This is a genomic window from Paenibacillus sp. 7523-1 (genome assembly GCF_002276415.1).
Lineage (GTDB): Bacteria > Bacillota > Bacilli > Paenibacillales > Paenibacillaceae > Paenibacillus > Paenibacillus illinoisensis_A.
Window position 1 is genome coordinate 173,015 of the sequence record NZ_NPBR01000008.1, and the last position, 57,671, is coordinate 230,685.

Sequence of the window (57,671 nt, forward strand, 5' to 3'; positions counted from 1 at the left end):
CGTTAATTGCACTGCGCAGGAAGTCGGAGTTCGTTACGCCTGCGATTTCACTCGGATATTGCATAGCCAGGAATAGACCTGCACGCGCACGCTCATCTACTGCCATGTCCAGTACATCTTCACCATCAAGGGTTACTGTACCGTCAGTTACTTCATATTTAGGGTGACCCATCAGAGCCGATGCCAATGTGGATTTACCTGTTCCGTTCGGACCCATGATTGCGTGGATTTCTCCACCTTTCATTTCCAGGTTAATGCCTTTCAGGATTTCTTTACCTTCGATCGTCGCTTTCAGACCTTCAATGACGAAATTCGTAGCCATGTGTATTGTTTCCCTCCATTGATTAAATTGATGTTTGCTGTCGAAAACGAAAAAGCGCCTATTAAATATCTGAACAGGGCTTCCCCTGAATTTCTACAAGTACCGCAATTTCCAAAGCAATAATCACTTTAGAATAATTCTAAACTGATTCTCATTGATTATCAAGTCATTTCCGAGAACACTTGTCATCTCAGGAAACATGATTCTACCTGATTCTATAATAAAAGCGGGTTTGAATCAAATGAGAAACCGTTATTTCTTCCAACTCACAGTGAGAAAAATCACTGTAATTCATTATTTCATTCCGTGTTAGTCAGCCAAAAAGGGCTTATCCATAATCTGGACAAGCCCTTCCTTATTTCATTTTATATTTTGAGCATATCGTTAATCTTCTGTACCTGTTCGGCAAAATCCGCAACATCCACTACCGGCGTCATTTCGCGCGGCACCGGACCATTCGGAATGGAAATCCAGGAACGGCACCCATTATATTCGGGCAGCACCGGTATTTCCATCGGTTCATTCAAACGGTACACACGGAGTATCAATACATGTAACGGATCTTTCCGTTTCCACTTCAAGCGGTCTTCGGCAAAATCCGATGTCCATATATGAAAGTCATGAAGTCGATCCAGCATCTCCTGATCTCTGATCTCCAAATCCTGTATCACTTCGGCATATGCAGTGATGCGGATTGTCGAAGCTTCGGGCACCCATTCGGCCAATGATTCTTCAACATACGAATGATCTGAGGACTTAATCAGTTCTTTACGCTGATGTTCATAAGTCGGATACAGATAAAATGCTGGACTTTTCAGCTCAAAATGTCTGGTTTCCTCCACAATACCGCCTTTGCGCATCACCAGAATCTGGTGACCGTTTTCCAGCGCTTTAATTGCGGAAGCCCACTCTTTTAATGCCGGTATCGTTGTGCCTAACATGCGGATCTCCTCCCGAAATCTGTCTTGTCAGCAGTATAGACGCTTTGTCTGTTCCTGACAACAGCTTAAGATCAAGGGTTTGGGAAGTGCTCCTTTATAGAAGACATTAACTTTATTACACGGCTCTATGTTGTGGCTTAACCCAAGAAGGAACGCAGCATCCACATGTGTTTCTCCAGATCGGCTTTGAAACCGGTCAGCATGTCGGATGTCGGTTGGTCTTCTGCAGCTTCTGCTACTTCGATACCTTCCTGGTACTCATTGGACAGCGTAGCAAAGTCCTCGATCAGGTTTTGCACCATTGTTTTTGCATCTTCGCCACCTGCAGCTTCCTGGATGGAAGAGAGCTCCAGGTACTCTTTCATGGTAGCTGCAGGGCTGCCTTTAAGGGTAAGAATACGCTCAGCGATTTCATCCATTTGTACAGTAACTTCATTATAGAACTCTTCAAATTTCACATGCAGCGTGAAAAAGTTTGGTCCTTTTACATACCAGTGATAGTTATGAATTTTGACATACAGGACGTTCAGGTTAGCAACCTGACGATTAAGTACTTGTTCAACTGATTTTGCTTGATCTGTTTTGTTTTTTGTAGCCATGTGAATCCCATCCTTTATTATAAAATTAGTCTATTATGTAGAGTTGACAGATGAATCTGCCTTACATAACAGAGAGTTAAACAATTCGTCACCGCTGCATAGCGGCTGGCCTTGTAGGCGGTAATTTGTGAACCGTCCGGCCTATTTGTTTTTACCCTGGCACACTGGCTTCGAAACAAGTCCAATAGGGCTGGCCTTAAAAAAAGGGTACAAAAAACGGGTTAATTCCGATATACTGACTTATACCAAGCAAAGAAGTGGGTTTTCCTGTTTCTTCATATATATGGAGGTGGCATCCTTGTCTCAATATCACCCGTTAACCCCCCAAGAAGCAATCGAACTGGCCAAAACCTTACCGGGTCCATTTACGGCAGATGCAAATCTGGAATGCCGTGAGATCGGAGACGGTAATCTGAATTTGGTTTTCCATATCACGGATCAGAACTCCGATAAAAGTATCATTATCAAACAGGCCCTTCCTTATGCGAAAGTCGTTGGCGAATCTTGGCCTCTGTCCCTGGTTCGTGCCCGGATTGAACGCGAAATTCTCCAGGAAGAGTATCGTCTCTGCCCGGGGATGGTACCAGAAGTGTACCACTATGATGATGATCTCGCGTTGACGGTTATGGAAGATCTCAGTGATCATGTAATTATGCGCAAAGGCCTCATTGAAGGTGTCACATACCCTCTCTTCGCACAGCATATTGGAGAATTCATGGCAAGAACGCTTTTCTTCACATCCGATCTCGGTATGAATCAACAGTTGAAGAAGGAAAAGCAGGGTCGATTCGTGAATCCCGATCAGTGTAAAATCACGGAAGATCTGATCTTTGACGAACCATACCGGATCGCTGAGAAAAACAATTATGAACCTTCCATCGAGGACGAGGCTGAAGCCCTTCGCACAGACGGAGCATTGCATCTGGAAGTGGCCTTGCTTCGGGAAAAATTCCTCACACATGGACAAGCTCTGCTTCATGGTGACCTTCATACGGGAAGTATTTTTGTCACACCAGAATCGACCAAAGTTATTGATCCCGAGTTTGCCTACTATGGTCCGATGGGATTCGACGTGGGTGCTGTACTCGCCAACCTGCTTTTGAACTATGCTTCTCTGCCAGGCTGGATTCAGGATGAAAATGCACTGCGTGACCGCGAAACGCTGTTGCTTGATATGGTTCGTGATGTATGGAATGAATTTGAGACCCGCTTCCGTGCATTATGGGAATCTGATCTCGTTGATCCAATGGCGAAAGCCCCGGGATATCGAGACCTTTATGTACAACAATTGTTCAGAGATTCCATTGGCTTCGCGGGTGCGAAAATGGTACGCCGCATTGTCGGCCTTGCCCACGTGGCAGATATTGATACAATTCAGGATGCTACAGAACGTGAACATGCTCAGCGCAAAGCACTTGCTATTGGTAAAACGTTAATCAAGAACAATCGCCGACTGAATACCATTGGTGAAGTGCTGGACCTTGTGTCCACAGCCATCTCCTCAATTAAAGTTTAAACTTAGGAACGGAGGAACATCCATGACAACCCCTGAACATCAGCCTCTGTCCTCCCTCAATTGGAAACAGGACAAGCTTGAAATGCTTGATCAACGCCTTCTGCCCGAAACCATTCTGATGCTTAAGCTGTACACGCCTGAAGAAGTGTGGGAAGCCATTCACTCCATGAAAGTCCGCGGTGCTCCAGCTATTGGAATCGCTGCTGCATTCGGTGTCGTATTGGGGGCTAAAGCTTACGATGGACTTTTCATTCAAGGCTGGCTTGATCATGTAAAGTCCACTTGTGCCCATCTGGCCACTTCACGCCCAACAGCGGTGAATCTGTTCTGGGCACTCGATCGAATGATGCAAAAGGCAAGTGATCTGGCTGAAGCTGGAACAAGCATTGAAGATAGCAATGCTGCACTCGAAGCAGAAGCTCTCCTGATTCAAAAAGAGGATGAAGAGGTTTGCCGGATGATCGGAGAACATGCCCTTCCACTCTTCGAAGATGGTATGGGTGTGCTTACGCACTGCAACGCTGGTGGACTTGCCACAGCCAAATACGGCACGGCAACCGCGCCAATGTATCTCGCTCAGGAACGTGGCATTCAACTTAAAGTATTTGCAGACGAAACTCGTCCTGTTCTTCAAGGCGCGCGGCTTACCGCATTTGAACTGCAGCAGGCGGGGATCGATGTTACCCTTCTGTGTGACAATATGGCAGGTATGGTGATGTCCAAAGGATGGATACAAGCCGTTATCGTTGGTACAGACCGCGTCGCGGCAAATGGTGATGTGGCGAACAAAATCGGGACATACAGCGTAGCGGTGCTTGCCAAAGCGCATAATATTCCGTTTTATGTAGCCAGCCCGCTGTCCACCATTGACTTGTCCACACCTTCCGGAGATCTCATCCCGATCGAGGAGCGTTCTGCCGAGGAAGTAACCGAAGGCTTTGGCAAACGTACAGCACCGCAAGGGGTGAAAGTATTTAACCCTGCATTTGATGTAACGCCTAATGAGTATGTAACTGCAATCATTACGGAAAAAGGTGTCGTTCGTGCTCCGTTCAAAGAAAACCTAGCAGCCTTGTTTGCCAAAGAAGAAGTATAAAATAGCATCTGACTTAGATGCTGCACATAAAAAAGGGCCCGTAAGGGGGCCCTTTTACTTTTTCTTATAAAACCATTGCAGAACTCAGTCCAGTCGCATCAGCACTGTTCCGAAGCTACCTCAGCTGCTCTCTTCATTTCATCGTACGTTGTCCCGAATCAGATCATCTTCAGCAATGCCTCTACACCTGTCATACCAACCGTTATGCCCATCGCTTCCGCTTCGGTTGTGACGGACTCCATCGGCGCGTGCAGCAGCTGATCCAGTGTTCTCACCCCAACCGCTCGAGCTGCAATAATCTTGCGATCCCCAAGCTTTTCGTTAAGTAATCCGACATCAAGTGCTCCACACATGATATATCCTTTGGATGTGTTGATTGTCAGTAACGTCGTTTTGGGTAACTTCACTTCCACCCCAACCAGCACATGCTCTCCAACTACAATCGGCTCCATGCTCACCATAATCTCACGATCCACCTCCTATTCCCGCAGGTCAGGATAATTGTATGCCCCATTCCGAGTCTCGGTGTGGACACCTGCGGAAAACAAACTAAAAGGCTTAAAAAGGTCACTTTAAATTAAAATTGGATCCTTTGTGATTCATACTAAATTTCTCTCCACATCCCATAAAATTAAAGAGATGCAGGATATGTATCTAGCCCAATAAAAACTGTATCAGCACCGTAGTGCTGCTTGTTATTTTCTGCGTCTCTAGTACTATGATTATTGCCACATTAATGATATAGTGAATTGAAGCGTATTTATCGACTGACATATCTACAAACGGGGCTGGGATGAATGAAGGAAACCTTATCCAACGGAGAAGAAGTTGGCTTTTTATTTAATGTCGACATTCTTATCAAAAGCCGCTCGAATGCCTTGGCGCTACAGTCCCTGTTGGAGCTCATGAACAAAGAGGAACAAATTGCGGACTTTCGCATTCAATCTGGCTTAGAGCTTGGCAAGATTATTGAAGCAACGATCCAGTCCAGGAAAGATTCGATCACCTCCCTTCACCACGAACGGAAAAAATCTCAATTGAGCGGACTGAAAACAGCTCCATCGAATCAATCAACAAATTCATCAAACTCGGCAAAACCACAAGACCAAAAGGAAACGGTTTCTTCTCAGAATGCAGCTGCACCAGAGTCGGCCAATTCTTCTCTGGGAAATTCCTTTGATGAATGGATTGATACCCTCATTAAGGAAAACCGGCTTACACGAATTGTGGTCAACAACAAGAACGGCAAACATCAGAGTATTCCATGCCGCATTTTGAATTTTGATCGGGATAACAGCATTGTAAGTGTCTACCATGTGGATGAAAAACAGGTCTACACCTTCCGTACGAATGAAATTGATGAGTTTTTGTAGATCCATTACGAACGCAAACCAAAAAAGCAGCTTACGTGGAAATTTCACATTATTCCCGTAAGTTGCTTTTTCCATTCTCATGTAAGCTGATTCCTGACTTCTCACGGACAATTGACCAGTTGGGTAGTCACACCCTAGTTAGGAGCGCTCTTTCCCTCGTTGCCACACATCTAAGGCAAATAACAGCCATCCAGCAATAAAAGCAACTCCACCAATAGGTGTAATGGCACCTAAAACTTTGATGCCCGTAATACTAAGTACATACAAGCTGCCGGAGAACACAATAATACCGATAAACAACAGACGCGCTGCCCATTTTAGCTTGGAGGACATCCCAAGTTGACCAGCTGTTAACCCAACAATCAACAGGGCCAGGGCATGAATCATGTGATACTGCACTCCGGTTTCATATACGGCAATCGCATCTGCGCCGATTTTTTCCTTAAGCATATGGGCACCGAACGCACCAATCGCTACAGACAGCATTGTCATCACGGCTCCAACTGTCATCCATACTCGTTGCATTTCACTTCTCTCCCCTTATGTCATGTCACACTAATGTTTATTTTAGCGAATCTCTGAGCTGTTTACCAGTTCAGTGGGATGTTATGAGCTTCCATACATATGGCGTTGAGATGTGGATCGAAAGGTTGGTCTGATGGGCATAAAGTAAAGAGAAACCTTGATTTTTATCGGTAGTTGTGGAAAAGTAAAAGGGTCTGTACTCCTGTAACCATCAGGAGAATCACCATGCTTAAATGAGGTTAATAACAATCAATAACGAGTAGGGAGGGAAATGATATTAATGGAACATCAAAATACGTATGAACAAGCCGGCAGTAATGATCCTTTTACGACCAATCCGGCAGATCCAACAGATCCCGTACTGAACAAAACGAAACATTCAGGTCCGGGTATCGCAAGTTTTGTCATTGGACTGGTAGCCCTCTTGGGTTTTATTTTGACCTTCTTCCTCGCTACCATAGCACTTAGCAGTGCCCTTGGGACGATAACACAGCCTGTGCAGGTTGAGGAAATTGCTTTGCATCCAGCTGTATTGATGGCATCCTTGTTTATCCTGGTTTGCCTTGTTCTAAATCTGGCCGGTCTTATTCTCGGAGTCATCGGTCTTGTGCTTAAAAATCGTAAAAAGGTATTTCCCATTATCGGTACAATCCTTAACGGTATCATGATCCTTACATTTGCAGGACTCATTCTGGCAGGCATTTATATGACGTAAAACAACCAGACCACACCATTTAGCCAAATTCTCGTATCCAAAGGAGATTGACATGTCAAGAATCAAGATTTTTGCAGATAGCACGAGTGATCTGAATCCAAACTGGATTAAGACTCACGATATCGGGATTATTCCGTTGTACGTTGTGTTCGGTGATGAATCGCTGAAGGATGGTGTTGAAATCACACCTGAACAGCTGTATGAGCGCGTAAGTAAAGACGGACGACTGCCCAAAACGGCTGCTCCATCCCCCGCTGATTTCATAAAGGCTTTTCAACCATACATAGAACAAGGGGACGACATCCTGTATATTAGTTTGTCTTCTGAGCTATCATCCACTTATCAAAATGCACTGCTGGCAAGTTCAGAGTTTCCCGAAGGCCGCATCTCTGTTGTGGACTCACTCAATCTTTCCTCCGGAATTGGACTGCTTGTCATGAAGGCAGTGCATGCTGCGCAGAAAGGTCAGAGCCTGAAAGAAATCACTCATTTGGTTGAAGCAGTGAAGCCCAATGTACGGACTGAATTTGTGATTGATACTTTGGAATATCTGCACAAGGGTGGACGCTGTTCAGGCATGCAAAACCTGATCGGAAGCCTTCTCAAGATTCGCCCGGTCATTCGGGTAACAGATGGCAAGATGTCACCAGCCTACAAAGTCCGTGGAAAAAGGGAAAAGGCGCTGGACCAAATGCTGCAAAATACACTCAGCGAAAAGCAGCGGATCGACACAGACCTCATCATTGTTGTACATACCATGGCTGAAGAGGATGCACTTGAGCTGCAGAAATCCCTGCAGGATCAAACTGGTGGACGAGTTGAATTAACTACAGCAGGATGTGTAATCTGCAGCCATTGCGGACCCAAAACAATAGGTATCATCTATAACACGGTTCTGTAAAAAAAGCAATAAACGTTGACGTTGGTTAAACGACGATAACCAGCGCATAAAGGGCATCCTGGCTGTACTCAGCCAAGGATGCCCTTTACATTACTCCTATATTAATAACTTTTTGTTTTCAAGTCATTCAAGCTCTTGAACGCATATCCTTGTTTCCGTGCTTCATCTATGATCGAACCCAGTGCCTCTGTGTTATCTTTGGAGACTGAATGCAGGAGAATAACAGCGCCAGGATGTAATTGTTTGAGCACCTGTTGTCGTGCATAGTCAGCTCCGCGCTGTACATTGACATCCCAGTCCTTGTAAGCCAGTGACCAGAATACATTGATGTACCCCTGAGCATGGCTCTCCGCAAGCGTACGGTTATTGAAAATACCACGCGGCGGACGCAAAAAAGTGGCTTGCTGGCCGGTTAAACGATTCACTTCCGCCTTGACCTGTTCAAGCTCTGTTTTCAGCTTTTCGTTGGATACCCGGGTCATATCCGGATGGCTCCAGGAATGGTTGCCAACAATATGTCCCTCAGCAGCCATGCGCTTTACCAATTCCGGCTGATCCTTCAGATAATGACCAGTGACGAAAAATGCGGCAGGAACTTTCTTATCACGCAGCACATCCAGAATGGCAGGTGTAAATCCATTCTCATATCCGTTATCAAACGTGAGATACAATTCTTTTTGTTTGGTATCCCCCAAAAAGATCGCTTCATTGTTTTCCAGGATCGACTTAAAACCCTCCTGGTCAATAGAGGGCAGCTGCCCGTTTTGGCTTCTCTTGAAGCCAAAGTGATATGCTCCGGTAACGGGCGATGCTTCGGTGTGCACCGGAAAAATGCTGAACGCCGATAAGGCAGTCAACAGCATATATAAAACCAGTCGCTTCATTTTCAACCGCTCCTGTTCCTGAATAATGGGTTGTCGCTTCCTATCACGAGCCCCTACAGGTAATATGCCACCGGAACAGCGAATGTATGTACCTTTTCCATGACACTTGCCATGACCGCATTAGAATCGTTTGTTGCTTTGTTCGGGTTGATGCAGCAACTCAATTAATGTTTGCGGCTTACCGCTGGAGGACAACCATTCCCTGACCGTTTCGATCGCCTTCGTTTGCCCGTCACCACGATCACGCCAGGTCAGCAGTTCGATCACCTTAATAATAAGTGCCGACATGCTGTCGTAGTCCATCTCTGAACGATCTGCCCGCATCTTATGATATAACGCCTCTTGCTCCCAATCGAGCAATATTTCTTCACCAATCGTGGGTTTCATTAAGGTGTAAGCCCTATTACACCCGGAGCATCGTACGGTACTTACCTGTTGTGCAGCAAAACTCACAAGAATGTCATGCTCACAGTCCGCACATTGAAAGCTAACCTGTATTTTCTGTATTTTTTCGTTCATATTGCTCTTCCTCCTGCTATGGGTGTACTACTTCTATACCCGAAAATGATGAAGTTCACGCTAAACCTCAGATCATTAAAGATCGTGCTATATTCTTGTAAATATGTTAAAATATATTACATATCATGAGTTGGAGAGGCGGATTTCCATGTCGAAGGAAGAGCGCAATATTACTTGGCAGCAATCGAGTTTAAGCAGGCATGCACGGGAATTACATAACGGCCATCGCAGCCGTGCGTTGTGGTTTACCGGATTATCCGGTGCTGGTAAATCCTCACTTGCATTTGCCTTGGAACAACATCTGCATGGCCGAGGCGTTCGCTGTTATGTACTTGATGGAGACAATGTGCGTCATGGGCTCAATCGCGATCTTGGTTTTACATCGGAAGATCGACAAGAGAATTTACGCCGTATTGGTGAAGTGGCCAAATTGATGGTGGACGCCGGATTACTCGTTCTTTCAGCCTTTATTTCTCCTCATGCACAGGATCGGGAAATGGTCAGACAATTATTTGAGCCTGAAGATTTTATTGAAATTTATGTGCAGTGTTCCATCGAAGAATGTGAAAGGCGCGATCCAAAAGGGTTGTACAAAAAAGCTCGCAGCGGGAATATCCCCCATTTTACAGGAATCTCAGCACCTTATGATGTTCCAGAGGATCCTTCACTGATTATTGATACGGAACAACTGTCCTTGGACGAAGCCATTCACAAGATTGTGCAGTACCTGGAATTAACAGGAGCACTTCAGCTTCCTCTCGCTCCTACTACCAGTCAGATTTAATCCGCATACGTATGGATTCAGGTTATGGACCCATTATAGACAAAAGGCACAGTGACGACCCTGTGCCTTTTTGGAGTGTGCGTGAGTATGATTTTATCCATCGATTACTGGCCTACAACACCGGCCTGCATATTCAACAACTTGCTGAAGGTTCCCACAGGGTCAGTGGATAATTGTTGGTACCCTCCCTGCTGAATTACTCGGCCGTCCTCCAGTACAATCACCCGATCCGCTGTGCGAATCGTGGACAAACGATGGGCAATTACGATTATGGTAACATGTCCTTTGAGTCGTTCAAGTGCCCCATGAATGTGCTGCTCGTTCTCACTGTCCAGCGCACTTGTGGCTTCATCCAAAATGAGTACAGACGGATTGCGCAGCATCGCTCTTGCCAGGACAAGACGCTGGCGTTCCCCTCCGGATAACCGAATCCCACGATCTCCAATCATCGTATCCAATCCGTGAGGAAGTTTGCGGACAAATGCTGCTGAGGAGGAAAACTGCAAGGCTTGCCACATCTGTTCCTCACTTGCGTTAGGGTCAACCAGTCGCAGGTTCTCACGAATGCTTGTATGGAACAGAAATGGATCCTGGGACACATATCCAATAGAACTTCTCCACGCCAATAACTGCTCCTCAGACAGTGGAACACCATCGATGAGAATTTGCCCACTTTCTGGACGGACCAGCCCCATAATGAGATCAATCAAGGTACTCTTTCCAGCACCTGATTTACCCACAATGGCTGTCATCCCTTTCGCAGGAATGGATGCACTAACATTTTCGAGCGAATAAGCTGAACTGCCCTCATAACGGTAATTAACATTTATACATTCGATGGATCGCATAAGTTCAAGCGGCTGAATCGGATGAATTTCTTTTTCGATATTCCGGTTTGAAGCTCTTGTATCTGTGGTAGAACTACTAATTTCACGACTTAAATTGGTTTCAGCCTGCAGCTTTCTGACGAGCTGAAAGGCGGGCAGCATGGAGCTAATATACTCCAGATTGGACTGAATGGATGTAAACCTAGGCCATAGCCTGGAGAAAATGAGAATGATCAGCAGTAAACTCGCCGGAGGTACAGCAAGAACACGCAGTGACAGGTAGATGAAGGCAGCAATAATAACAGCAGAGGATACGCGGTGAATGAGCTGTGTTCCACTGTTCAACTGGCTGAATTGAATGACATTTCGCTCGATGCGTTTACATATTTTTTCAAACCATCCGATATGCGACTCCTCAAGCATGTTGCTCTTGATATCCTTGATACCGTTAAAATGCTCTGTAATACCATTATAATAGTGCTGGGATAGCTCGGATGTCTGATCACCGATTTGCTTGGCCCGCTGCACGAACTTCTTGAGCACGAAGAACAACAGAAGTCCAAAGACGAGTACAATCGCAGTTAACTTCGCAGATAGCCAAAAAGCGAGCCCAATCTGAATAGCTGTAAAAATCAAGGACGCAGCCATTTGCAGGATCAGATTCGTGCCTTGACTGACTCGTGCAAGTTCTGTCGTTAATATATGGTTGAAATCGGATTTTCGTTTTTGGAGAAAAAAGGACCATTTGGCCATAATAATGGCCCGGTACGTTTCCTGTCGCAAAGTTCTTATAAATTGCTGTTGAATTCGGGTATTTCGAATCGTCTGCATACGTTGAAGCCAGGCCTGTCCGGAGAGGATAACCACGAAAATGCTCAATATCAACACTAATTGACTGTTCTCGGAAAGACGACCTAACCATTCGGACAGCCAAGATAACTGTAAACCGGTTGTACCCATCTCAAATATACCGATCAAACTTAACATCGGGACTAGCATATAGATGCCAATTCCCTCCATCAAACTAATGCAGATCATGCCTAGTAAGTTCCAATAGAGAATGGGTCCTGTTACATCACGAAGCTTGCGCATATAAAATCGAAGTTCTGAAATCATTCGTTACCCCCTTTCCGTCATCGCGTTCCTTTTCATTCGCCGCCAGAACCAGAGGAAAGGACGTAACGGAAAATACAGAAAGTGCAAAGAGCGCGGAAGCGGCATTTGTTCCACATCCCAGGTACTTGGATATAATCGTTCAATGAAGAAAAACATTTTCTGCCTGGTACTTCTCAGTGCAAACAGATAGGAGCGGTAACTACGTAAATTTGCCGGCGTGTCCAGCATATCATTCATAAATAACACACCATGTTTAGCCAGCCGTTCTCCTGCTCGTTCTTGAGAGGACATTAAGCTGCGATAATCAGCATCCAGTGGTGTGTTCATCAGCACGGATACAAGGCGAAGCGCTTGGGCACCAATAACGAGCCGCCCTTCAGCTTTCAGGCGTCTGGTTAACAGGTTTACATCTACAGGCATGCTGCGAATCATCTGATCGATGTCCATTAGCCAGCGCAGTCTGAACCAGCCATGTCGGGCGCCGTGAGTTACCAGATATGCCCATAAGTCTTCTCTTTCCAGCATGCGGATCGGGGTTTGCGTGTACGTACTGAACCGACTGCGCTGCCACAGCAACTCAAAGTCCGTTTCTTTTCCGGAATCCGGATTAAGCCGCCAGTGAATTTCCACTTGAGTCTTCTTAATAGGATGCTTGTAACAGATATGATGCTCGCGCCATTTCCAGCTCTGCACGGTTGGGCGCCGTTTTCCTTCCTTAGATACATAACCGAGCGTTTCCAAAATCTGTTCCGCAGACTCCACATCATCAAAAGGAATGAGAATGTCCAAATCCTTGGATGTTCTTAAGGATACATCTCCGTACAGATCGTGGGCGAGTGCCGGTCCTTTTAACGTAATACTCCGAATTCCCTGTTCGTTGAAAGCTCCGCAGACCTGTTCCATCGCCGCGGTCAGATGAAGCATGCGAAACGTATTCGCCGTATATTCCTGCCTTAAACTCTCTACAACAGACGCAGGAATGAAGGGAGATTCTAATGTTTTGAGTTTCATATATAGGACCGAGTACAATCTGTGATGATAGACAAGTCGTAAAAAGAGCTTCCAGTCTATTCCTTCGGTTATAGCTTTGACTGCTTCCGGAGCAAGTCCGTCCAGCTCATCTTTCATGATTGTCAAAATGAGCTTGAGCTCCTGTGGAAACCCTTTTGTATAGTCATCAAATTCAGGATTCATAGACAATTTCTCCAGTTCCCTTCTCCGGACAACGCTTGCCAAACACGCCGACAACCGTATATTGGTCCATAGTATCTGCCCCGGTTACGATAATTTTTCCACTTCGCAGCCAGGCATGAGCCATCATTTGTCCTTGCTTACTGCGCGCAGTTCCCATGTACAGCGTACTCTCTATTTTGCGGCGTTCCAGCATCTTCATTGCAGCGATCGCCATGACTAGACAGCGGCTTTCCCATAATGTGTACTTGCTCGCCAGCAAAATGGCTTTGGAAACATGTCTAATCGCTATAATCTGATTTCGATTCAATCCGTTCATCGAGGTTTCATATTGTGCTGTGCCGAGCCCAGGGGCGATTTTGGCAAAAGGTCTGGCTTTGAGGATTCGTGCCCACCCCAAATGAATGTAAGCCTCCCATACCATTAGCCTGACTTCACGGGGCAATGAACGATAAGCTTTGATTTTGCGCAGCATCGTCTTAATCCTCGTGAACAACGTCGATTAGTCCCTCACGGGACATGTGCTCAAGAAACGGAATGACTTGCGCATGACAGGTATCTACATCAATCTCGTATTCGGTAGCAAGAACATCAACCAAGTCGGCGATTGTCCGTTCCTGTGACAGCAGTTCCCAGATGCGCCCGCCAGTACTGCCTAGATTGTAGTATTTTCCACTTTGGATACTCATCATGACCTTTTCTCCGCCCATATCACTGACAAGATTGCCTTCCTTCTGCTTCACACGATCTTTCCAATCGAATTGTTTTGTACTTTTCATTGTTCTGTGTGCACTCCTTTGCGTACATGATCTGTGATCCGTTCAACCATCTCAAATGCAGTAAAATCAGAACCTGACCTCGTCAATCTACAAATTTCTATGCTCGCTGATAATCTGGAAACAGTCTCGAACAGCCACTGTGCAAGGCCTTGTCTTGCGACAAGAGTACTTCGGAAGGTATGTGTACACAGCAGATGAAGTCTTTCCAGTCCGTGAACCTGCGTCAATTGAATGGGCTTCCTTACGTCATCCGGTTTGGGATTCAGCTCGAAAATGCCGGCGAGCGGGACAGCTCTCTCATGAAAATAATGTTTAACCGGTATCGCATACTTCGTTATCTCGGCATGCACGGTGGCATAATTCTCTTCTTTCATGCCAAACCCATCCAGGCTGGGCTGCCACAGCTTCTGCTGCGGATACCCTGGAGATACAATAGCTCTTCCTCCGGCATCCCAGGTTAGTGCAACGACGTCATCGGTCAGAAGCGGATACCCGCGTGAAGCCAGAGCTGCCGATAAAGTGGATTTCCCAGCACCTGAATGACCCACAAATGCATAAGCCCAGCCATCAATAACCACAGCACTTCCGTGTAGTGGCAGAATGCCCCGCTGCATCATGATGACAGCCATGCAAGTACCGAGAATAAACAATCGGACTTTTTTTTCATCAGCGTTCTGCTTAGGGTTAACGATAATTCTGCGTCCTTGCTCAATCAGAAAGATGCCTGTGTCTTCAATTCGAAAAAAAAGGCTGCCGTCACGAGATACGAAATTTTCATTCCCCAGATTCCACGCTTCCCAAAGCGCGGTTAAATCGGCAGACTGGATATGTACGTCAATATCACCAGCATCCTGACTACTGTTCTGCACGATCTGGAGTTCTGGCATTTGAAATTGGCTTAGCCAACGCAATCCATATGCTTCATACTGCACAGGCAACAATGAATGACTCCTCCTTAGCAATGCTGAATGTAAAAAAGCCCTTATATTCATAGGAATCAAATATAAGGGCGGAGGCGAAAAGATGATGTTGTCTTTCCGCCCTTTAAGTATGATAGCTCTTCATAAAACTTAATAACTTAGGAAGTTGGATCGTAGAGGTCAGCATCGTGATCGGAGATCCAGTCGATTTGTCTGAATCCAGTTCCAGCCATAGTTTGGTTTACTTCCAACACTTCCAGTGCAGGTGCTTGCCATTCTTTCTTTTCCATTGTTGTCACCTCCTTTCAAGAGTCTACAATGCTGCCTAGTATGTAAATCTATCGTTCAAAATTTGCGGATGAAGCGATATACGATCAGGCTGTGCATCATCAAACGCATATCAGGGTGAGAAGCAAGTTCAGGCCGCGGCTGCGGAATGTTTTTAAGCGCCAATTGTATCCGGTCGGTGTTTAATATGCCGGCTACACGACTATCAGAACAAAGCGTCTGCACTTCTGAGGTAAAAGCACCCCAATCAGGGATCATCCGGTGCAGCCAATCCGCGGGCTGTATGCCGCGAACACGTTGATTGAGTCTCACCATATCAGGCAATTCAGGTGAAGTTGCACGCCGGATCAGGGAGCGATCTGTTCCCTTGCTGACATACTGTTCGATGGGCACCGACAGGCAAAACTGTATGACACGGGCATCACTGGTGGGGTCACGCTCCCATGCCCGGTAACGCAAGGAACATTTGGTAGCTACTGCTCCATTCTTGTTTGCTATGGCCAGATTGTTGAATTTCTCGGCTCTTACTTTCAGCGCATCTGCTCTAGCGCCTCCCTGAAGCATAACCAGTGATCCGAGTCTCTCCAGCACCCCGGTTCTGCTCGCAAATTCCGGATGTATAAGTTGGCTCGTCGCGACATTGGCTGCCCCCTTCGAGGCAGTATGGAAACGTTCCGGGTAGGCTTTTTGTGCGGTAATACGAGCAATCTTGGAAAATTTCATGCCTGTTCGCTGGGAATATTGCCTCATCTCCTGCAGCAAGCGGATCCATCGGCCGCGTTTCATGAGACTGGCGTAATAGTCCAGTGCAGGTCCCCAGGAAATGGTGAAATTCCCCCTGGCTCCTGTAAGGAGAACACCTGCATCCTGCTGGCTTGCCTTTTCGTAAAACCCTCGGATCCAGAATGAATTTTCGAAATACTTATAAGGCATTTCCATCATGTCCAGCCAGGTATCGATCTCACTAAAAGGACTTCTGCCCTCGAAATCAAGATAGTTCTCCGATATATTCCCGATATGATCCACTGTGGAGCGAATGAAAGGTCGTTCATCAGCGAGCAGCGTTTTGGAAGTATAATCCGTAAAATCAGACACTGGCACGTAACTGTACGCATTCAGCCTCTTCCCCTGACTGCGCAGGGAGCCAGAAGCAAAGCCAACAACAGCACCGGAATCCAGTCCACCGCTTAATGCAGCTGCTACCTGCCGATGGGTTCGTAAGCGGGCACTGACCGCCTGAGTGAACACATCACGAAATGCTTCAACGTATTCCCCATCGGATTTGAGAAGCAGCGGCTCTACTTCGTCCCAGCGATGATACTGCTTCAGTTCCACTTGGAGAGTGGCTGCTCGGAAGACCAGGGTATGAGCAGGGGGTAACTGGTTCACTCCACAATAAGCCGTCATGTGAATATCTGCCGAGCCATGCATTTCCGGGATGGCCAGAAATTCGGATAACCAGGTCTCATTCAAATCCTTGGTTACCCCTTCCAGATCAAGCAAAGGGCCAATCAGTGTGCAAAATGAGAAACGTTTGCCGTCATGCCGATAATACAACGTTCTCATGCCGGTGATATCCCTCGCTGCAAACAATGTCCGCTTGCGGACATCCCAGATTGCAAAAGCAAAGTCCCCAATCAGCTTGCTGGCTGCCTGTTCACCCCATTGCTGATAGGCTCGCAAGATCAGTTCACTGTCCGAGAGGACGGACAACTGGCTTCTGGAGATGAATAACTGATCAGCGAGCTGCTCCCGGTTATCCAAAATAGCATCCGCGGTTATCGTGAGACCACTGACCTCATCAACCAAAGGCAGCTTCTCATGGACTGACTCGGGTGTGATCCACTGAGCATGACAACTCAGGAATGCCTGGTTCCCTTTCCAAACCCCGGTTGTATCCGCCGGAATATGTCCCAGGCTCGCGTACAGGCGCCAGCTATCTTCCCAAAACGCTTCCTGACCATCGGTATGAACAATTCCCGCTATGGCACTCATGACTTTCCTCCCCGAAGTAGCTTGCGCTGGGATGCCCACGCACTGATTTGGTTACCAAATGGAATCCAGGATTTAATTCGCTGAAGCTTGCTATGAGCAGAAGCCAGCTGCTTCTTCAATCGTTCCTGCTCACTGTATCCTCGCTCCAAGCGGTTATCTGCTGCACGAAGTGCTGCTTCCAATTGTCTGATTGTGGCAAGCGCAGCTAAGGTTGGATCTGTATCGGACTCCGTACGGTGGGCTGCTCTGTGTATCTCATCTCTCGTCGTACTTATGGATGGGGATCCCTTTATGCTGTAATGTGGTTGCCATCTGCAACCCGTTGCTTCCGTAAACTGATGGCCAAGTCGTTCAATGACTTCCTGATCCGGGGCTGCTTCATAACGGACTCCTGTCCATTGTTCCGCCTCTTGCAGCTGCTCAGAGTAACCCATACGATGGAACACGTCTGCCCCCAGAACACGGCAATAGGTTTCGACTTCAGAAGTATTCAATATACTTTTCCAGTTGTTAACAGAATTTTTGTGTGCTTCTTGATGCGTGGACAAGAACGGGTCCCCGACCCCCATACTGTAGAACATGCTGGATTTCGAACTGTCTACATGAAGGCCATATTGCTCCATGCCCTCTTCATAACCAACGCCGAGAAACTCACACAACTTTTCGACTTCTTCTTTAGGCTTGGAGACCAGCTGTTCATAACGGAGCTCATATGCATTTGCATGCTTTACTGCGAAATAATCATTTAAGCGAAGCAAGCCGAGTGTAAGATCAACGGCTTTCATATTCAGATGTGGGCTTGTTAAACTGCTGACCAGATCAAACCCTTCTCCTTGGTTACGATTAACTTTCTTGTAGGAAGCAGCGATGGAGAGTGGATTACGCTGAAGGTGGATACGCTTGGACTCTGGAAAAAGTCGATCCAGCCATTCGAGCATATAATAATAACGCGGAGATTTATCGACAACGAAATCTGCTGCATTCCCCTGCAGAAATCCGTTATATATTTCAAGGGCAAAACTCCTGCATGCCTTTTCATATACATCATCTGAGACCATGGAACTATAAAATTGATGAATAATGGGGCTTCCTCCGTAAGGACGAGCATCCGCTTTCGACAGATCCACCAGATTCATCAGAAACCACATTTCCTGTGTTGCAAACATGCGGCTGTGGTTCTGCAGCATGACGGTGGATAGTGAGCTTCCACTACGAGGGACACAGAGTAAAAAGACAAGTCCGTTACCTTGAACATCTACCACCGGCATCCCCTCCTCTGTCCGAATATAATGAGCATGCAGTTGGTCATCGAATTCTCATCCTTTTTTCTGAAGAAACAGAAGATGTACAATTCCAATTCTATGATGTTTCGACATCTTTCAGATACGTTGTGTATTCATAGTTTTACTCTATGATACAAAATGTATCATGTCAATCTTTTATTTTCACTTTTTCATAATTTCCTTTTCCGTTCACTCTTTTCCCTCCACCAACAACTCAGCACTCCATACTTATTCCACTCTCCCTACGAAATATGACTGTGCACAAACATGAAAAAACTCCGAATCTGTTTCTGATAAACAGTTCCGGAGCAGCTATTTTTTTATTATCTCTTTTCAAAAAAAGGGTTGTGTTCTATTATCCACTATGCCTTAGCATTCACTCCAGAAGAAGGGGCAATGGATTCCAAAATACGGCTGTCTTCCCGATCTGCCTCAAGTGCGTCGTTCATGCCTTGCTTCACTTTAACTGTCATTAGAACGGCCATACCTGCAAGGAAGAAAAAGAGGAGGGAAAGAATGCCCCACCTGCTTGAACCCGTAATCTGGCCCACCCAGCCAAAAACAAACGGGCCGAAAATGGATGAAAATTTGCCGGTGATGTTAACAAAGCCAAAATACTCCCCTGTTCTGCCTGAAGGCATCAGGTTGCTAAATAATGAACGGGCAGTCGATTGACTGACACCTTGCACTACGCCAACGAGCCCGGCAAGCAAGTAGAAATGGATAGCTTCTGTCATGAAATATCCGAGGATGACAATACACACGTAGATGGACAGACTCAACATCAATATCTGCTTCGCCCCCCAACGCTGTGCCCATGCGCCAAGCAGCAAGGTGCATGGGAAACCGATAAATTGGGTGAGCAGCAGCGCAAGCATCAGATCGGCTGTCCCGATGCCAATACTCGTCCCATAGATCGTCGCCATTAGAATGATCGTATTGATCCCGTCATTAAAAAACCAAAAAGCCACCAGCATTCGAATCAGCTGGGGAAAACGAAGCATTTGGCGAAAGGTTTGGCGCATTCTGCGTATGCCCACCTCTGCGTATCCCTTCCACGATTCAGGCATATCCGGTGCCGCAGGACGGCGGGGAGCATGACGGAACAGCGGGATGGAGAATAACAGCCACCAGAGCGCTACGGAAATAAAGGCAAGTCGGGTACCTGCCAGTGTACTTCCCATCCCGAACCAACCAGGCTGCTGGATCATGAGCATGTTGACAGCCAGCAGTAATCCACCGCCAATGTAACCATACGCATACCCTTTGGATGAGATCATATCCCTGCGTTCCGCAGAAACGAGATCAGGCAGCATAGCATCATAGAAAGTATTCCCGCCAGCAAATCCAATGGTCGAGATCACAAGCAAGGCGGAGGCCAGCAACCAGTCCCCTTCCCCAACCGTGCTGAAGCCCAGTGTTGCAATCATTCCCGTGATAGCAAAGACGCGCAGAAAATCCCCTTTACGGCCAGACAGATCCGACAACGCTCCCAGCAGCGGGGTTAACAAGGCCACACATAACATCCCTACCGAGTGCGTATAGGCCAGGTAAGATGCGGCTGTGCCTTCATCCAGTGTTGCCGCAGCTACCGAAGCATAGAAAACCGGAAGAACGGCGGCCAGTACTGTGGTCGCGTATGCAGAATTGGCCCAGTCGTACATAATCCAAGCTTTAACGGCCCGTTTATCCAAGTAGAATCCTTCCTTTTCATGCATTCCTGAGAGAATGCCAATTCAACGCCTGTCCCTATTTTAAAGGAAGTTTGTCATACTTGTTCATCGTTTCTGTAAAAAGTTCGAGCTGCATCAGGCATTTTGAGCGGTGATCGAGATTGCAATCACGTAAATTGTATCATTTTATCTCCTCTCGCATCACATATCGTCCCCGCCGGTGAATATACTTAATTACCGACAGGCCAAACTGTGCCGCGTAATTAATGGGGGGTGCCTACATGTCAAATTCACACCAGCCTTACTCGTTCGTCGTATCCCGGGAAGATTGGTCGCTTCACCGCAAAGGGTACCAGGACCAGCAGCGCCATCAGCAAAAGGTTAAGGATGTCATTAAGCAAAATCTGCCTGATCTGATTACGGAAGAAAACATTATCATGTCCGATGGACAACAAATCATCAAGGTACCGATCCGCAGTCTGGATGAGTACCGTTTTGTGTATAACTACCAAAAGCAAAAACACGTCGGTCAAGGCGACGGTGACAGTCAGGTCGGGGATGTCATCGGTCGTGATCCTGCCTCCCAAAAACCGGGCAAAGGCGAAAAAGCCGGAGATCAGCCTGGTCATGATATCGTAGAAGCCGAAGTCAGCATTGAAGAACTGGAAGATATGCTGTTCTCTGAACTTGAGCTTCCGGATCTGAAGCAGAAAGACAAGGATCAGATTGAAACACATACCGTGGTATTCAATGATATCCGCAAAAAAGGCATGCAGTCCAACATTGACAAGAAACGAACCATTCTTGAAAACCTCCGGCGCAATGCCACAACCGGAAATCCAGGTATTCATCATATCAGTCCGGATGATCTGCGTTACAAGACATGGGAAGACAAAATTATTCCGCAGTCCAACGCCGTCATTATCGCCATGATGGATACTTCCGGGTCCATGGGTTCTTTTGAAAAGTACTGCGCTCGCAGCTTCTTCTTCTGGATGACCCGTTTTCTGCGCCGCCAATACGAGAAGGTTGAAATTGTGTTCCTGGCTCACCATACGGAAGCCAAAGAAGTGACGGAAGAGGAATTTTTCACACGCGGCGAGAGCGGAGGAACGATCTGCTCCTCTGTATATATGAAGGCTCTTGATATCATCGATCGGCGTTACCCTCCTTCCAGCTACAACATCTATCCGTTTCATTTCTCAGATGGGGATAATCTTACCTCGGATAACGAACGCTGCGTGAAACTGATTGGTGAGCTAATGAAGCGCAGCAACATGTTTGGATATGGAGAGGTCAATCAATATAACCGCAGCAGTACATTAATGTCGGCTTATCGACATATTAAGATGGATCAGTTTATGTACTATGTGATCAAAGAAAAAGGCGAAGTGTACAAAGCTTTGCGCAGCTTTTTCCAGAAACGGGAAGGAGGCAGCGTAAGATGACAGATGAAATCCGCGACCTTGAATACGCCATTGCCGAGATTATGGAAATTGCCGATGGATTCGGCCTGGATTATTATCCGATGCGTTATGAGATCTGCCCGGCAGACATCATATATACCTTCGGAGCCTACGGGATGCCAACCCGGTTCAGTCACTGGAGCTTTGGGAAAACCTTTCACAAGATGAAAATGCAGTATGATTTTGGCCTCAGTAAAATTTATGAGCTCGTCATTAACTCCAACCCTTGCTATGCCTTCCTGCTGGATGGCAATTCCCTGATTCAGAACAAGTTGATTGTGGCCCACGTGCTCGCGCACTGTGACTTCTTCAAAAACAATGCCCGTTTCTCCAAATCGAACCGCAATATGGTCGAAAGCATGGCCGCTACGGCGGACCGGATCAGCAACTACGAAATGGAGTACGGAACCGAAGCTGTTGAGTCATTTATCGATGCCGTTATCGCCATTCAAGAACATGTAGACCCTCAACTCATCAAACCACGTCATTTGGACAAACAACGTTATATGGAGATGAAAATGCGGGAGCAGCGTGGTGTGAAGACCCCACGTCCAGAAGGACGATATGACGACTTATGGTCGCTTGACGATATGCAGAAAGAGGAAGCTCCACCCGAAGGAATACAGGTTCACCACTTCCCTCCCGAGCCAGAAAAGGACATCATGTGGTTTATTCAGGAGTTCTCGGAAGTGCTGACAGATTGGCAGCGGGATATTATGAGTATGATGCGTGAAGAGATGCTCTACTTCTGGCCTCAGATGGAAACCAAGATCATGAACGAAGGCTGGGCTTCCTACTGGCATCAACGCATTATACGCGAGCTCGACCTGAGCAGTGAAGACACGATCGAATTTGCCAAATTGAATTCTTCCGTGGTGCAGCCGTCCAAACAAAGTTTGAATCCATACTACTTGGGGCTTAAAATTTTTGAAGATATTGAACACCGCTGGGATCATCCGTCCAAGGAAGAACAGGAGCGCTTTGGCCGCAAACCCGGTCAGGGCCGTGCCAAAATGTTTGAGGTTCGCGAATTCGATTCTGACACCTCTTTCATCCGAAATTACATGACGAAGCAGCTGACTGAAGATCTGGATCTCTATGTATTCGAGAAAAAAGGCCCAGACTGGAAAATCACCGACAAGTCCTGGGAAAACATACGTGATCAACTTGTATTCTCTCGTATTAACGGAGGCTCTCCGTATCTGGTCGTTCAGGACGCCGATTACCTGCGAACAGGTGAACTTGTGCTGAAGCACCAGTATGAAGGCATTGAGCTGGACCTGAAGTATATGGAGCGCACCCTCCCTTACCTGTACCGGCTCTGGGGGCGAACGGTGCATGTCGAGACACGCGTCGAGGATAAACCGATTTGGTTTACGTATGACGGCAAGAAGCACCATCGCAAATTTATGTAAGTTTCTTCTATATAAATGGAGACAAAAAAAGCGGCAAGTCCCTGACAGATGGCGGGGACTTGCCGCTTGGCATGTTTTAAGTTTACTTATCCATGAATGATCGGATTTCCCTGCAGGCGCAGTGGAACAAAGAAATCATGCTCCACTTCACTTGCTGGCAACGGGCGGCTGAAGTAGTATCCCTGGATTTCCCTGCACTCGTTCTGCATCAGGATATCCAGCTGTCCTTTGGTCTCAATGCCTTCCGCAATAACATCCATCTTCAGATTCTGTGCCATGGTGATAATCGTCGCCACAATCGCCTGGTCACTCTGATTCTCGGTGATGTCTGTAACAAACGAACGGTCGATCTTCAGCTTATGAATCGGAAAATGCTTCAGGTAACTCAGCGAGCTGTACCCTGTACCGAAATCATCCAGGCTAATCTTGACTCCGAGGGAAGTAAGCTGATTCAGTATGCCTGTTGAGACTGAAGCATCCATCATCATGCTTTCCGTAATTTCAAGTTCCAGGTAGCGGGCTTCCAGCCCTGTTTCCTCCAGAGCAAGCTTCACCTGCTCCACGAGGTTGGACTGATGAAATTGCTGGCTGGACAGGTTTACCGATACCGGAATTAATGGACCACCGCTAGCGTGCCATTGTTTCATCTGCCTGCAAGCTTCCCTCAGCGTCCAGTTCCCAATGTCATAAATGATACCCGTTTCCTCTGCAATGGGAATGAACACATTTGGTGACAAAATCCCCTTGTGTGGATGCTTCCAGCGAATCAGAGCTTCCACACCAATCATCCGGCTATCCGCCGTGCGAATCTGCGGCTGGTAATACAGGAGCAATTCATTGCGTTCGAGCGCTTTGCGCAGATATCCCTCCAGCTCAATACGCTCATACAATTCCGAATCAAGTTGTGTAGTATAGAACTGAAATCCGTTTTTGCCATTTTTCTTGACTTCATACATGGCAGTGTCCGCATGCTTCAACAGGGTATCCACTTCCGTTCCATGCTCCGGGTACATGGCAATTCCGATACTGGCTGTAACGTAAAAATCATTCTCTTTTAACCGGTACGGCAATTGGATAGCTTCAACAATTTGTTCAGCCAGGCTGGCCACACGCTCCTCATTCCCCTGTTCATTCATGACGACCAGTGTGAATTCATCACCACCCATTCGGGCCAGCATCACGTTATCCATCCCTTTAGGATCGGATGCACGGATTGCCTTAAGAATTCGGTCGCTGACCTCCCTAAGAAAAACATCTCCAATGGAATGCCCCAGCGAATCATTGATCATTTTGAAACGGTCAATATCCATCACCATCACGGCAAACGCATGATTGGATATTTCGGAAACTGCAATCGTTTCAGCCAGCACCTCATCCAGTTTACGTCTGTTCGGCAGGCCAGTAAGCGGATCATGTGTGGCCTGATGACGAATCATCTCCTGAGCCTGCTTCTCCTCGGTGATATCCTTGATTAGAATATGGCTGCCAACATCTGTACCTTCGATCAAAACAGGTACAACGCTAATGCTTAAATCCAAATGCTGTCCATCCATCCCTTTCATACTTGCCGTATAATAACGCTGTTCAAGGCTTGCACCCGATAAATCCACACTTTGAAGCTCATCGGAACTCCAGTGGATATCAATATGCTTCGATATTTCATCCAGAGAGCGATGAATGACTAATCGCTCCGGATATCCGGTAATCCGCGTAACTGCAGCATTTAATCCTTTGACAATTCCCTCATTGTTTACCGATAGAATGGCGTCTGAATGGTTCTCATAGAGCGCTTGGTACCACTGCTCATTTTCACGAATGCGCTGATCTTTCATGGACATTCGTTGATTGATATAAATGCCAAAGAGTGTCAGTCCTAGGGTAAGGAACGTACCTGCTGCAACCAGGTATGCCAGTAGCCCCGGTTCAATCTGCATCATGGAATTGACCATCTGGGCATGCGAATGCTGATGAAACTGCGCAGCGGACATCCCTGTGTAATGCATACCTGTGATTCCCAGACCCATAATGAGCCCACTGCCCAATTTGTAAACCCAAGTGAACCGTGTCCGGTGCTGGCTCAAATAAAACATAAGCCATAGGGCTGCAAAGGAGGCTCCTGCTGCGATCAGTACAGAAGCAAATACCATGTCTGCCTCGTAACTGATTGGAACGGACATGGCAGCCATACCCACATAGTGCATGCTGGTGATGCCCGCAGTCATGAGCAGACCGGCAGCAACAATCTGGCGCACATTGCCCGATTTCCGGCCTGCAATGTGTAACCCAATCCCTGATGCAGCAACTGCGAGCAGGACGGACAGGACAACTTTGTCCATGGAATAGGAGACATGCATGGGAAGAACAAAAGCCAGCATGCCCACAAAATGCATGGACCAGATGCCAAGTCCCATGGACATGGCACCGCAAGCAAGCCATACCCTTCTGGATATTCCTTTCGCCAAGCTTACCCGGCCAGCAAGGTCAAGTGCAGCATATGATGCTAGAGCAGCAATAATGTAAGATAAAACAACCAGTTCCAAGTTATACGTTCCATGTAGGTGTTCCACGCTGTCTTTCCTTTCAACCGGGAAGTATCTCGTATGAAGGCATAATGTAAAAAAGAAGGCAGTGCACTGTCCGGGTGACAGGCACTCCCTTCGTTTCATTTTGACTCGTGACCACCAGCTTGCATAGCACAGCAGCCATACATCAGAAACCCGTTAATAGTGATGTATATAGTCTAAACGTCCTAATGACGAAAATCAACACTTATTTCCAGTATTAAGGAACATGAATATACATTGTTAAACTTCAAAAAATGAAGCGATTTTGACGTGAAGATTCCTTACGGCCTCTATGTATTCCACTCTCGTTTTACATATCCAATAAGCACAGCCAGCAGCTGTGCTTACTTCGTGGACCGTTACCCTTTGACAGGTGCAGTGGTCTGCCGGACAACCAGATTGGACGGCTCCGTAATAACCGGCGGAGAATAATCCGGATTTTCAATCATCGCAATCAGATACTCAATCGACTTGATGCCGATCGAATAGATGTTTTGATTAATCGTGGTTAACCCCGGTTTAAATACCTGAGCGTAATACGTATTGTCGAAGCCAACGACTGAAATGTCTTCAGGCACGCTTAGACCGTGTTTCTCAATCTCATGAATCGCACCGAAGGCGGCCATGTCTGAAGCGCAAACGATCCCTGTTGGTTGATCCTTCAATGCCAGCAATCGCCGTGCAGCCTTGCTTCCCTCTTCAAAGGAGTAGTCACATACCTCCAGATACACGGTTGAATACGGAATACCGCACTCGCGCAATCCTTCACGGTAGCCTTCCAACCGAAGATTGGCTACGGCGGGGCCGAGTGTGCCCGAGATATAGGCAATCTTGCGATGACCCAACTCATGCAGATGCTTAACACTCATTGCAATCGCATTGGAATTATCCGTAGTAATATATCCGGCCCGTTTGCCAAACAAATCTGTATCAATAAACATGGTCGGAATCTCAGCTTGAACCAATTCCTCGATACTTTTGTTGTCTCTTCCTTCTCCGAACACAACAACGCCATCCACATTCCGGCTGCGGCAATGTTTGATAAACGAGTATCCCGGATCGTCGAACCGTGTGGACAAACGGACCAGATCATAACCGCTATTCTCTAGTGCTGTCTTGATCCCTTCCAGCAATTCCGAAACAAACGGATTGGTAAAAGGAACTGTGAGCAGCACCCCTACCGTCCATGAACGGCGTTTTACAAGTCCGCGTGCCACCACATTCGGTTGATATTTCAATAGTTCAATGGCTATATTGACTTTTTTGCGAGTTTTGTCACTTACATCGGGATAATCGTTCAGCACTTTGGAAACGGTTGCAACAGATACGCCCGCTTCTTTGGCCACATCATGGATAGAAGCCACCTGATCACCTCAACCTCTTTCAAATCCCCTGTCTCCGGCTGCAATTACTATGACATTCGGCAGGTTTGTCTACCCATTATAGCTTAAAACAGCCAGAAACGGTATCGCAGGATCTTGGGGTACTAACAGCCTATATTTGCCTGTCCAGTTTTCTCAGATCCAGTGCGAGTTTCTCCATCGTGGTTGCAAATACCGCAAGTTCCTCCGAACGTGAAGCTTGGCGTCTCGCTCCTTGAGATGTGTGCTGCGACTCTTGTTGTACACTTCCAAGCTTCCTCATAATCTGTTCGAGATTCGCCTGGATTTTTCCCTGTGCCTCACGGGAATTGGCGGCAAGCTTCCGGACTTCACTTGCAACAACTTCGAACCCCCGCCCGAATTCGCCTGCATGTGCAGCTTCGATGGCTGCATTCAGGCCGACCAGATGACTTTGCTCTGAAATTTCACGAATGAGTTCTCCCATCTTGCCAATCTGATGGATCTCATCTGTTAATGCCTCCAGCAATTCATGGGCTTGATCCTGCGAGGCAGCGGTTTCTCTCGCGACGTCCGAGATAGCCTGGGCATTCTCGTTCAATTCACAGATCATGCCCGTCAGTTGCTGGGTAATCTGCGTAACGGCCGTCAGAGTATGCTCCTGTTCTGCAGCAAGCTGGTGCAGCTTTTCCTTTTCCTTCTTCTCATAAGCTTCAAGGACAAGCTGGGCGTCGAGATTAAACATTTTGCTCAGCGCCTGAATCACACGATGCCAGGAATTAGGGATGACTTGCTGAAATATGCTTGTTGCAATATCGAGATAAACCATATATGTCCCCAGATAATAATCTTCAGATAATCCAATGCGTGAATGTACCAATCCAATCGCAATACGCTGTTCAATATAAGCCTCGTCCACTATGCCATCCGTCATGGACAGCCAGTACATTTGCTGCGTTTCTTTCAATCGTTCAATGGAAGAAAACCGTGTAATCATCTCTGCGAGTTCAGGATAACCTCCGACATGATTATAGAAGTGATCCACCACATCATGTACAACCTTCTGGAATACCGGCCTGTGGTCGGCAAGCAATTGCAGATCCGCTCTGGTGAGTCCAATATAATCGAGTTGCTTTTGTCTTGCTGCAGTAATACTCATAACTAGTTCCGTCAACTCCTTAATAACTACTAAAAAACACCAATTTGTAAAATTACTGTACCGATTATAGACTAAATGGCCTAAATTTACATATACCATTAGAACTAATTTGTCATGAATTTAACTTCTGGTGTCAGTTTTTTCGCGAGTTTCATCGACTGTTCATGCAAAAAGACTCCTTCACCTGCCGTGAAGGAGCCTCACAGCAGGCATCAGGAGCCTGATCCGGAATGGTTTTGAACCTGTTAGCGATTCAGCAGACTGCCCACATAACGCAGCAGTTCATTTGCGCTGGCTGCCGTATATCCATGTTCTTCAATTAGGCGTTTGATAACCTCGTTCATCCGTTTCAATTGTGTAGCATCTGGTGTTTTGGTTGAAGTTGTAATCTTGACGATGTCTTTCAGGTCTGCGAACAGCTTCTTTTCAATCGCTTCCCGCAGTCGATCGTGGCTGCTGTATTCAAACTTGCGCTCTTTGCGGGAGTATGCAGAAATTCGGATCAGAATCTCTTCCCGGAATGCTTTTTTCGCATTTTCGGATATTCCGATCTGCTCCTCAATCGAACGCATTAAACGCTCATCCGGATCCATCTCCTCATCGGTTAACGGATCACGGATTTTGGACCAGTTACAGAAGGCCTCGATGTTATCGAGGTAATTTTCGAACAGCGTTTTGGCAGACTCTTCAAACGAATACACAAAAGCTTTTTGCACTTCCTTTTTGGCCAGTTCATCATATTCCTTACGCGCCAGGGCAATAAAGTTCAGATAGCGCTCGCGTTCTTCTTTGGTAATGGAAGCATGCTGATCCAGACCGTCCTTGATTGCCCGCAAAATATCCAACGCGTTAATGCACTGAAGGTTTTGCTTAATCAAAGCACTGGATATCCGGTTGATGACATAACGTGGATCGATGCCGGACATGCCTTCATCCAGATACTCATTTTGCATTTCACGCAGATCGGCTTCCTTGTAACCCTCAACTTCCTCACCATCATACATCCGCATCTTTTTGACGAGGTCCATGCCTTGTTTTTTCGTTTCCTTCAGGCGGGTAAGTATGGAGAAAATGGCTGCGGTCCGCAGCGCGTGCGGTGCAATATGAACATGTTTCATGTCACTTTGCTGAATAAGCTTTCCATAAATCTTCTCTTCTTCGGAGACCTTCAGATTATATGGAATAGGCATCACAATCATCCGGGATTGCAGGGCTTCATTCTTTTTATTCGCAATAAACGATTTGTACTCCGACTCATTGGTATGAGCAACGATCATCTCATCGGCACTGATTAAGGCAAACCGGCCTGCTTTGAAATTGCCCTCCTGCGTGAGCGATAAGAGGTTCCACAGAAACTTTTCATCACATTTCAACATCTCCTGGAACTCCATCAATCCACGATTTGCCTTGTTTAGTTCTCCGTCAAAACGATACGCACGCGGGTCGGATTCGGAACCAAACTCGGTAATGGTCGAGAAGTCGATGCTGCCCGTGAGATCTGCGATATCCTGGGACTTCGGATCGGACGGACTGAATGTCCCGATTCCTATTCGGTTGTCCTCGGAGATGATAACCCGTTCTACCTTGACGCGGCTGATATCCCCGCCATATTCGGTACGAAGTCTCATCTGGCAGGATGGGCACAGGTTGCCCTCAATACGGACACCAATCTCTTTTTCCACTTCGGGACGAAGCTCCAGAGGGATTAAGTGCAGAGGTTCCTCATGCATCGGGCATCCCTCGATGGCGTAAACGGCCCCTTTTTCCGTCCGCGAGAACTGTTCAAGACCGCGCTTCAGCAATGTGACGAGCGTCGACTTCCCTCCACTTACCGGACCCATAAGGAGCAAAATCCGTTTCCGTACATCCAGACGGCGTGCTGCCGAATGGAAATATTCCTCGACCAGCTTCTCAATGGAGCGATCCAGTCCAAAAATCTCCTGTTCAAAAAACTTATACCGCTTATGCCCCCCGACTTCTTCCACGCCAAACGATTCAATCATCTGATATACTCGTGCGTGAGCCGTCATTGCCGGAGTCGGGTCCTCTCTCAGCAGAGCAATATAATCTTCAAATGTTCCATTCCAAGACAAACGGTCACTCTCTGCCCGATATTCCGCAACGCGTTCAAAAATATTCATGCTTGGTACCTCCCATGGCTCCTTTAGTGTGATTGTCAACCATTCCGAATGGTATGAAGAAATCAATAGAATTGCAGCTCCTGCTTGAATACCAATCTGCGGTCCGGATTAGTCCCGCCACCCTCTGTCCAAACGTCTTGTATTGTTGTGAAAAGTGTATTACATACCTATGCGGCAAATCGGATAAGTTGACCTCTTTTTTTCAATTCACGATCCATAATTTCGGCTTTTCCCTGTTCTATCAGACATCTTGTGCCCTCAGAAAAAAAAGCACGGTTATGATATAATGAAGGTTCTAAATTCAGGAAACCGGACAACGTCCCGCCGTGGACAACTTCTTGGGAAAGGAGGAGGAAGGATGGCAGTAAAATACGAGACCGAGTTATATTCGCCACTAAAAGCCTTTTTCGAAAAGCAGGGATTCCTGATCAAGGCTGAAGTCAGACATTGCGACCTCGTCGGAGTCAGATCCGATCAAGACGATCCCCTTATTGTGGAGATGAAAAAAACTTTCAATCTTTCGCTGCTTCTTCAGGGGATGCAGAGGCTAAAACTTAGTCCATTCGTTTATCTGGCTGTAGAGCGCAATCGGAGCAAACGCGGGGCTGTTAACCAGCGCTGGAGCGAACTCACAGCACTGTGCCACCAGCTCGGGCTTGGCCTGATTACGGTGACGTTCTATAAGACCAAGTCACCATTCATTGATGTGCTGTGTGAGCCTGCGGCATTGAACCGTACAAACCGGATTCCTTCCCGTAAAGGTGGGGTAAGGCGTCAACGATTGCTGAGGGAATTTGAAGAGCGCAGCGGGGATTATAACACGGGCGGCAGTACCCGCAGGCAGCTGGTAACCGCATACCGGGAGAAGGCGCTGCGTGTCGCCTCTGCCCTGCGAACCCAAGGTGAAGCTTCTCCTGCCGTACTCGCAAGAGAAACCGGAGTCGGATCGGCTGCAGCCATTTTGCAGAAAAATTACTATGGGTGGTTCGAACGATTGTCACGCGGTAAATACGTACTTACGATCAAAGGGGCACAAGCCCTGTCCGAGCATTCTCATATGCTGGAAGACCATGATACGTTGGAACATGATCTAATGGTGCCATGGAGTCTGGACTCCTCCGAGGATTTTATTGTGGAAGAGCTAGGAGAAATTGCGGAGGCAACTGAGCAGTATCGGGCACTCCAAGACGAAGTTTCTGACCCGTTGTCCAAAAATAAATCAACAGTTAAATAAATAAAGATAAATGTTTCAGCAATCATGATGCATACAAAAGAGCCTGTCATCTCCGAGGAGATCACAGGCTCTTGCTAAATGATTCTATATAATTGCAATTAGAAGCTTGCTGCTACTTCAGTTGCCAATTTCAGGCCAGCATCCACGATCTCTTGGGAACGATCAGGTGAAGCGTTGTGACCTTCAACGATAACGAGCTCAGGGTTTTGGATACCCCAGAAGTTCAGTACGTTTGTTACATATTTTACGGACATTTCAGCAGATGCCATTGGCTCAACGGAGTAAACGCCGCCACGTGCATTCAGCAATGCCACTTTTTTGTCGCCAACCAAACCTACAGGGCCTTCAGCTGTGTATTTGAACATTTTGCCAGCTTGGCTCAGGTAGGAAATGTAGTTTACCAGTGGTGCAGGAACAGTGAAGTTCCACAGTGGGAATGCAAATACCACTTTATCAGCTGCCAGGAATTGATCTTGCAATTGTGCTGCGAGTGCAGCAGCTTGCTGCTCTTCAGCAGTTGCTTCGATACCGTTAGCTGCTTTATATCCACCTGTAATTACAGTGTTACCGTAGTAAGGGATATCTGTATTGTAGAGATCCAACTCAGTGATGGTGTCACCTGGGTGGGATTCTTTGTATGCGCTCAAAAATGCATCGTACAATTTTACGCTGACTGCTTGATCCGCAGGACGGTCGTTTGCTTTTACAAATAGAATGTTGGACATGTTCGTTCCCCCGTTAATTAAAATATATGAGTGTTTCTCCTGAAATCGCGTTGAATACAACATATATAAAGAAAACAACAACTCATTAATACATATTATATATAAAAATGTTAGTGGATGCAATAACGTAATTACTTTGGGTTATGAACTCTTTTTATTTGTTCTTCAAAATTTCATATATTCATTCAGGAATCGCAGTTCTCACTTTCTTTTGTAGAAAGTCGCTCTCTTTATCATTCTGCTAATTGCGGGCAGTGAATTCTGAGATGGCTTCACTGATCAGGTTCATGCCCAGCAGCAGCTCGTCGCGTCCAGGATGACTAAAATTCAACCGAATGTGACGGTGATCCTGGACACCCGTTGAGCAGAGAGAACCTGGCAGAAAGGACACACCTTTGGAAAGTGCCACTTTGAGCAATGCTCCGCTATCCAGCCCCTCGGGAAGTTGAACCCACAGATACATGCCCCCTTTGGGGATGGTATATTGAACCCCTTTCCAGCCAGGCCTTTTGAGCAACTCAAGCATCAGCTTCAGTCTGATTTTGTACTCCCGGTTTAGCATGGATAGATGGTCACTCCATTTAAATGGAGACTGGGCGAGCAGCTGATATAATAACCGCTGATTCATTGGACTGGATTGCCCATCTGCAATCCGCTTGACTGAAGCCATGGCTTGTATCAAGGCAGGATGTCCTGCTGCCCAGCCCGTGCGCAGTGCAGGTGCAACCGTTTTGCTGAACGAACCAATATATAGTACATGCCCGCCTTGATCAGCAGTATCGAGCGCAAATAACGAAGGAAACCTGCGATAGAAGTCGGCCGTCTCCAGACCGTCGAAGTGGAGCTCTCCATACGAGTCATCCTCAACAAGCAAAACCCCGTATCGAGAGCACAGATCAAGCACAGCCTCTCTCCGTTCCATGGACCACAGCACGCCCGTCGGATTCGAGAAGCTTGGCGCAGCAAAAAGCAGCTTCGGTCTAAGCTGCTGCATGTGGTGCTCCAATAGATCTGGCAATATGCCGTCTGAATCGCCAAGGACAGGCACAATTTTGGCCCCTTGCATTTCCAGAACTTCAAGACAACCCGGAGAGGTAGGGTGTTCTACCAATACAGAATCCCCTGGCTCCAGCAGCAGACGCATCACCAAATCAATTGCCTGCTGGGTTCCTGTGGTTAATAAAATCTGCTCTGGCACTGTACGTATGTCTTTTCGGATATTCCAGTCCGTGTCCAGCCACTCTCTCAGAGGCCTGTAGCCTGCTGGCTCACCATACTGAAGAGCAGATGGCCCAGAACTGAATACAGATACGGCTGCTTCTTCCAGCAGCTTGAACGGAAATAATTCCTCTGCAGGTAACTCTTCAGCCAGAGAAATGAAATAATCCCGGCCAGACATTTCACGAATATCCCGGAGTGGTGAAGACAACAGCCTGTTTGTACGGGAGGCGAAGAAATATTTCATCGGTCCGTTCCCCTTTCATCAATTCCGAACTGTGCTCGCAGTCCACAGCCACTTCAACCTATTCCTGCTGAGCGCCGAATATGACGATTGGACCTGCCTCCTGATTCACATCCTGTACCTTTATAAATGAAGAATGGTTATCAGGATAGCGTCTTGGCCTGTCTCGCATATAAGGCATAGCGTTCAATAGCTTGTGCGCGACTGCTTACATCCAGCTTCACATAGATTTTGCGCAGATAGTTATCAATGGAACGTCGGCTGACGTTAATCTCACTGGCTATTTTATCATAGGTTACGCCCTGAACAATTCTTTCCATGATAAAAGTTTCGGTTTCTGTCAGTTCCACCAGAAATTCTTCTCCCGGAGAGTCAGACGGCTGAGCCCATTCAGTGCTTGTAAGCCAGGAGATCGGAATGGATACGCATCCCTCCCGCAACCCGGAAATAAGGTGAATCAGCTGGCTAGGGGAAGCCTGTTTCGACAGCATGCCGCTTGCACCAAGACCCATAAGATGACGAAACAGCTTCACATTGTCTTCATCTGTCAAAATAATAACATGACTATGCACGGATGCATTCTTCATCTGAGTAATATATGGATCTGCTTGCCCTTCAGGAAGCCGATAATCCATCAAAATGAGATCGGGTTGATGGATCTTCACCAATTCTAGTCCTTCTGTACCTGTTGAGGTCATTCCCCGTACAAGTAAATCCTGCTGCTCTTCCAAAATCAATTTGGTACCCAGCATGCTGGTGGGGTGGATATCTACGATGACCACCTGCCATACTTTTTTCATGATTGTTCCCCCTGGTTATGTATTGGACAAATACTTTTCTACTTTTTTTGCCTTGATTCTATCACCATACTTGCGACAGTCCACGTATAGAAGAAGCAAAGTCGAATAATGTCGAAATATGATGAATAAATGGATGGACAGCCATACAGCTGCTTTATTTCACCAAAACTGCATCATGACATTGCAATATATATGCCTCACTCATGCAAAATATAGTATAATTTTCCTGCATCTCTAGCTAAAAAGGTCGAAAATCCTGCCCAAAGTTCCTACTTATTGCATCTATAAGAAATTGTATCCTAGGACTTCCATCCGATGCAATCTCTTTTTATCCTATTACTTAAAGAATTTCATTTTTGCGTAATCAATAGTGGCATGTTAGAATGAGGATTGGTATTTTTTAAACTATTTATAACCAGGAGTGATGATATGAAACCTTCTGCTCAACCTTCTGACATCCATCACACCCGGAGCGCCAAAGGCAAGGCCGGATCTTCAGTCAAGCTTTTTCTGGTCATGTGGATTGTTCTCATTGCACTCGGAGTTGTGGGAACCTACTACTATAGTAACCATCTTCAGAAGCAGATGCTTAGTCAGATTCAGGCCCATAATCAGCAGCAGATTGCCGCGCTAAAAGCGGACTATGAAAATCAGCTAACAACGATATCGAAGGAAGTAGCCGACCTGCAGGGACAAGTTCAATCCTTCAATGAGCTGCTAACGTTTACTAAGGATAATGCAAGCGATAAAACGGATAACAGCAATAAATTGTACACTCAGCTGAGCGAAGTCAAAAAGCAACTGGAAACCCTCCAGAAAAAGATGGACCTGCTCAAATGATTACACCCGTAAAACAGGTTAATCGTTTTTTTATGCTTGCACTTGCTCCTTTTATTGGATTGATCATCTGTTTGCTGCTGCTTCGCCCCCCGCTTGAACCTGGGGATTTGATTCATTCCGGACTGTCAGAGGAAACGATTACTCCCCAGACCCAGGCTATACGCCAGGAGCTTGCTGGGGCCAAGGAAGCTGCCGTTCAAACTTCTTCTTCTATTAAAAGAACGACAGAGCTGTATAATCGTACGACCAGTACGATGTCTACCATCGTACAGTCGGCATCGGTACAAGCCGCACGTCCGGAAACGATATACAACCAGCGTATTTCGTCCAAGCTCGGCGTTCCCATTGAACGGGTTAACAGTGACCGGCTTACGATTGAACTCTATCGAGTGAACCCTGGCACGTATAAGGGTTACGCGATGAAAGTTAAACTGAAGGACCCTACGGCCATGAAAATGGCTTTGAGCAGTGAACCTGGAAAAGCAGAGACAACCATGCAGGCCGTTAAGCGAAATGGTGCGATCGCCGGAATCAATGCAGGCGGATTCGCAGATAGTGGTGGCAAACGATACCCGCTCAGCACAACGGTCATGGACGGTAAATATGTGAACGGCTTCCAAGCCAGTTTCAAGGATCTGTTTTTTGTAGGACTTAACGATACGGGCAAACTGGTAGGCGGCAAATTTTTTGATAAAAACTCCCTGGACCGCCTCAAACCACAGTTCGGTGCTACTTTTGTACCTGTCCTGCTTCAGAACGGCAAGAAAACAGCCATTCCTGCTAAGTGGAAGGTGTCGCCCAAGAGGGCTCCCCGTACTGTAATTGGCAATTACAAGGATGATCAGCTGCTTATTATCGTTGTGGATGGATATAACGAAAGCGGAAGCTCTGGTGCCACTCTTGAGGAGCTTCAAGGTCGATTATACAAACTGGGCGTAGTGGATGCCTACAATCTGGATGGCGGCGGCTCCTCCTCGCTAATCCTGAACAATCGGGTTGTGAACAATCCATCAGACGGCAATCTCAGACCTGTGCCTACTCACTTTTTATTTTACAAATGATCCTGTATAGGCATTCCTTTTCTTCCTTTATTGGTTATAATAGAAGAAAGTGCTAAATGTACAGGAGGTGGCAAGTGTATGTCGTTCTCATTGACATTCTGGATTATTGCAATTGTACTTGCATTGTTCATGACAGGCATTTTCACTGCATCCTACAACAACGACAAAACCAAGGGCCTTTAATGGCCAAGCCTCTCCTTGTGAGAGGCTTTTTTATTATGTTCATATACCAAGAGACAAGGCTTAAAAGAATGCTGTAATTCTTCTAAGCCTTGTCTCTCGGGGTACAGCACTGACATCGTTGAAGCTTTTCGAGATGATACAACTGACGTAGTCATCCTCTCGCATCAAGAGCTAACCACCCGTTCATGGCGAATAGGCAATGGGATATCTTGTGGAACCTGTCTGCAAACTGAACCGCCCTCCACCAATGTAACGTAGATTCGTTCATGGTCCACCGGTTCTCCGGCAATAATTTTGATTAACTGCTCCGCTGCAAGGGAACCCCATTTCCTTTTGGAATAATCAATGGTGACCAGTCTTGGTTGAACATATTTGCTCAGTTCAATGTTGTCAAAACCGATGACATCAATATCCCGGCCAATCTGCAGCTCACTTTCGGCCAAGCGATTACACAGACCAATGGCCATCTCATCATTGAGACAGAACACTGCAGCCGGTCTCGTATACTCTTGAATAATTAACTCAGCAGCCTGCTCTCCGCCACTTTTCTCAAAGTCTCCCACAATCTCGATCCATTCGACATTTGCTTCCCGCTCGGTCACTTGCCTTACCGCTTTCATCCGCTGTGCCGAGTCAAATGAACCCTCCGGACCGGTTACGACATATATCTTCGTATGTCCCTGCTCAATCAGATGTTCCATCGCCAGTGTAGCTCCTGCCTTGTTATCCAGCAGTACCTGATTGATATTCGGATGATGAAGCTCTCGGTCAAGAACGACAATTTTATGTCCCCGATCGGCATATTGCAGCAGCTCCTCGCTGGCAAACGTATGATCAAGTATAACCGCTCCATCAATCATTCGCTCCGGAAGCATCCGGTGGGACTGCTTGCCACTGCAGACAATCAAGTCATATCCCTGAGCGTTGCAAACCGTTTTCATCCCACTAAGCAAATCCCCATATACATCTCCGCTAAAGTCTGTCAGAAATACACCGAGAATTTTGGACTCCCTTTTCTTCAACGTTCGTGCGGCAGCGTTCGGTACATAGTTCAGCTCTTTGGCAATGGCCAAAATTTTGGAGCTGGTCTCATCTGTCACTTTATTGCTGCCATTCAGCGCATAAGACACGGTGGAGATCGAAACCCCCGCCTTTTTGGCGATATCCTTGATACTGACCACAATCTTCGCTCCCCTGTTATGTTGATCAGGCCCTCCGGGCAGGAGGACCTGACTTCTTGAATAGTTGGCAAACGGACTAACCCTTATCTAAATGACACTCCGGTTACAGAATCATCTTTCGATCGCTGTTACTCCAAAGTTCTTCTGCTATTTTTAGCTGTAAATCTCGATCACGTTACCTTCGGCCAGACCTTGTTCAAGGGTTGTATGTGATATACGCAGTCCCCCCTGACGATAAGGCTGCTGCAGTCTCGTCGTCTCCAGTTCCTTGCCGTTAAGCAGCACACGTTGTACCGTTTCTCCGCCAAGATGATAGACAAAAATCACTTTCTTTCCGTTATATTGGAAATCAAAGTGCAGGCCATCCAGACTTGCCGGAAGGATGGGATCGATTACGAGATCCTCTTCCTCTTGGCGAATGCCCAGTGCGTTCGAGATCAGTTGGTTCATGTAAATCCCTGGTCCGCTGGAATAGATTCTCCAGCCGCCTTTTACCTGAATATCACCGGTGCGAAGCTTATCGAACTGCTCCTGTGCATCGTAGCGGTTGTTAAATTTACCATCAGAACTGCTGAAGTAAGCATTGCTCTGACGGAGATCCGCATTAGGCACGACTTGCTGAATACCCACAGGGTTGATAATGCCAAGGCCGTTCCATACTTCCTCGGGATTACCAAGTTTCGCCATGGCTTCAATGTAGCGAATATGTGCATGCACATATTGCAGACCAACTTCACGACCGAAGTTGGACGCCTGTTCTGCACGTTTGAAATGTGTGCTTACCCCTCCATCGTATTGGGCTGGGCGGTTCATAAGCCGCACACCGTCCGGGCAGAACAATTTGTCCTTAATCAAACGATAGTGGGACGCTGCCTGTTCAGGCTCCAGAAGCTCGGCAATCATGCTGCGTGTCATCGGCAATAGACGGTACTGAATGCCAGTCTCGCTATCATCCGGATGCAGCATCCGCTTGGCTTGCTCTGGATCTTCCATATATACAAAACCAGGAATAACGTCGGTATCCAGCATATATTTGTTGAAGTCCTTTTTCACCCCTGCAGCCATGCTGCTTAATTCTGCCGCTAGTTCCGGCTTCACAGGCACAAGTGCTCTGGATAGCTGACTCAGTGTTTGATACGTAAGGGCAACGGTCCAGCTGCTGACCATATACTGTTTCAGTTGGGCATTCGCGGGTTGAAGTGTATCATCCCAGTCTCCATCACCATACGAGGAAAGGAATGTATCATGCAGGAAGTGGCTGCGGATATATTCAAGCTCTTTCTGCGCATGCTCCAGCACCGATGCTTTCTCTTCACTAAAATGGAAACCGTGTTTAACGGTGTAAGGAACCTCTTCATCCAGAATGGAGTAATCCTTGGTCGCAATCAGGTAGTCACTCAGTACTTTAAGCGGCCATACAATGATATCTCCATGGCTCTCTTCCTGCTGAATTTTGAAATAACGGTCAAACATGAACCATTGCGGCCAGTTGCCGTCATCCTCATACTGGTGCGAATACACCATTTTCAAAATATCGCGGACCTGTTCATATTTCTGCGTAGCCATAAAGTATTCGACCGGCCCCTGACATACATCCCGTGTTCCCCAAGCTGCGCCGCCATATTGCTCCAAACCGTGCGGAACGGAGTAATGGACCAGCATATTATGGGTATACCACCATGCAAGCGCATTGACCTTGAACAACTCTTCTTCATTTGGCTTCCCAGGACGCGACAGATGGAACCCGTTCATGACTTTCGCATAAAAGGCACGATAAGCATCCACTTCCTCCTCGAAGCTGCGTGTGGACAACACCACACTCTCTCCTTCAAGCAGGCCTTGAATGGTCATTGTCCATTCAGCCGTACTCCCCAGCTGCAAAGTGAAAATGGATCCGTCACCCGAATTCACACCACTCGCCAGTCGGGTCTCATCGCCTACCTTCACTCCCGCTCCGCTCACTGACATGCGATATTCCAGATTCGGGTATTCCTTGGCGCTGAGGCTGTCCGTATTCGCCTTAATGCGAAGTTCACCGTTCTGTTCGGTGACACGGGCAGGTAATTCATATTCATTCACATTCATGGTGATCTGATTGGTGATCAGGTAGCGATAAGCGATTCCTTTTTCCGATTTCACATGCAAACGTATTTCAGGAGTATCCAGTGTTGTATAGTTCGTGACAATCAGCGTGTCCTGATCCGTTTTGTAATACCAGCGCACATAGTTGAAGCCCATCTCGAAGAGAGACGGCATGGTGAGCAGATGGAAGATTCCGTCCATCTCCACGTAGATCCGCTGACCGGAGGATTTTGCAATATTCAGCGCACTGCGGGCATTGCTCATCATTTTGTTAAAGTTCGTATTGCCCACAACGATGTGTGAGTTAAAAATACCGTACATATAGGAAGTCGTCGTAATTACATTCTTCCCCAGTTTCACATTGTTTCCACTCATCAGAATATGACCGTGCGGACGCTCCACGCGCATTTCCTTTTCCTTGAGGACAATATGCTCATATGTGTCTGTGAAAAACGCCAGCAGCTCGCCATCGGCACGTTCTTCCTGTTGTCTGGTTGAGGCCGGGAAACGGGCATTCACTTCGTCTTCAGACATAGCCATAGTACGAAGCGGCTCACCAAGAGCCGGGTTCAGGGAAACTTTAGGCAAAGCATTGGCAGAGCCAGCTGCAACCGAAGCGTTCCCAGCACGTTTCGCTTCATATTCGTTCCAGGCTTGTTCCACCACATCTTTATATCCCAGTTCCTTAATGGCTGCCGCATGATTCGCCTGGAAAAGGCCGTAGAATACAAAGCGGGCTTCGCCATTCAAAACCACAGTTTCTGACTGAAGGGCAGTATACGCAAATTCATATTGATATACCTCATTCGCCAGCGACGGTTTAAGCAGGCTTTCCGGAATATTCGTTTCCTTGTAGCTTAAGCCAAAGAATTGGAATCCATCGGTTGAATACCCCGTAGCACGAGTTAAAGATCCCTGCTGCACATAAGGAAATACCCCGCCCTGGGGTTGATTTTGCCTGGATGCTACGACATAACCCCATTTGTCATCCTCGAATACGGCATGATCGATATATTGCGAAAGATAGGCTTCATTGCTTCGTACCGCTCCGGGGTCAGCTATGCCAATGTCTTGGCCGTAGATGACATCCACTTTTTCCCCGTGGCCATTAACCGTTACATCCCAGAACCAGACTCCCTGAGCTGTCGGTGCAAAAACAACCTGATAAGTCACACCTTCCGCATTTCCCACCCACACCAAGCGGTCTCCGTCCTGATGAACCTGGCTCTCGGAATGGATGCCGAGCATCGGGACATAACGAATACTGGATTCGTCATGAAAACGCAAATAGAGATTATTCATGGACCCGTCCACCGGACTTGTCATTAGTTGATTGATCATGGCCTGTCCACTTACTGCCTGGAACAGATCACCGCTCTCCCAGAATGTGAAGTTCAGCTCGCCGGCTTGAATGTTGATTTGCGATCTAGTCATCGTATTCATGAATCTATTCATATCCTCCTATCCTGCCTTCTTCCTCTGCCAAGCAGCCATGAAGAAGGCAGTGCAGCTTCACTGCATTTTTATGTTAAAACCAATCACTCACTTGGGGTAACTTGCATTCATTAAACCAACTTGAACGTGCGTTCCATAGTATCGCGGCTGTTAGGACCGACAAAAATCTGGAATGTCCCTTTGTCACTGCGATAAGTCAGATCGGAATGATGATAGCGAAGTTGTTCCTCATTTAACGTAAATGTAGCCGTACCGCTCTCGCCTGGCTCAAGTGCAAGTTTCGTATATCCCTTCAGCTCACGCATTGGACGGACTACCTCACCGGTTACATCACGCACATAGAGTTGAACCGTCTCCACACCTGCGCGCTGTCCGGTATTCGTTACACGAACCTGGATGCTGATCGGTTGATCAGCAGTCATCTCATGGCTGGACACTTCCAGATCACCATATTCAAATGTGGTGTATGACAAGCCATAACCAAACGGAAGCAGTGGCTCGTTCGGACTATCTATATACTTTGAAACATAACGTTCTTCCGTTTTCTCCGGGTTCAGAGGGCGTCCTGTGTTGAAATGGTTATAATACACCGGAATCTGACCTACGGACTGCGGGAACGACATCGTCAAACGTGCAGATGGATTCACTACGCCTATGAGAACATCAGCAATCGCTGCTCCGCCTTCACTGCCGGGGAACCACGCTTCAAGTACGGCATCCGATTCTTCAAACACGCCATGCAGATCCAAAGGACAACCATTAAAAATCACGCTAGCCATCGGTTTGCCTGTTGTCTTCAACTGTTTGATGAGTTCAAGCTGAGCTGCTGGCAGACGAATATCGGTACGCGAACCACCTTCACCACTCATTTCAGAATCTTCACCCAGAGCCAGAACGATAAGGTCTGCTTTGCTCGCTGCTTCCATGGCTTCAGCAATTTGTTCCGAGGTGATCGTGTGAACGCCACTTCCTTGGGCCATGTGAACCTGTCCGTGCTGCAGACGCTCCTGCAGTGCCGTTCCCAGCTTGACAGCATCCGCCTTCACGCCTTCACAAGACCACCAGCCGAGAATGTCTTCACTCTGGGCAAAAGGCCCGATCAATGCGATATTCGCTTCCGGCTGAAGCGGAAGTACGCTGTTATCATTTTTCAGCAAAACAGCCGATTTGGTTGCCAGCTCGTAGGATACCTGACGATGTTCCTTCGAGAATACAATCTCGCGCTCGCGTTCCGGATCAGCGGCACGGAGTGGATTGTCGAACAATCCCAGTTTTTCTTTGAGCTGCAGAATACGGAGTACAGCCTCATCGATAAGCTTCTCTTCCACTTCACCGCTCTGGATCAGCTCAGGCAGATGATTAACATAACAAGGGGTCATCATCTCGATATCCACGCCTGCGCGAATGGCACGGTATGCCGCTTCACGATCATCTTCAGCTGCACCATGAGCAATCATCTCGCGGATGGAAGCCCAATCCGAGATCAATACACCATCAAAGCCCCACTCGTCACGTAAAATGTCACGCATCAACTTTTCATTACCGCTCGCTGGGATGCCATCTACTGTATTGAACGAAGCCATCACCATTTCGACACCTGCATCCAGAGCAGCTTTGTATGCTGGCAAATAATACTCACGCAGATTGCGCTCGGACATATCTACGGTGTTATAGTCACGTCCGCCTTCAACAGCGCCATACGCTGCAAAGTGTTTGACGCAAGCAGCGAGACGATCTGGCTCATCTTTCAAACTGTCTCCCTGATATCCTCGTACAAAAGCCGCCGAGAACAGGCTGTTGAGGTACGGATCTTCGCCTGTCGTCTCCATCACGCGGCCCCAGCGCGGGTCACGAACCAGATCCACCATTGGAGAAAATGTCACATGCAAACCGGATACTGCGGATTCGCGTGCAGCAATCTCTGCACTTTGCTCAGCCAAGTCCGTATCCCATGAACACCCAATCGCCAGTGGAATCGGGAAAATCGTTTTAAAACCATGCACCACATCCGCCATAAACAACAGTGGAATACCGAGACGGCTTTTTTTCAGATAGGCTTGCTGTACATCAATAATGGCCTGTGCGCCTGACAAGCCCAGGATGGAGCCACTGGCAACGACAGATTGCTCTGTAATTCCCATTTCTTCCATCGGTCCAGTAATCTGGCCTTGGGCATCCGTCCCTTCGTAAAAATTGGCGGTCAATTGAAGAAGCTGAGCTGTTTTCTCCTCCAGCGTCATCTGTTTGACCAGGTCAAGCAATTGCTCATTATTCATATCCGCTATCCTCCACTGCATGTTGTTGAAATAAAGAACCCGGCTGCGTTCGGGGAGAGACCGCGCACCGGGTTCAAAATGGTGGGCTGACAGAATCTCCTGTCATGTCCCATCTTGTTAACTACTGAATGATTACTTGAATTCGCTGTTCAGTTCATCCAGGTAAGGTTGAACCAGGGACATCTTGCTGTTCACCCATTCTTTCCAGTTAGCTTCCAGATCTCCACTTTTGAGGATCAGGTTGGCATATTCGTTCTGGTAATCGAATGAAGCTTGACTCTTAGCTTTGGAATCATACAGGTTGACATCCCAGTCGTATGTTGCGAGCGATTGACCTTCTGTACCGAGTTTTGCTTTTTCCTCGAACAGTTTTACGGCTCTATCACGGTAATCCTTTTTAATAGCAGGGTTTACAACACTGAAGTCGTCACCCAGGAGATACAGACCTTCGAAGCGTGCTGGGTATTTGTCTTCCAGAACTGTTCCTTCTGGCAGCAAGCTAACCAGTTCGTTGTTTTCATCATATTTCCAGTCCGTTCCTTCGAAGCCCATGTTAATAAGCAGCTGTCCTTCTTTTGTCGCGGAGTAGTCGATCAAATCCATAATTCGTTCAAATTTCTCGTCACTGATGTCAGGGTTGAAAATCAGTGCAGACCAGAAGTTTGCTTGCTCCAAGTTGCGGTATTTACCGTCATCTCCAAGAACGATTGCAGTGTGTACCAGCTCATCACTATCTACACCCAGATTCTTTCTCATATCCGTGTCCAAACCTTGTCTGTATGAAGCCAATCCACCCAGACTTGTAACTGCAGCAGTACCTGTTACTTTAAAGTTGTTTTGACCTTCATTGTTTTTCCATGTGTAGAACTCTGGATTGAGCAGTCCATCCTTATAGGCTTTTTGCATCAATTTCAGTCCTGTCAGCGTCTCGGGATCTGCTGGTCCCCAGTGGAACTGACCATCTTCACCTTTATAGAACGGAGAATCCGTCATGGCATGCACGCTGTTCGGCATAATCATGTTTGTCATAGCATCTGCCGCATTATAGGACAGAGGTACAAGTTTGTTGCCTACTTTGCCTGGATCTTTTTCTTTCACAAGCGCAGCATATTCATTAATTTCAGATGTTGTATACGCATCTTTCAGCTCGAAACCAACTGCTTCAGCCCAGTCCTTACGGAGAGCAATAACCCCGATTTGGTTTGTCAGTGGATCAGCAGGTTTGTTCTCATAATAGATTGGTCTAGGTAAGAGATACGTTCCGCCAGTCAGTTCTTCCAACTTATCTCCGAGTCCTGTCAAGTTGTAAGCGGCTGCCACGTTCGGCCAGCGTTCCTTCCAGTCATCCGGGAATTTGTAGAAGAGTCCTTGATCAATATTGTTCAAGGCATCACCGTGAACATAGTTCCATACGGATACATCCGGCAAATCTCCTGAGTTGATCCACAGGCGAAGTTTTTCGCCCCATGAATCCCAGTCAATATAGTTGTAGTCCCAAGTTACATTGAACTTGTCTGTCCAGAATTTATGGAACTCATTATCCATGTTCCCGTTTTTTACTTCTGTAAGGTTAGCTACAGAGATGGTCAGGTTATCTGTATAATTTCCCTCTGCATCCTTCTCGTTGCTACCTTCCGAACTACTACTGGAACAAGCTGTCACCACCAACATCAACATACAGAGCGTGATGGCAAAAATGGATCTAACAGACAACTTTTTGTTCGTCTTCATGCTTTTACCCCCATGTTTTTTAGTAGAATTTTAAGTCAAAATCCTATACGTATAATCAGGTCTTGATAGCCCCTGTTAATACCCCTTTGGCAAAGTGCTTTTGCAGCATTGGGAAGAAACACATAATTGGCACCATAGTGACAAATACCGCAGCCATTTTCATCCCCATTGAGAAATTGCTGACTTGCGTTGCATCCACGCTGGAAGCATTGGAGGCATTGGTTTGTGATGTAGATATAATCGTCCTAAGTACATTTTGCAGTGGTAACTGATCCGCCTTTCGCAGGAAGATCATCGCGTCGTACCAACTGTTCCAGTAGGCCACGCCATAGAACAGCGTGATCGTAGCGATAATGGGTGTAGCGAGCGGAAGAACGACGTTGAACAGTATTCTCCACTCCCCTGCACCATCCAGACGCGCAGATTCCATTAGCGATTCCGGCAAAGTGTAGAAGTAGTTCATCATCAGGATCATGTTAAATGCACTGAAGCTTCCCGCCAGAATAACGGACCATAGCGACCCCGTCAGATGAAGTGATTTCATGATCAGGTAGAGTGGTACGATACCACCATTGAAGATCATGGTGAACAGCACTAGGAAAAAGATAAATTTCTTAAACGGAAAGTTACTGCGACTTAGTCCATATGCCATGCTTGTTGTCAGGAACATACTGAGAGGCAAGCCAATCACTAGCAGGATCAGTGTATTTTTGTACCCCGAAAGGATAGTCCCGTCCGCAAACAGTGCTTTATAGGAATCCAAAGTGAACTCTTTAGGAAACATCAACAATGGATTGTCGGCATATTCTTTTTGTGTTGCAAACGAGATCATGATGACATTCCAGAACGGAATCAGAATCATCAGGGCAAGCACAAGTAAGATGGCGAAGATAACGTAATCCAGAAGCGTCATTCGTTCTGTACCAATCTTTGACTTTTTGTTAGCTTTCTTGCTCATTTCATTTTTCCTCCTTTCTTATCGGAACAATCCATCTCCGCCAAGCAGCTTCGCAAATCTGTCAGCAAGAAGCAGCAAGATCATATTCACAAGGGAACGGAACAAGCTGACCGCTGTCGAGAACGAGAAGTCGGTTGATGATTGGAACGTAATCCGATAAATATATACATCGAGTACTTCCGATACATTTTTGGTTGCGGCATTTGCCAAGTTGAAGATCTGATCGAAACCGGATGACATCAAACCACCGACAGACAGGATAAACATAACGGTGATGGTCGGTAGGATGTTCGGCAACGTAATGCGGAACATTTGCTGCAACCGTGAAGCTCCGTCGATCTGTGCAGATTCGTATTGATCCTGATCGATACCCGAGATCGCAGCGAGGAAGATGATGGCACTCCAGCCGCTTGATTTCCAGATATCTGTTAACAGAAGCATCGGTACAAAGTTGGATTCGGAACCCAGGAAGTTAATCGTTGGCAATCCAAGCAATGCAAGCGTGCTATTCACCAATCCGTCATAAGCCAGTACATTAATGACAACCCCGGATACGATAATCCACGAAAGGAAGTGAGGGAATGTAAGAACCGTTTGGAACCACTTTTTCCCTCTGCGCATACGCAGTTCATTCAGTAAAAGGGCCAATATAATCGGGAATGGGAATTGGATAATCAGCTTCAAAATGTTGATATACAATGTCCGCCATACCGCGTCTATAAACGTTGGATCCCGGAAAACGTATTTGAAGTTCTCAAATCCGCTCCATGGGCTTCCCCAGATTCCCAGGTTCGCTTTGTAATCCTTAAATGCCAGAGACAGACCGCCCATTGGCATATAAGCAAACAGGATGAGCCAGACAAGCCCCGGAATTAGCAGGGTGTACGTCATTCTGTGCTTCCAGATTTCACTCCAGAGCGAATTCCCTTTCAAGTTTCCCTTCAGCTTTTTGCTAGGTCCTTCGGCTGCAGGTTTCAATTTGCATCTCCTCACTCTACTTTGGTCTTGTCGTTATACAGAAAATCAAACATGGTTCTCAGGTGATGCTCCCAAAATCTCCATTCATGAGCTCCCGGAGATTCAACGTACCGGAAATGATACGCAGTTCCCATCATGTACTCGGCGAACCTACGGTTCATTTCAATAAATGGATCACTTTCACCGCAGCAGCTAAGCACATCCGGTAAAGGCCTGCCCTGTTGCAACAATTTGTCTGACAGTGCGTAGATGTCCTGGTCGGGCTTTACCTGTAACCGTTCTCCAAAAACCGCTTTCATTTCCTTGATCATACCGGGTGGCATATTGGGATCATGAAGCCTTGTCTGAATGTCGGTTACTCCGGATAAAGAAACCACCTTGCGATAACGTTCGGGATAAGTCAGTGCACATTTCAGAGCACCGTATCCACCCATGGACAATCCCGCAATGTAAGTCTTCTTGGGATCCGTGTTCAGGTTGAGCTGACGTCTGCAAAACTCAGGCAGCTCCTGAGTAATGTAATGGAAGTAATTCAGGCCGTATTCCATATCGGTGTAGTAGCTTCGGTTTGCCTCCGGCATGATGATGGTACAGCCATATTGTGCAGCGTACATTTCAATTGTAGTCAATCGTTGCCATGTACTCGCATTATCGCCTGCCCCATGCAGCAGATATAGCGTACCGCCTGAAGTCTCTCCGGAGTCACTGGACACTACATGTATGCTTGTGTTCATGCATAATGTAGGCGATCCGGTTTCGATCGTGATGTGTGCCATGTGCAACCCCTTTCATCATCAGCTGTCGCCTGTACTCTCTCTACTCTCGCTTTTCTGCTACGACTTTTTGCCGTTCCCCCATTACCCTGCTAGTTATCGAAACGATTTTCTCGAATCGTTTCAAAACATAGCTAACGTTGATTCACATGGACTTAAAAACAGCACTTTTTACTTGGAAGCGATTTCTTCGAATCGTTTCGAATAAATCATAATCCCGATGAGTAAATCCTGTCAATAACCTTTTTACAAATTTCGCGTTATTTTCTCAAAAAACTTCTTTTTCGAGTGTAAATTTGCGTCAAAAGGCACTTTATTTGTGAAAATTCACCCTTTTGGTAACCGTTTGCACATCTTTCATTGACATCACCTTCGGATTGTACTAACATAATTTCTGATTTTGGTTCCAGATTACGGAAACGTTTCACCACCCATAAAATGTCGTCTTTTTTAATGAAAGGATGTTATTATGTCCACCATTGTTCATCGCTTTGTTCAACATATTGAGGCTCAGCAATTAAACGTACTTTCAGTTCGTGTGCTGCAGCATGGAGAAACACGTGGGATGTGGGATCGGACTGAGGATAAGCGGCGCTTACAGCATTCGATCAGTAAGTCGTTTACCTGCATGGCTGTAGGATTGGCACTCGAAGAAGGCATATTCACACTCGAATCCAAACTGGGAGAATACTTCACATGGCCAACACCTGCTCCGGACCTAACAGCATTCTCTCCTGCGGATCTCTCACTGTATGATCTGCTGCGGATGTCTTCAGGGCATGATGTGCCTGTGCTCTGGGCGGAGGAACGGGCCACGCTTGCGGAGAAAGATTGGGCTAAATATTACATGTCACTTCCAATCGACAGAGTCCCTGGCGAAGCATTTACATACAGTAGTGCCGATACTTTTATGATCTCGGCCATGTTTCAGGCAGCCTCGGGCCAGACCGTAAAAGATTATCTGGTTCCCAGACTGTTTGATCCGCTGGAGATTTACAACGTCGAATGGGAAACCTCTCCACTGGGCATTACATTAGGTTGTGCGGGCTTGCAGCTTACGAATGAGGAATTAGGCCGGTTCGGACAGTTCTTGCTTCAGAAGGGCAATTGGAACGGCAGTCAGCTGGTTCCTGCGAAATGGATAGACCAAGCAACAACTCGCCAGATAACGACGCCGGGTGAAGGCGATTGGGGACAAGGATACGGATATCAATTTTGGCTGTGTTCTCACAATGCATACCGTGCTGATGGGGCTTATGGTCAACTATGCGTGGTCCTGCCCGGACTGGACGCTGTAGTTGCCGTTAGTAGTGACGAATTGAACATGCAGGCCATTTTGGATCTGATCTGGTCCGATATCCTTCCCCATCTTGAAAGTAAACCATTAAGCTAGTTTATATGATTATATGTTAAATGTATTTTTGCAAAGTATATTGAAAAAACAAAAGAAGTATCATGCCTTTATCGGTCATGATACTTCTTTATTTTACTTACCCGTGCTGTGGAAGCTGGGTCATTTCATCTAGACATTGTGCGCATATGTAACGCTCTTTGAACTCATTGACTTCTTCCATTGATCCGCAGAAAATACATTTTGGACGGTATCTCTCCAGAATGATATGGTCCCCTTGTACTAAGATCTCTACAGGATCTCCCTCATTCATTTGATACCTTTTACGCAAAGATTTAGGCAATACGATCCTACCCAATTGATCAACTTTGCGAACTACTCCAGCTGGCTTCATAGCTACGGCACACCTCTCCTATCTTACTCTAAATTTCTAGGTACAATTGTACTATGTTTAAAGATTCGCCAAGATTTTGTCGAATCCTGCTGGAAATAAACATTTTTTGTCCTTTTTTTTGAAAAATGTTTTTTTAGCGAATTCTAACAAGCACTTGAACGCGAATTAGGATCAATCCAAGCCCGGAAAATTCAATTGTCGTAATGCTTCATAAACGATAATTGCCGCCGAATTGGACAAGTTTAATGAACGTACATCACCTGTCATTGGCATTCTCATACAAGTTTCCGGATTGGCAGCAATTAATTCAGGAGGTAGTCCTTTGGTCTCTTTGCCAAAAACCAAAAAATCTTCATCCTGGAATGTAAAATCGCTATAGTTGTTCTTCGCCTTCGTGGTTGCGTAGAAAAAGCGACCCTCCGGATACTTTTCCTGAACCTCAGCGAATGAATCATGATATTCAATGTGAACTGCATGCCAGTAATCCAGGCCAGCCCGCTTCAAGGTAGCATCATCCGTCCGAAACCCTAGTGGGCGAACCAGGTGCAGATGCGTACCCGTAGCCGCGCAGGTGCGAGAAATATTGCCGGTATTCGCGGGAATCTCCGGTTCAACCAGAACGATATGCAAAGCCATATGTGTTCAATCTCCTTTAAGTTCATGTATCTGTTGCAATCCTCTAATTCTAAAGAAAAGCCTCCCACACGTCAATGTGGAAGGCTCTGGAAGGGCTAGATTCGAAGGCTAAGGCCCGTCATCCATTTCCCTATGATTTATCCATTTGTCTTCTGAAAGTGGCTCATAAAGTCTGTCAGTGCCTTAACACTCTCATAAGGCGCTGCATTGTAGATGGATGCACGAAGGCCTCCAACACTGCGGTGTCCTTTTAATCCAACGAACCCTTCCTGTTCGGAAGCTTTAATGAATTGTTTCTCCAATTCTTCCGAAGCAAGGCGGAATGTCACGTTCATCAGGGAACGGTCAGCAGTCTCAACACAGCCGCGATAGAAGTCGCCTGAGGTATCAATGGTATTATAGAGCAATTCCGCTTTCTTGATGTTCTTTTGTTCGATCCCTTTCAGTCCACCTTGTTCTTCAATCCATTTCAGAACTTCATTGACCATGTAAACAGAGAAAGAAGGCGGGGTATTATACAGGGAATTGTTTTCGGTATGTGTGCTGTAACGAAGCATCGTTGGAATCGTTTTTGGCGATTCGCTTACCAGCTCCTCCCGAGCAATTACCACTGTAATCCCGGATGGTCCAAGGTTTTTCTGTGCACCCGCATAAATCATACCAAACTGATTAAGATCGAATGGTTTACAGAAAATATCACTCGACATGTCAGCAATTAAAGGTACAGATCCCGTGTCCGGGAAAGACTTGAACTGTGTACCCTCGATCGTTTCATTGGATGTCAGATGTACATAAGCTGTGCGGTCAGGCAAACTCAGGTTCGATACATCAGGCAATTTCATGTATTTATCAGCCTCGGAAGAAGCTGCAATGTGGGTTTCACCAATCAGCTTCGCTTCAGACAACGCTTTTTTCGCCCAGCTGCCTGTCATGACATAGCTTGCAGTTTGGCCTGCCCCTAGAAGGTTCATCGGCAGCATGGCGAACTGGGTGCTCGCTCCGCCTTGAAGAAACAGTACCTTGTATCCCTTCGGATTGCCTAAGAGCGACAACAAACGCTCTTGAGCTTCATTATGTACGGACTCGTACACTGCCCCACGGTGAGACATCTCCATAATCGACATGCCTGTGTTACGAAAATCAACAAATTCTGCTTGCGCACGCTCCAAAACCTCCAGTGGCAGTGCCGCTGGTCCTGCATTAAAATTATACGCTCTCTTTGTCATTTTTCCCCCACCCTTTCCATCCGTAGCTTACATATGAAGTGAATATTATCGCTATGATATCAGTATTCCCTATCCGCATCAAGGGCAATAAGCACTGAAGCTAGCATTTAAGGTCATCAAAATACTTTATCACCCTGCAAAGTTAACGTGCTGCATCGTCCATTCATGGAAAAGCCTCCGAGAGCGAGTCCCGGAGGCTTAAATTGTAGGTACACTTGTTTCGATCGGATTAGCAATCGAAGTAAAGGCTGTACTCGTGTGGATGAATGCGAATCGCTACAGCTTTTGCTTCATCACGTTTGAGGTTGATGTAGTTCTCGATGAATTCTTTAGTGAAGACGCCGCCTTCAGTCAAGAACTCGTTGTCTGCTGCCAGGGCATCAAGCGCCTCTTCCAGGGAAGCTGGAACGCTGCGGATGTTTTCTTTGTCAGCATCTGACAAGTCATAGATGTTTTTGTCGAGTGGACCGTAACCAAGCTCAGTTGGGTTGATTTTGCGTTTGATTCCGTCCAGACCCGCCATCAGCATTGCGGAGAATGCCAGGTAAGGGTTGGCAGTGGAGTCAGGCGTACGGAACTCGATACGACAACCTTTAGGTGTCACAGCTGCAACCGGGATACGTACTGCTGCAGAGCGGTTACCTTTGGAGTAAACCAGGTTTACCGGTGCTTCGTAACCAGGTACAAGACGTTTGAATGAGTTTGTACTTGGGTTAGTCAACGCAATCAGCGCTGGTGCGTGATACAGAATTCCTCCAATGTAGTGCAGAGCCATTTCGCTCAGGTTTGCATATCCCGCTTTGTCGTAGAACAATGGGGAATCGCCATCGAAGATGGATTGGTGAACGTGCATTCCGCTACCATTATCACCGAACAATGGTTTCGGCATGAATGTAGCTACTTTGCCATATTGACGTGCAGTGTTATGCACGATGTATTTGTATACAAGCAGGTTATCTGCTGTTTTCTTCAACGTATCAAAACGGAAGTTGATTTCGGCTTGACCAGCTGTTGCCACTTCGTGGTGATGACGTTCGATCGACAGGCCAGCTTCTTCCAACAAACGACACATTTCACTACGGATATCTTGTTGAGTATCCACTGGTGCTACAGGTACATATCCGCCTTTAGTGCGAACTTTGAAGCCCAGGTTACCGCCTTCTTCCTTGCGGTTCGTGTTCCAAGATGCTTCTTCGGAATCAACGTAGTAGGAAGAGCTGTTCGTGCCGCTCTCATAACGTACATCGTCGAAGATGAAGAATTCGGACTCAGGTGCGAAGAATGCTGCTGTACCTACACCGCTCTCTTTCAGGAAAGCTTCAGCTTTAACAGCGATGCTGCGTGGGTCGCGCTCATAGCGCTCACCATCTGGTGTAAAGATATCACACATAACATTCAATGTAGGGTGTGCAGTGAACGGATCGACATAAGTCGCTTCAGGATCTGGCATCATAACCATATCGGACTCTTCAATTCCACGGAAACCTTGGATAGAAGAACCGTCAAAAGCTACTCCATTTACGAATGTGTCTGCATCAACAGCCGAAGCTGGCAACGAGATGTGATGTGCACGACCAGCTAAATCTACAAAACGAAAATCTACCCACTCGATGTTGTTCTCTTGAATTGATTTCAATACGTTTTCAACCGACATGTATTCGTCCTCCCAAATATTCCGAACAATAAACAACCCCACGAAAGAAAATGTCCATATTCGAATTTTTTTCTGTCGTCATTATAAATTCTTAAACATGACATCGTCAATACTTATGTAAGGTATTTTTTGCGACTATGTTAGCTATACTTACATTTTATAAATCTGCTAAATTCACTTAACAACGTATTTATTATACATTTAACCGAGTTAATGCGGTAAAGCAACCATAATAACATCCTAAAACATGGGAAAAACATTACATCATAAATGTTTCTTATCACTATTGATTAATAAATGTATTCAATCCCCCTATGATATGAAAAACCGGACATCCCCCCTGCTTCATTCTCAAGAATGAAACGAGGGAAATGTCCGATTGTATCGTGGCTAACTATAAGATTAGACGCCCACTCTTGCCGGGAAAAACTCAGCAGGTTGTTTGGCTGTATTAAACGTTTTGCCCACGATTGGAGCGAGTTTCTCCAGATCCTGCAGCAAGTTGGCGAATTGGTCAGGGAACAGGGATTGTACACCGTCGCCTGTCATGGAGTTGTCTGGATCTGTGTGCATCTCGATAATCAGTCCATTGGCACCAGCAGCCACAGAAGCTTTCGTCATCGGTTCTACCAGTTCACGGCGTCCTGTACCATGGCTAGGATCGGAAATGACAGGCAGATGGCTAAGAGACTGCAGCACAGGAATCGCCGACAGATCGAGCGTATTGCGAGTATAGGACTCAAACGTACGAATGCCGCGCTCACAGAGCATTACATTAGGGTTACCGCCGGCAAGGATGTACTCAGCTGCATTCAATAGCTCATCGTATGTCGCACTGAAGCCGCGTTTCAGCAATACGGGTTTGCCGCATTCGCCCAGCTTACGCAGCAAGTCGAAGTTTTGCATGTTCCGGGTACCGACTTGAAGAATATCCGCGTACTCCGCACAAATATCCACGTATTCCGGAGTCATGACTTCCGTGATGGTCAGCAGGTCATGTTTCTTACCAGCTTCAGCCATCATGATGAGCCCTTCTACACCTGTTCCCTGGAAACTGTAAGGACCGGTACGAGGTTTAAATGCACCACCGCGCAATACCTGGCCACCAGCAGCTTTCACGAGACCGGCAATTTCATCAATTTGGGCAGCAGATTCAACCGCACATGGTCCACCCATAACGACGAGTTCTTTTCCGCCGATATCCACTCCCTTAATGGAGATGACTGTATCTTCAGGGTGGAAGTCACGGCTGGCCAATTTGTAGGATTTAGAGATCCTTACGACATTCTCTACACCTTTCATTTGACGAAGGTGCTCCTGCATTTTAGGTTCCACTTTGCCAATCAACCCGATAATGGTACGATCCTCTCCGCGGGAGATATGCACCTGAAGCCCTTCCTTTTCAATCACAGCGACGATATCCTGAATCTGTTCCTCCGGTGTTGCCTTACCTGCAATAACGATCATAATTAATTCCCATCCTTCCTTGTATGAGAGCACCAAACTGTTTCGATGCGCATCTGATTATAATTAAAAGTTCTGTCACGCTTAAACGCTTGTTCGCTTTTAAGCTTTTATCCACTAAAGTAAATATATCATAGTCTGCCATTCTCGTCAAGATGACTACAGGGATGCTTAATACAAAAAAATCCTGTGCCGCATGCCCAGATTCAAGGCTGCAACACAGGATTCATCGATATTTGTTACGTTGTGCGGGTCTTCTCCCGCACTGGGGGCAGCAGTTTGCTCATGTTGACGGTACGCTTAATTTCCCACGTCTCCGGTTGATCATGCTCATATTGCTCCAGATAACTGATAACTTCCTTCGTAATCGGTGTCGGCGTCGAAGCACCTGAAGTTACGGCTACCTTGTTTACCCCTTTCAGCCATTCCTGCTTGATCTCGGACACATCCGATACCCGGTAGGCCGTTACACCCGCAATCTCTTCCGATACTTGTGCAAGCCGGTTCGAGTTGTTACTGCGCGGGTCACCCACAACGATAACCAGATCAGACTGACCTGCCTGCTCAGCCACTGCTTCCTGACGAACTTGGGTAGCCAGGCATATCTCGTTATGAATTTCAGCGCCAGGGAATTTCTCCAGAAGACGGCTCATGATGTGTTTGATATCCCATTGGCTCATCGTCGTCTGATTGGTAATGAGAATCTTGCCAGCTGGCACATTCAGTGCATCAATCTCTTCTTCCTTCTCAATCAGATGCACCTGGTCAGGCGCAACTCCAATAGCCCCTTCAGGTTCAGGGTGATTCTTTTTGCCGATATAGATGATCTGATAACCTTCAGCCGTTTTCTCCCGGATCAGGTCATGCGTCTTGGTTACATCCGGACATGTGGCATCTACTGTAGTGAGCCCTTTGTCCCGCGCCATCTTGCGTACCTCAGGAGATACACCGTGGGCCGTAAAGATGACCGTACCGCTCTCTACCTGACTCAGGATTTCAATCCGGTTCGGACCATCCAGTGTAATGATCCCCTCATCTTCAAAGGAATCCGTCACATGTTTGTTATGCACAATCATACCCAATATATATATAGGCCGTGGTAAATCAAGATTACGTGCTGCCTGACGTGCCAATACCATGGCATCCACAACTCCGTAACAATACCCTCGCGGCGAAATTCGCAGTACTTCCACTTGGTTGCCACCCGCTTTCTTTTTCAGCATCACTGCCGATGTAATTGCAGTCCAGTCTATTATACCTTTATTCGATAGGTGGAGCAAAGACAACTGGCATCCAGATGATGAAAGTCGTTCCTTCACCGCGTCTGGTCACGACCTCAACGGAGCCCATATGCTCCTCAATAATCCATTTAGCAATGGATAACCCCAGTCCAATGCCCGGTGTAGCTCCGCGTGATTCATCCGCACGATAGAAACGATCGAAGATAAACGGCACCTCGTCCTTATCCATACCGATCCCCGTATCACTGATCCGGAGACCAACCTGCCCTTTGTATAGGATGGCGTCAAGCGTTACAGATCCGTCCGGAGTGTATTTGAACGCATTTTCAATGAAAATAAAGAGCATCTGCTGAAGATAGTCTTTGCTGCCGTTCACATAAATTCCATTTAAAATCGATAAATCGCCAACCCGCCATTCGGCGTGGTGATCCAGGAAATGTGCTCTGCGAGCTACTTCTTGCACCAGAATTTGCAGCGGTATCGGATTCAGTTCTATTTTCTGTCCTGTATCGGCCCTTGCCAGGGAGAGCATGTCACTAATCAACCTGCTCATGCGTTTGCCTTCGTCCGCCATGTCTTCAATCGCTTCAAGCGACATCTCCTTGACGGTCTCCTCGTCCAGATTCGGTCGGTCATTACCTTCCTGATCCCATAACTTTTTCAGGAAATCGACATTCCCTCGAATCGTGGTCAGCGGTGTACGCAGCTCATGAGAGGCATCGGACACAAATCTTCGCTGAGCAGCATTAGTCTCCTCCAGGCCGCGGAAGGACAGTTCTGTCCGTTCGAGCATGTTATTCACCGTTTCAATCAGGCGGCCGATTTCATCCTTGGGACCCGTATATTGTATCCGGACACTCAGATCGTCACCGGATTGAATCTGATTGGCTGCATCGATGACATTGACGAGGGGACGCATCGATTTGCGGGCAAGAATGAGACCTGAAGTAATTGCCAGTGCCATGGCGACAAGCCAGCCAAAGATCAGAATGTTAAGCAGCGCCTCCAGCAATCGTTCCTGTGAACTTACATTGGCACCGACCTGAAGAAGTCCCCGGATTTCATTGGTTCCCTGGAGGGACAAGGGCTGCTGATTGACCAAGAATGGCGTCCCATTCACGTATATCTTGGATATCCCGCGTTTTTCAAGAATTTCATTCGTCTTCAACACCGGAAATTGGATGCGAACCTTCTCCATGTTTCCGGAGATCTTGCCAGACTGACTTTGGTAATCCCAGAGTTGAATGTAAATTTGGGCTTCCTGCAGCTGACTCTCGGTAAATGGGTCCAGATCAAGCGTCTGAGATAAAGGGTTAACCCCGATCTGGTCCGTAATTCGTGCACTCTTTGACTTTAACTGCTGTTCGACTTCCTGATACGTATTGAAATAAACAAAGGCATAGATTACGACACCCCAAAAAATAAGCACAGCTGCCAAGATGCCAGAATACCATGCGGTTAGTTTTAACCGAATGGACATGTCAGGAGTCACCTCTCAGAATATAACCCGCTCCACGAATCGTTTGGATTAAGCGTTTGCCTCCATACTCTTCCGTTTTTTGCCGGAGCATCGCAATATATACTTCCAGTACGTTTGACTCCCCGCTATAATCATAGCCCCAGATCTTATCCAT

At 46.8% G+C, this 57,671-nt stretch carries 50 protein-coding genes (2 of these 50 running past the window's edge); 12 read left to right on the forward strand and 38 right to left on the reverse strand.

Annotated features, from left to right (window positions below):
• From sufC to CHH60_RS09770, 3 genes are all read right to left on the reverse strand, one after another.
• Positions 1-322: the 5' portion of a Fe-S cluster assembly ATPase SufC gene (sufC, locus tag CHH60_RS09760; protein WP_095359039.1), read on the reverse strand. Its footprint begins 461 nt before the window's first position; 322 of the gene's 783 nt are visible here — the first part of the coding sequence; its start codon is at positions 320-322; its stop codon lies beyond the left edge, outside the window.
• A 365-nt stretch (positions 323-687) separates the two neighbouring features.
• Positions 688-1,263, reverse strand: coding sequence for a DUF1802 family protein (locus CHH60_RS09765; protein ID WP_095359040.1), 576 nt, complete (start codon positions 1,261-1,263; stop codon positions 688-690).
• A gap of 137 nt (positions 1,264-1,400) precedes the next feature.
• A complete protein-coding gene (locus tag CHH60_RS09770) occupies positions 1,401-1,862 on the reverse strand; it encodes a Dps family protein (protein WP_095359041.1) in 462 nt (153 codons plus the stop codon).
• A 298-nt stretch (positions 1,863-2,160) separates the two neighbouring features.
• On the opposite strand from CHH60_RS09770, the gene mtnK reads away from it, so the two are divergent.
• Both mtnK and mtnA read left to right on the forward strand, forming a co-directional pair.
• Positions 2,161-3,378 (forward strand): S-methyl-5-thioribose kinase, encoded by a 1,218-nt coding sequence (gene mtnK, locus CHH60_RS09775; protein WP_095359042.1) that lies wholly within the window; start codon positions 2,161-2,163, stop codon positions 3,376-3,378.
• A gap of 22 nt (positions 3,379-3,400) precedes the next feature.
• The gene (mtnA, locus tag CHH60_RS09780; RefSeq protein WP_095359043.1) at positions 3,401-4,474 is read left to right on the forward strand and encodes an S-methyl-5-thioribose-1-phosphate isomerase; all 1,074 of its coding nucleotides are present in this window, start codon (positions 3,401-3,403) and stop codon (positions 4,472-4,474) included.
• A gap of 158 nt (positions 4,475-4,632) precedes the next feature.
• On the opposite strand, the gene CHH60_RS09785 is transcribed toward mtnA, so the two are convergent.
• Positions 4,633-4,935 carry a YunC family protein gene (locus CHH60_RS09785; RefSeq protein WP_095359044.1) on the reverse strand — a complete coding sequence of 101 codons (303 nt, stop codon included), beginning with the start codon at positions 4,933-4,935 and terminating at the stop codon, positions 4,633-4,635.
• Between the two features lie 336 nt (positions 4,936-5,271).
• On the opposite strand from CHH60_RS09785, the gene CHH60_RS09790 reads away from it, so the two are divergent.
• Positions 5,272-5,847: a hypothetical protein gene (locus tag CHH60_RS09790; protein WP_095359045.1), complete on the forward strand. Its 576-nt coding sequence runs from the start codon at positions 5,272-5,274 to the stop codon at positions 5,845-5,847.
• 138 nt (positions 5,848-5,985) lie between these two features.
• Here the strand turns inward: CHH60_RS09790 and CHH60_RS09795 are convergent, their stop codons facing one another.
• The gene (locus CHH60_RS09795) at positions 5,986-6,372 is read right to left on the reverse strand and encodes a DUF423 domain-containing protein (protein ID WP_095359046.1); all 387 of its coding nucleotides are present in this window, start codon (positions 6,370-6,372) and stop codon (positions 5,986-5,988) included.
• A gap of 280 nt (positions 6,373-6,652) precedes the next feature.
• Here CHH60_RS09795 and CHH60_RS09800 point away from each other — a divergent pair, with 280 nt between their 5' ends.
• Positions 6,653-7,087, forward strand: a complete 435-nt coding sequence (locus CHH60_RS09800) for a hypothetical protein (RefSeq protein WP_095359047.1) — start codon at positions 6,653-6,655, stop codon at positions 7,085-7,087.
• A 52-nt stretch (positions 7,088-7,139) separates the two neighbouring features.
• Complete coding sequence (locus CHH60_RS09805) at positions 7,140-7,988, forward strand: DegV family protein (protein ID WP_095359048.1); 849 nt, start codon at positions 7,140-7,142, stop codon at positions 7,986-7,988.
• Between the two features lie 101 nt (positions 7,989-8,089).
• Here the strand turns inward: CHH60_RS09805 and pdaA are convergent, their stop codons facing one another.
• Entirely contained in the window at positions 8,090-8,872 is a 783-nt protein-coding gene (gene pdaA, locus CHH60_RS09810; RefSeq protein ID WP_095359049.1) for a delta-lactam-biosynthetic de-N-acetylase, read from the reverse strand.
• Between the two features lie 120 nt (positions 8,873-8,992).
• Entirely contained in the window at positions 8,993-9,391 is a 399-nt protein-coding gene (locus CHH60_RS09815) for a hypothetical protein (RefSeq protein ID WP_095359050.1), read from the reverse strand.
• Between the two features lie 148 nt (positions 9,392-9,539).
• On the opposite strand from CHH60_RS09815, the gene cysC reads away from it, so the two are divergent.
• Positions 9,540-10,175: an adenylyl-sulfate kinase gene (gene cysC / locus CHH60_RS09820; RefSeq protein WP_095359051.1), complete on the forward strand. Its 636-nt coding sequence runs from the start codon at positions 9,540-9,542 to the stop codon at positions 10,173-10,175.
• A gap of 104 nt (positions 10,176-10,279) precedes the next feature.
• Here cysC and CHH60_RS09825 read toward each other — a convergent pair whose 3' ends face one another.
• The 9 genes from CHH60_RS09825 to CHH60_RS09860 all read right to left on the reverse strand — a co-directional run bounded on the left by CHH60_RS09825 (position 10,280) and on the right by CHH60_RS09860 (position 20,268).
• The gene (locus CHH60_RS09825) at positions 10,280-12,115 is read right to left on the reverse strand and encodes an ABC transporter ATP-binding protein (protein WP_176476028.1); all 1,836 of its coding nucleotides are present in this window, start codon (positions 12,113-12,115) and stop codon (positions 10,280-10,282) included.
• A 6-nt stretch (positions 12,116-12,121) separates the two neighbouring features.
• Positions 12,122-13,312, reverse strand: coding sequence for a nucleotidyltransferase domain-containing protein (locus CHH60_RS09830; RefSeq protein WP_095359053.1), 1,191 nt, complete (start codon positions 13,310-13,312; stop codon positions 12,122-12,124).
• On the reverse strand, positions 13,302-13,784 hold the full coding sequence (locus tag CHH60_RS09835) for a lasso peptide biosynthesis B2 protein (protein WP_095359054.1): 483 nt from the start codon (positions 13,782-13,784) through the stop codon (positions 13,302-13,304). Before CHH60_RS09835 ends, CHH60_RS09830 begins: the two co-directional genes overlap by 11 nt.
• 4 nt (positions 13,785-13,788) lie before the next feature.
• Complete coding sequence (locus CHH60_RS09840; RefSeq protein ID WP_095359055.1) at positions 13,789-14,088, reverse strand: lasso peptide biosynthesis PqqD family chaperone; 300 nt, start codon at positions 14,086-14,088, stop codon at positions 13,789-13,791.
• Positions 14,085-15,029, reverse strand: coding sequence for an HPr kinase/phosphorylase (locus CHH60_RS09845; protein ID WP_095359056.1), 945 nt, complete (start codon positions 15,027-15,029; stop codon positions 14,085-14,087). Before CHH60_RS09845 ends, CHH60_RS09840 begins: the two co-directional genes overlap by 4 nt.
• A 137-nt stretch (positions 15,030-15,166) precedes the next feature.
• Positions 15,167-15,298 carry a paeninodin family lasso peptide gene (locus tag CHH60_RS29550; RefSeq protein ID WP_110821067.1) on the reverse strand — a complete coding sequence of 44 codons (132 nt, stop codon included), beginning with the start codon at positions 15,296-15,298 and terminating at the stop codon, positions 15,167-15,169.
• A gap of 55 nt (positions 15,299-15,353) precedes the next feature.
• Positions 15,354-17,291, reverse strand: a complete 1,938-nt coding sequence (locus tag CHH60_RS09850; protein WP_095359057.1) for an asparagine synthase-related protein — start codon at positions 17,289-17,291, stop codon at positions 15,354-15,356.
• Positions 17,288-18,559, reverse strand: a complete 1,272-nt coding sequence (locus tag CHH60_RS09855; protein ID WP_441339387.1) for a sulfotransferase family protein — start codon at positions 18,557-18,559, stop codon at positions 17,288-17,290. The genes CHH60_RS09850 and CHH60_RS09855 overlap by 4 nt, the downstream gene beginning before the upstream one ends.
• Before the next feature lie 377 nt (positions 18,560-18,936).
• Positions 18,937-20,268 (reverse strand): MFS transporter, encoded by a 1,332-nt coding sequence (locus CHH60_RS09860; RefSeq protein WP_095359059.1) that lies wholly within the window; start codon positions 20,266-20,268, stop codon positions 18,937-18,939.
• 260 nt (positions 20,269-20,528) lie between these two features.
• On the opposite strand from CHH60_RS09860, the gene yhbH reads away from it, so the two are divergent.
• Entirely contained in the window at positions 20,529-21,695 is a 1,167-nt protein-coding gene (gene yhbH, locus CHH60_RS09865) for a sporulation protein YhbH (protein ID WP_095288248.1), read from the forward strand.
• Complete coding sequence (locus tag CHH60_RS09870) at positions 21,692-23,128, forward strand: SpoVR family protein (protein ID WP_095359060.1); 1,437 nt, start codon at positions 21,692-21,694, stop codon at positions 23,126-23,128. The genes yhbH and CHH60_RS09870 overlap by 4 nt, the downstream gene beginning before the upstream one ends.
• 86 nt (positions 23,129-23,214) lie before the next feature.
• Here the strand turns inward: CHH60_RS09870 and CHH60_RS09875 are convergent, their stop codons facing one another.
• From CHH60_RS09875 to CHH60_RS09890, 4 genes are all read right to left on the reverse strand, one after another.
• Complete coding sequence (locus tag CHH60_RS09875; protein ID WP_095359061.1) at positions 23,215-25,695, reverse strand: EAL domain-containing protein; 2,481 nt, start codon at positions 25,693-25,695, stop codon at positions 23,215-23,217.
• A 356-nt stretch (positions 25,696-26,051) separates the two neighbouring features.
• Positions 26,052-27,056, reverse strand: coding sequence for a LacI family DNA-binding transcriptional regulator (locus CHH60_RS09880; protein WP_095359062.1), 1,005 nt, complete (start codon positions 27,054-27,056; stop codon positions 26,052-26,054).
• A gap of 130 nt (positions 27,057-27,186) precedes the next feature.
• Positions 27,187-28,191, reverse strand: a complete 1,005-nt coding sequence (locus tag CHH60_RS09885; RefSeq protein WP_095359063.1) for a globin-coupled sensor protein — start codon at positions 28,189-28,191, stop codon at positions 27,187-27,189.
• Between the two features lie 245 nt (positions 28,192-28,436).
• The gene (locus CHH60_RS09890) at positions 28,437-30,332 is read right to left on the reverse strand and encodes a PrkA family serine protein kinase (RefSeq protein ID WP_095359064.1); all 1,896 of its coding nucleotides are present in this window, start codon (positions 30,330-30,332) and stop codon (positions 28,437-28,439) included.
• Positions 30,333-30,690: 358 nt separating this feature from the next.
• Between CHH60_RS09890 and CHH60_RS09895 the strand changes: the two genes are divergently transcribed.
• Positions 30,691-31,566 carry a DUF2161 domain-containing phosphodiesterase gene (locus CHH60_RS09895; protein WP_095359065.1) on the forward strand — a complete coding sequence of 292 codons (876 nt, stop codon included), beginning with the start codon at positions 30,691-30,693 and terminating at the stop codon, positions 31,564-31,566.
• Positions 31,567-31,664: 98 nt separating this feature from the next.
• Here the strand turns inward: CHH60_RS09895 and CHH60_RS09900 are convergent, their stop codons facing one another.
• From CHH60_RS09900 to CHH60_RS09910, 3 genes are all read right to left on the reverse strand, one after another.
• Positions 31,665-32,354, reverse strand: a complete 690-nt coding sequence (locus CHH60_RS09900) for an FMN-dependent NADH-azoreductase (RefSeq protein WP_397332082.1) — start codon at positions 32,352-32,354, stop codon at positions 31,665-31,667.
• A gap of 178 nt (positions 32,355-32,532) precedes the next feature.
• On the reverse strand, positions 32,533-33,756 hold the full coding sequence (locus tag CHH60_RS09905) for an aminotransferase-like domain-containing protein (RefSeq protein ID WP_095288256.1): 1,224 nt from the start codon (positions 33,754-33,756) through the stop codon (positions 32,533-32,535).
• Positions 33,757-33,896: 140 nt separating this feature from the next.
• Complete coding sequence (locus tag CHH60_RS09910) at positions 33,897-34,553, reverse strand: response regulator transcription factor (RefSeq protein WP_095359066.1); 657 nt, start codon at positions 34,551-34,553, stop codon at positions 33,897-33,899.
• A gap of 429 nt (positions 34,554-34,982) precedes the next feature.
• Here CHH60_RS09910 and CHH60_RS09915 point away from each other — a divergent pair, with 429 nt between their 5' ends.
• Positions 34,983-35,393 carry a uroporphyrinogen-III C-methyltransferase gene (locus CHH60_RS09915; RefSeq protein ID WP_095359067.1) on the forward strand — a complete coding sequence of 137 codons (411 nt, stop codon included), beginning with the start codon at positions 34,983-34,985 and terminating at the stop codon, positions 35,391-35,393.
• Positions 35,390-36,454 (forward strand): phosphodiester glycosidase family protein, encoded by a 1,065-nt coding sequence (locus CHH60_RS09920; protein WP_095359068.1) that lies wholly within the window; start codon positions 35,390-35,392, stop codon positions 36,452-36,454. Before CHH60_RS09915 ends, CHH60_RS09920 begins: the two co-directional genes overlap by 4 nt.
• 347 nt (positions 36,455-36,801) lie before the next feature.
• Here CHH60_RS09920 and CHH60_RS09925 read toward each other — a convergent pair whose 3' ends face one another.
• From CHH60_RS09925 to CHH60_RS09955, 7 genes are all read right to left on the reverse strand, one after another.
• A complete protein-coding gene (locus tag CHH60_RS09925; protein WP_095359069.1) occupies positions 36,802-37,818 on the reverse strand; it encodes a LacI family DNA-binding transcriptional regulator in 1,017 nt (338 codons plus the stop codon).
• Positions 37,819-37,971: 153 nt separating this feature from the next.
• A complete protein-coding gene (locus CHH60_RS09930; RefSeq protein ID WP_095359070.1) occupies positions 37,972-41,343 on the reverse strand; it encodes a GH36-type glycosyl hydrolase domain-containing protein in 3,372 nt (1,123 codons plus the stop codon).
• Between the two features lie 122 nt (positions 41,344-41,465).
• Positions 41,466-43,631, reverse strand: a complete 2,166-nt coding sequence (gene bglX / locus CHH60_RS09935; protein WP_095359071.1) for a beta-glucosidase BglX — start codon at positions 43,629-43,631, stop codon at positions 41,466-41,468.
• Between the two features lie 132 nt (positions 43,632-43,763).
• Entirely contained in the window at positions 43,764-45,362 is a 1,599-nt protein-coding gene (locus CHH60_RS09940; protein WP_095359072.1) for an ABC transporter substrate-binding protein, read from the reverse strand.
• Positions 45,363-45,417: 55 nt separating this feature from the next.
• The gene (locus CHH60_RS09945; RefSeq protein ID WP_095288264.1) at positions 45,418-46,320 is read right to left on the reverse strand and encodes a carbohydrate ABC transporter permease; all 903 of its coding nucleotides are present in this window, start codon (positions 46,318-46,320) and stop codon (positions 45,418-45,420) included.
• Positions 46,321-46,338: 18 nt separating this feature from the next.
• Positions 46,339-47,298, reverse strand: coding sequence for an ABC transporter permease (locus CHH60_RS09950; protein ID WP_095359073.1), 960 nt, complete (start codon positions 47,296-47,298; stop codon positions 46,339-46,341).
• An 11-nt stretch (positions 47,299-47,309) separates the two neighbouring features.
• Complete coding sequence (locus CHH60_RS09955) at positions 47,310-48,074, reverse strand: alpha/beta hydrolase (RefSeq protein WP_095359074.1); 765 nt, start codon at positions 48,072-48,074, stop codon at positions 47,310-47,312.
• Between the two features lie 466 nt (positions 48,075-48,540).
• On the opposite strand from CHH60_RS09955, the gene CHH60_RS09960 reads away from it, so the two are divergent.
• Entirely contained in the window at positions 48,541-49,464 is a 924-nt protein-coding gene (locus tag CHH60_RS09960) for a serine hydrolase domain-containing protein (RefSeq protein WP_095359075.1), read from the forward strand.
• A gap of 97 nt (positions 49,465-49,561) precedes the next feature.
• Here the strand turns inward: CHH60_RS09960 and CHH60_RS09965 are convergent, their stop codons facing one another.
• The 8 genes from CHH60_RS09965 to CHH60_RS10000 form a co-directional block, all read right to left on the reverse strand.
• The gene (locus CHH60_RS09965) at positions 49,562-49,816 is read right to left on the reverse strand and encodes an AbrB/MazE/SpoVT family DNA-binding domain-containing protein (RefSeq protein WP_024629045.1); all 255 of its coding nucleotides are present in this window, start codon (positions 49,814-49,816) and stop codon (positions 49,562-49,564) included.
• A gap of 171 nt (positions 49,817-49,987) precedes the next feature.
• Positions 49,988-50,452, reverse strand: coding sequence for a tRNA (uridine(34)/cytosine(34)/5-carboxymethylaminomethyluridine(34)-2'-O)-methyltransferase TrmL (gene trmL / locus CHH60_RS09970; protein ID WP_095288268.1), 465 nt, complete (start codon positions 50,450-50,452; stop codon positions 49,988-49,990).
• Positions 50,453-50,589: 137 nt separating this feature from the next.
• Positions 50,590-51,678 carry a 3-phosphoserine/phosphohydroxythreonine transaminase gene (gene serC / locus CHH60_RS09975; protein ID WP_095359076.1) on the reverse strand — a complete coding sequence of 363 codons (1,089 nt, stop codon included), beginning with the start codon at positions 51,676-51,678 and terminating at the stop codon, positions 50,590-50,592.
• A gap of 229 nt (positions 51,679-51,907) precedes the next feature.
• Positions 51,908-53,332, reverse strand: coding sequence for a type I glutamate--ammonia ligase (gene glnA, locus CHH60_RS09980; RefSeq protein WP_095288270.1), 1,425 nt, complete (start codon positions 53,330-53,332; stop codon positions 51,908-51,910).
• Between the two features lie 402 nt (positions 53,333-53,734).
• Positions 53,735-54,799 carry a 3-deoxy-7-phosphoheptulonate synthase gene (gene aroF / locus CHH60_RS09985; RefSeq protein ID WP_095288271.1) on the reverse strand — a complete coding sequence of 355 codons (1,065 nt, stop codon included), beginning with the start codon at positions 54,797-54,799 and terminating at the stop codon, positions 53,735-53,737.
• 236 nt (positions 54,800-55,035) lie between these two features.
• Positions 55,036-55,989 (reverse strand): 4-hydroxy-3-methylbut-2-enyl diphosphate reductase, encoded by a 954-nt coding sequence (locus CHH60_RS09990; RefSeq protein ID WP_095288433.1) that lies wholly within the window; start codon positions 55,987-55,989, stop codon positions 55,036-55,038.
• A 67-nt stretch (positions 55,990-56,056) separates the two neighbouring features.
• Positions 56,057-57,517: a sensor histidine kinase gene (locus tag CHH60_RS09995; RefSeq protein ID WP_095359077.1), complete on the reverse strand. Its 1,461-nt coding sequence runs from the start codon at positions 57,515-57,517 to the stop codon at positions 56,057-56,059.
• Between the two features lies 1 nt (position 57,518).
• Positions 57,519-57,671, reverse strand: partial view of a response regulator transcription factor gene (locus CHH60_RS10000; protein WP_095288273.1) — the end only. Its footprint extends 537 nt past the window's final position; only the last 153 of its 690 coding nucleotides appear in the window; its start codon lies off the right edge, out of view; it ends in the stop codon at positions 57,519-57,521.

Bases quoted from the DNA above. Each gene is read 5' to 3' on its own strand.
- CHH60_RS09765 (WP_095359040.1), bottom strand. From the start codon at position 1,263: ATGTTAGGCACAACGATACCGGCATTAAAAGAGTGGGCTTCCGCAATT.
- CHH60_RS09770 (WP_095359041.1), bottom strand. From the start codon at position 1,862: ATGGCTACAAAAAACAAAACAGATCAAGCAAAATCAGTTGAACAAGTA.
- mtnA (WP_095359043.1), top strand. From the start codon at position 3,401: ATGACAACCCCTGAACATCAGCCTCTGTCCTCCCTCAATTGGAAACAG.
- CHH60_RS09785 (WP_095359044.1), bottom strand. From the start codon at position 4,935: ATGGTGAGCATGGAGCCGATTGTAGTTGGAGAGCATGTGCTGGTTGGG.
- CHH60_RS09790 (WP_095359045.1), top strand. From the start codon at position 5,272: ATGAAGGAAACCTTATCCAACGGAGAAGAAGTTGGCTTTTTATTTAAT.
- CHH60_RS09795 (WP_095359046.1), bottom strand. From the start codon at position 6,372: ATGCAACGAGTATGGATGACAGTTGGAGCCGTGATGACAATGCTGTCT.
- CHH60_RS09800 (WP_095359047.1), top strand. From the start codon at position 6,653: ATGGAACATCAAAATACGTATGAACAAGCCGGCAGTAATGATCCTTTT.
- CHH60_RS09805 (WP_095359048.1), top strand. From the start codon at position 7,140: ATGTCAAGAATCAAGATTTTTGCAGATAGCACGAGTGATCTGAATCCA.
- pdaA (WP_095359049.1), bottom strand. From the start codon at position 8,872: ATGAAGCGACTGGTTTTATATATGCTGTTGACTGCCTTATCGGCGTTC.
- CHH60_RS09815 (WP_095359050.1), bottom strand. From the start codon at position 9,391: ATGAACGAAAAAATACAGAAAATACAGGTTAGCTTTCAATGTGCGGAC.
- cysC (WP_095359051.1), top strand. From the start codon at position 9,540: ATGTCGAAGGAAGAGCGCAATATTACTTGGCAGCAATCGAGTTTAAGC.
- CHH60_RS09830 (WP_095359053.1), bottom strand. From the start codon at position 13,312: ATGAATCCTGAATTTGATGACTATACAAAAGGGTTTCCACAGGAGCTC.
- CHH60_RS09835 (WP_095359054.1), bottom strand. From the start codon at position 13,784: ATGCTGCGCAAAATCAAAGCTTATCGTTCATTGCCCCGTGAAGTCAGG.
- CHH60_RS09840 (WP_095359055.1), bottom strand. From the start codon at position 14,088: ATGAAAAGTACAAAACAATTCGATTGGAAAGATCGTGTGAAGCAGAAG.
- CHH60_RS29550 (WP_110821067.1), bottom strand. From the start codon at position 15,298: ATGGAAAAGAAAGAATGGCAAGCACCTGCACTGGAAGTGTTGGAAGTA.
- CHH60_RS09850 (WP_095359057.1), bottom strand. From the start codon at position 17,291: ATGAGTGCCATAGCGGGAATTGTTCATACCGATGGTCAGGAAGCGTTT.
- CHH60_RS09855 (WP_441339387.1), bottom strand. From the start codon at position 18,559: ATGCCGGTGGTAGATGTTCAAGGTAACGGACTTGTCTTTTTACTCTGT.
- yhbH (WP_095288248.1), top strand. From the start codon at position 20,529: ATGTCAAATTCACACCAGCCTTACTCGTTCGTCGTATCCCGGGAAGAT.
- CHH60_RS09870 (WP_095359060.1), top strand. From the start codon at position 21,692: ATGACAGATGAAATCCGCGACCTTGAATACGCCATTGCCGAGATTATG.
- CHH60_RS09885 (WP_095359063.1), bottom strand. From the start codon at position 28,191: ATGAGTATTACTGCAGCAAGACAAAAGCAACTCGATTATATTGGACTC.
- CHH60_RS09890 (WP_095359064.1), bottom strand. From the start codon at position 30,332: ATGAATATTTTTGAACGCGTTGCGGAATATCGGGCAGAGAGTGACCGT.
- CHH60_RS09895 (WP_095359065.1), top strand. From the start codon at position 30,691: ATGGCAGTAAAATACGAGACCGAGTTATATTCGCCACTAAAAGCCTTT.
- CHH60_RS09900 (WP_397332082.1), bottom strand. From the start codon at position 32,354: ATGTTGTATTCAACGCGATTTCAGGAGAAACACTCATATATTTTAATT.
- CHH60_RS09905 (WP_095288256.1), bottom strand. From the start codon at position 33,756: ATGAAATATTTCTTCGCCTCCCGTACAAACAGGCTGTTGTCTTCACCA.
- CHH60_RS09910 (WP_095359066.1), bottom strand. From the start codon at position 34,553: ATGAAAAAAGTATGGCAGGTGGTCATCGTAGATATCCACCCCACCAGC.
- CHH60_RS09915 (WP_095359067.1), top strand. From the start codon at position 34,983: ATGAAACCTTCTGCTCAACCTTCTGACATCCATCACACCCGGAGCGCC.
- CHH60_RS09920 (WP_095359068.1), top strand. From the start codon at position 35,390: ATGATTACACCCGTAAAACAGGTTAATCGTTTTTTTATGCTTGCACTT.
- CHH60_RS09930 (WP_095359070.1), bottom strand. From the start codon at position 41,343: ATGAATACGATGACTAGATCGCAAATCAACATTCAAGCCGGCGAGCTG.
- bglX (WP_095359071.1), bottom strand. From the start codon at position 43,631: ATGAATAATGAGCAATTGCTTGACCTGGTCAAACAGATGACGCTGGAG.
- CHH60_RS09940 (WP_095359072.1), bottom strand. From the start codon at position 45,362: ATGAAGACGAACAAAAAGTTGTCTGTTAGATCCATTTTTGCCATCACG.
- CHH60_RS09945 (WP_095288264.1), bottom strand. From the start codon at position 46,320: ATGAGCAAGAAAGCTAACAAAAAGTCAAAGATTGGTACAGAACGAATG.
- CHH60_RS09955 (WP_095359074.1), bottom strand. From the start codon at position 48,074: ATGGCACACATCACGATCGAAACCGGATCGCCTACATTATGCATGAAC.
- CHH60_RS09960 (WP_095359075.1), top strand. From the start codon at position 48,541: ATGTCCACCATTGTTCATCGCTTTGTTCAACATATTGAGGCTCAGCAA.
- CHH60_RS09965 (WP_024629045.1), bottom strand. From the start codon at position 49,816: ATGAAGCCAGCTGGAGTAGTTCGCAAAGTTGATCAATTGGGTAGGATC.
- trmL (WP_095288268.1), bottom strand. From the start codon at position 50,452: ATGGCTTTGCATATCGTTCTGGTTGAACCGGAGATTCCCGCGAATACC.
- serC (WP_095359076.1), bottom strand. From the start codon at position 51,678: ATGACAAAGAGAGCGTATAATTTTAATGCAGGACCAGCGGCACTGCCA.
- glnA (WP_095288270.1), bottom strand. From the start codon at position 53,332: ATGTCGGTTGAAAACGTATTGAAATCAATTCAAGAGAACAACATCGAG.
- aroF (WP_095288271.1), bottom strand. From the start codon at position 54,799: ATGATCGTTATTGCAGGTAAGGCAACACCGGAGGAACAGATTCAGGAT.
- CHH60_RS09995 (WP_095359077.1), bottom strand. From the start codon at position 57,517: ATGTCCATTCGGTTAAAACTAACCGCATGGTATTCTGGCATCTTGGCA.